This is a genomic window from Alphaproteobacteria bacterium (genome assembly GCA_019695395.1).
Classification (GTDB): Bacteria; Pseudomonadota; Alphaproteobacteria; order JAEUKQ01; family JAIBAD01; genus JAIBAD01.
Genome location: JAIBAD010000006.1, coordinates 1 through 54613, shown reverse-complemented (window position 1 = coordinate 54613; position 54613 = coordinate 1). Strand labels below are relative to the sequence as shown.

The 54613-nt window shown below is 33.2% G+C and carries 56 protein-coding genes and 1 tRNA gene; 26 read left to right on the top strand and 31 right to left on the bottom strand.

Annotated elements, in window-relative coordinates; genetic code table 11:
* Positions 1–249: 249 nt before the first annotated feature.
* Positions 250–1113, top strand: a complete 864-nt coding sequence (locus K1X44_02070) for a universal stress protein (protein MBX7146076.1) — start codon at positions 250–252, stop codon at positions 1111–1113.
* A 17-nt stretch (positions 1114–1130) separates the two neighbouring features.
* On the opposite strand, the gene K1X44_02065 is transcribed toward K1X44_02070, so the two are convergent.
* From K1X44_02065 to K1X44_02045, 5 genes are all read right to left on the bottom strand, one after another.
* Positions 1131–1877, bottom strand: a complete 747-nt coding sequence (locus K1X44_02065; protein MBX7146075.1) for a Crp/Fnr family transcriptional regulator — start codon at positions 1875–1877, stop codon at positions 1131–1133.
* Positions 1878–1952: 75 nt separating this feature from the next.
* Entirely contained in the window at positions 1953–4628 is a 2676-nt protein-coding gene (locus K1X44_02060; protein MBX7146074.1) for an HAD-IC family P-type ATPase, read from the bottom strand.
* A complete protein-coding gene (locus K1X44_02055; protein MBX7146073.1) occupies positions 4612–5610 on the bottom strand; it encodes an acetate kinase in 999 nt (332 codons plus the stop codon). Before K1X44_02055 ends, K1X44_02060 begins: the two co-directional genes overlap by 17 nt.
* A 162-nt stretch (positions 5611–5772) precedes the next feature.
* Entirely contained in the window at positions 5773–6258 is a 486-nt protein-coding gene (locus K1X44_02050; protein MBX7146072.1) for a two pore domain potassium channel family protein, read from the bottom strand.
* Positions 6259–6465: 207 nt separating this feature from the next.
* Positions 6466–6963 carry an Hsp20/alpha crystallin family protein gene (locus tag K1X44_02045; protein MBX7146071.1) on the bottom strand — a complete coding sequence of 166 codons (498 nt, stop codon included), beginning with the start codon at positions 6961–6963 and terminating at the stop codon, positions 6466–6468.
* 322 nt (positions 6964–7285) lie between these two features.
* Between K1X44_02045 and K1X44_02040 the strand changes: the two genes are divergently transcribed.
* A complete protein-coding gene (locus tag K1X44_02040) occupies positions 7286–7483 on the top strand; it encodes a hypothetical protein (GenBank protein MBX7146070.1) in 198 nt (65 codons plus the stop codon).
* Between the two features lie 7 nt (positions 7484–7490).
* Here the strand turns inward: K1X44_02040 and K1X44_02035 are convergent, their stop codons facing one another.
* Entirely contained in the window at positions 7491–8639 is a 1149-nt protein-coding gene (locus K1X44_02035; GenBank protein ID MBX7146069.1) for a 2OG-Fe(II) oxygenase, read from the bottom strand.
* A gap of 108 nt (positions 8640–8747) precedes the next feature.
* Here K1X44_02035 and K1X44_02030 point away from each other — a divergent pair.
* Positions 8748–8824 (top strand) — tRNA-His (locus K1X44_02030).
* Positions 8825–8981: 157 nt separating this feature from the next.
* Positions 8982–9149, top strand: coding sequence for a 50S ribosomal protein L33 (rpmG, locus tag K1X44_02025; protein MBX7146068.1), 168 nt, complete (start codon positions 8982–8984; stop codon positions 9147–9149).
* 88 nt (positions 9150–9237) lie between these two features.
* Here rpmG and K1X44_02020 read toward each other — a convergent pair whose 3' ends face one another.
* The 7 genes from K1X44_02020 to aspS form a co-directional block, all read right to left on the bottom strand.
* Complete coding sequence (locus K1X44_02020; GenBank protein MBX7146067.1) at positions 9238–9846, bottom strand: hypothetical protein; 609 nt, start codon at positions 9844–9846, stop codon at positions 9238–9240.
* Between the two features lie 134 nt (positions 9847–9980).
* The gene (locus K1X44_02015; protein ID MBX7146066.1) at positions 9981–10406 is read right to left on the bottom strand and encodes a VOC family protein; all 426 of its coding nucleotides are present in this window, start codon (positions 10404–10406) and stop codon (positions 9981–9983) included.
* 29 nt (positions 10407–10435) lie between these two features.
* Positions 10436–11809, bottom strand: coding sequence for a response regulator (locus K1X44_02010; protein MBX7146065.1), 1374 nt, complete (start codon positions 11807–11809; stop codon positions 10436–10438).
* Between the two features lie 3 nt (positions 11810–11812).
* Entirely contained in the window at positions 11813–12136 is a 324-nt protein-coding gene (locus K1X44_02005; GenBank protein ID MBX7146064.1) for a response regulator, read from the bottom strand.
* A 163-nt stretch (positions 12137–12299) separates the two neighbouring features.
* Entirely contained in the window at positions 12300–13319 is a 1020-nt protein-coding gene (locus K1X44_02000; GenBank protein ID MBX7146063.1) for an agmatine deiminase family protein, read from the bottom strand.
* On the bottom strand, positions 13312–13632 hold the full coding sequence (locus tag K1X44_01995; GenBank protein MBX7146062.1) for a hypothetical protein: 321 nt from the start codon (positions 13630–13632) through the stop codon (positions 13312–13314). The genes K1X44_02000 and K1X44_01995 overlap by 8 nt, the downstream gene beginning before the upstream one ends.
* On the bottom strand, positions 13633–15423 hold the full coding sequence (gene aspS / locus K1X44_01990; protein ID MBX7146061.1) for an aspartate--tRNA ligase: 1791 nt from the start codon (positions 15421–15423) through the stop codon (positions 13633–13635).
* Between the two features lie 103 nt (positions 15424–15526).
* Between aspS and rnd the strand changes: the two genes are divergently transcribed.
* The gene (gene rnd / locus K1X44_01985) at positions 15527–16693 is read left to right on the top strand and encodes a ribonuclease D (GenBank protein ID MBX7146060.1); all 1167 of its coding nucleotides are present in this window, start codon (positions 15527–15529) and stop codon (positions 16691–16693) included.
* A 55-nt stretch (positions 16694–16748) separates the two neighbouring features.
* Here the strand turns inward: rnd and K1X44_01980 are convergent, their stop codons facing one another.
* Positions 16749–17015 (bottom strand): hypothetical protein, encoded by a 267-nt coding sequence (locus K1X44_01980; protein MBX7146059.1) that lies wholly within the window; start codon positions 17013–17015, stop codon positions 16749–16751.
* A gap of 79 nt (positions 17016–17094) precedes the next feature.
* The gene (locus K1X44_01975) at positions 17095–18687 is read right to left on the bottom strand and encodes a S41 family peptidase (GenBank protein MBX7146058.1); all 1593 of its coding nucleotides are present in this window, start codon (positions 18685–18687) and stop codon (positions 17095–17097) included.
* Positions 18688–18918: 231 nt separating this feature from the next.
* Between K1X44_01975 and guaB the strand changes: the two genes are divergently transcribed.
* The 4 genes from guaB to K1X44_01955 all read left to right on the top strand — a co-directional run bounded on the left by guaB (position 18919) and on the right by K1X44_01955 (position 23979).
* Complete coding sequence (gene guaB / locus K1X44_01970) at positions 18919–20382, top strand: IMP dehydrogenase (protein MBX7146057.1); 1464 nt, start codon at positions 18919–18921, stop codon at positions 20380–20382.
* Positions 20383–20408: 26 nt separating this feature from the next.
* On the top strand, positions 20409–21719 hold the full coding sequence (locus tag K1X44_01965; GenBank protein ID MBX7146056.1) for an RsmB/NOP family class I SAM-dependent RNA methyltransferase: 1311 nt from the start codon (positions 20409–20411) through the stop codon (positions 21717–21719).
* 41 nt (positions 21720–21760) lie between these two features.
* Entirely contained in the window at positions 21761–23314 is a 1554-nt protein-coding gene (guaA, locus tag K1X44_01960) for a glutamine-hydrolyzing GMP synthase (GenBank protein ID MBX7146055.1), read from the top strand.
* A gap of 98 nt (positions 23315–23412) precedes the next feature.
* Positions 23413–23979, top strand: coding sequence for a PAS domain-containing protein (locus K1X44_01955; GenBank protein ID MBX7146054.1), 567 nt, complete (start codon positions 23413–23415; stop codon positions 23977–23979).
* Between the two features lie 3 nt (positions 23980–23982).
* Here K1X44_01955 and K1X44_01950 read toward each other — a convergent pair whose 3' ends face one another.
* A complete protein-coding gene (locus tag K1X44_01950; protein ID MBX7146053.1) occupies positions 23983–24405 on the bottom strand; it encodes a GcrA family cell cycle regulator in 423 nt (140 codons plus the stop codon).
* 148 nt (positions 24406–24553) lie between these two features.
* On the opposite strand from K1X44_01950, the gene K1X44_01945 reads away from it, so the two are divergent.
* The 3 genes from K1X44_01945 (at position 24554) to der (ending at position 27965) form a co-directional block, all read left to right on the top strand.
* The gene (locus K1X44_01945; protein MBX7146052.1) at positions 24554–25192 is read left to right on the top strand and encodes a tetratricopeptide repeat protein; all 639 of its coding nucleotides are present in this window, start codon (positions 24554–24556) and stop codon (positions 25190–25192) included.
* A gap of 71 nt (positions 25193–25263) precedes the next feature.
* The gene (locus tag K1X44_01940) at positions 25264–26607 is read left to right on the top strand and encodes a PQQ-like beta-propeller repeat protein (protein MBX7146051.1); all 1344 of its coding nucleotides are present in this window, start codon (positions 25264–25266) and stop codon (positions 26605–26607) included.
* A gap of 20 nt (positions 26608–26627) precedes the next feature.
* Positions 26628–27965, top strand: coding sequence for a ribosome biogenesis GTPase Der (gene der / locus K1X44_01935; GenBank protein MBX7146050.1), 1338 nt, complete (start codon positions 26628–26630; stop codon positions 27963–27965).
* A 6-nt stretch (positions 27966–27971) separates the two neighbouring features.
* On the opposite strand, the gene K1X44_01930 is transcribed toward der, so the two are convergent.
* From K1X44_01930 to K1X44_01875, 12 genes are all read right to left on the bottom strand, one after another.
* Entirely contained in the window at positions 27972–28703 is a 732-nt protein-coding gene (locus K1X44_01930) for an SDR family NAD(P)-dependent oxidoreductase (protein ID MBX7146049.1), read from the bottom strand.
* 10 nt (positions 28704–28713) lie between these two features.
* Positions 28714–30156, bottom strand: a complete 1443-nt coding sequence (gene purF, locus K1X44_01925) for an amidophosphoribosyltransferase (GenBank protein MBX7146048.1) — start codon at positions 30154–30156, stop codon at positions 28714–28716.
* An 11-nt stretch (positions 30157–30167) separates the two neighbouring features.
* Positions 30168–30737, bottom strand: a complete 570-nt coding sequence (locus K1X44_01920; GenBank protein ID MBX7146047.1) for a CvpA family protein — start codon at positions 30735–30737, stop codon at positions 30168–30170.
* Positions 30738–30785: 48 nt separating this feature from the next.
* The gene (radA, locus tag K1X44_01915) at positions 30786–32174 is read right to left on the bottom strand and encodes a DNA repair protein RadA (GenBank protein MBX7146046.1); all 1389 of its coding nucleotides are present in this window, start codon (positions 32172–32174) and stop codon (positions 30786–30788) included.
* 24 nt (positions 32175–32198) lie between these two features.
* Complete coding sequence (locus K1X44_01910; protein MBX7146045.1) at positions 32199–32981, bottom strand: ATP-binding cassette domain-containing protein; 783 nt, start codon at positions 32979–32981, stop codon at positions 32199–32201.
* The gene (locus K1X44_01905) at positions 32981–33766 is read right to left on the bottom strand and encodes an ABC transporter permease (protein MBX7146044.1); all 786 of its coding nucleotides are present in this window, start codon (positions 33764–33766) and stop codon (positions 32981–32983) included. The genes K1X44_01910 and K1X44_01905 overlap by 1 nt, the downstream gene beginning before the upstream one ends.
* Before the next feature lies 1 nt (position 33767).
* Positions 33768–34892: an alanine racemase gene (gene alr / locus K1X44_01900; protein MBX7146043.1), complete on the bottom strand. Its 1125-nt coding sequence runs from the start codon at positions 34890–34892 to the stop codon at positions 33768–33770.
* The gene (locus K1X44_01895) at positions 34889–36409 is read right to left on the bottom strand and encodes a replicative DNA helicase (protein ID MBX7146042.1); all 1521 of its coding nucleotides are present in this window, start codon (positions 36407–36409) and stop codon (positions 34889–34891) included. Before K1X44_01895 ends, alr begins: the two co-directional genes overlap by 4 nt.
* Before the next feature lie 114 nt (positions 36410–36523).
* Positions 36524–37096, bottom strand: coding sequence for a 50S ribosomal protein L9 (gene rplI, locus K1X44_01890; protein MBX7146041.1), 573 nt, complete (start codon positions 37094–37096; stop codon positions 36524–36526).
* Between the two features lie 10 nt (positions 37097–37106).
* A complete protein-coding gene (rpsR, locus tag K1X44_01885) occupies positions 37107–37391 on the bottom strand; it encodes a 30S ribosomal protein S18 (protein MBX7146040.1) in 285 nt (94 codons plus the stop codon).
* A gap of 11 nt (positions 37392–37402) precedes the next feature.
* Positions 37403–37789 (bottom strand): 30S ribosomal protein S6, encoded by a 387-nt coding sequence (rpsF, locus tag K1X44_01880; GenBank protein MBX7146039.1) that lies wholly within the window; start codon positions 37787–37789, stop codon positions 37403–37405.
* Positions 37790–38081: 292 nt separating this feature from the next.
* A complete protein-coding gene (locus tag K1X44_01875) occupies positions 38082–38600 on the bottom strand; it encodes an Lrp/AsnC family transcriptional regulator (GenBank protein MBX7146038.1) in 519 nt (172 codons plus the stop codon).
* 130 nt (positions 38601–38730) lie between these two features.
* On the opposite strand from K1X44_01875, the gene trxB reads away from it, so the two are divergent.
* The 3 genes from trxB to K1X44_01860 are packed head-to-tail and all read left to right on the top strand — an operon-like array spanning position 38731 to position 41404.
* Positions 38731–39678: a thioredoxin-disulfide reductase gene (gene trxB, locus K1X44_01870; protein ID MBX7146037.1), complete on the top strand. Its 948-nt coding sequence runs from the start codon at positions 38731–38733 to the stop codon at positions 39676–39678.
* A gap of 17 nt (positions 39679–39695) precedes the next feature.
* The gene (locus K1X44_01865; GenBank protein ID MBX7146036.1) at positions 39696–40607 is read left to right on the top strand and encodes a LysR family transcriptional regulator; all 912 of its coding nucleotides are present in this window, start codon (positions 39696–39698) and stop codon (positions 40605–40607) included.
* Positions 40604–41404, top strand: a complete 801-nt coding sequence (locus K1X44_01860; protein MBX7146035.1) for an undecaprenyl-diphosphate phosphatase — start codon at positions 40604–40606, stop codon at positions 41402–41404. Before K1X44_01865 ends, K1X44_01860 begins: the two co-directional genes overlap by 4 nt.
* A gap of 38 nt (positions 41405–41442) precedes the next feature.
* On the opposite strand, the gene K1X44_01855 is transcribed toward K1X44_01860, so the two are convergent.
* Positions 41443–41913, bottom strand: a complete 471-nt coding sequence (locus K1X44_01855) for a DNA starvation/stationary phase protection protein (protein ID MBX7146034.1) — start codon at positions 41911–41913, stop codon at positions 41443–41445.
* 200 nt (positions 41914–42113) lie between these two features.
* Here K1X44_01855 and K1X44_01850 point away from each other — a divergent pair, with 200 nt between their 5' ends.
* The 8 genes from K1X44_01850 (at position 42114) to ligD (ending at position 50342) form a co-directional block, all read left to right on the top strand.
* The gene (locus K1X44_01850) at positions 42114–42725 is read left to right on the top strand and encodes a hypothetical protein (protein MBX7146033.1); all 612 of its coding nucleotides are present in this window, start codon (positions 42114–42116) and stop codon (positions 42723–42725) included.
* Between the two features lies 1 nt (position 42726).
* Positions 42727–43128, top strand: coding sequence for a hypothetical protein (locus K1X44_01845; protein MBX7146032.1), 402 nt, complete (start codon positions 42727–42729; stop codon positions 43126–43128).
* A 30-nt stretch (positions 43129–43158) separates the two neighbouring features.
* Positions 43159–43842: a deoxyribonuclease V gene (gene nfi / locus K1X44_01840; protein MBX7146031.1), complete on the top strand. Its 684-nt coding sequence runs from the start codon at positions 43159–43161 to the stop codon at positions 43840–43842.
* 208 nt (positions 43843–44050) lie between these two features.
* Entirely contained in the window at positions 44051–45160 is a 1110-nt protein-coding gene (locus tag K1X44_01835; GenBank protein ID MBX7146030.1) for a hypothetical protein, read from the top strand.
* A gap of 59 nt (positions 45161–45219) precedes the next feature.
* On the top strand, positions 45220–45726 hold the full coding sequence (locus K1X44_01830; protein ID MBX7146029.1) for a DUF4142 domain-containing protein: 507 nt from the start codon (positions 45220–45222) through the stop codon (positions 45724–45726).
* 14 nt (positions 45727–45740) lie between these two features.
* Positions 45741–46979 carry a glutathione-dependent formaldehyde dehydrogenase gene (locus K1X44_01825; GenBank protein ID MBX7146028.1) on the top strand — a complete coding sequence of 413 codons (1239 nt, stop codon included), beginning with the start codon at positions 45741–45743 and terminating at the stop codon, positions 46977–46979.
* Positions 46980–46984: 5 nt separating this feature from the next.
* Positions 46985–47830 carry a Ku protein gene (locus tag K1X44_01820; protein MBX7146027.1) on the top strand — a complete coding sequence of 282 codons (846 nt, stop codon included), beginning with the start codon at positions 46985–46987 and terminating at the stop codon, positions 47828–47830.
* 4 nt (positions 47831–47834) lie between these two features.
* The gene (gene ligD / locus K1X44_01815) at positions 47835–50342 is read left to right on the top strand and encodes a DNA ligase D (GenBank protein MBX7146026.1); all 2508 of its coding nucleotides are present in this window, start codon (positions 47835–47837) and stop codon (positions 50340–50342) included.
* Between the two features lie 12 nt (positions 50343–50354).
* Here the strand turns inward: ligD and K1X44_01810 are convergent, their stop codons facing one another.
* The gene (locus tag K1X44_01810) at positions 50355–50927 is read right to left on the bottom strand and encodes a cysteine hydrolase (GenBank protein ID MBX7146025.1); all 573 of its coding nucleotides are present in this window, start codon (positions 50925–50927) and stop codon (positions 50355–50357) included.
* Positions 50928–50980: 53 nt separating this feature from the next.
* On the opposite strand from K1X44_01810, the gene K1X44_01805 reads away from it, so the two are divergent.
* Positions 50981–51580, top strand: coding sequence for a hypothetical protein (locus K1X44_01805; GenBank protein MBX7146024.1), 600 nt, complete (start codon positions 50981–50983; stop codon positions 51578–51580).
* Between the two features lie 13 nt (positions 51581–51593).
* On the opposite strand, the gene K1X44_01800 is transcribed toward K1X44_01805, so the two are convergent.
* The gene (locus tag K1X44_01800) at positions 51594–53819 is read right to left on the bottom strand and encodes a penicillin acylase family protein (protein ID MBX7146023.1); all 2226 of its coding nucleotides are present in this window, start codon (positions 53817–53819) and stop codon (positions 51594–51596) included.
* A gap of 155 nt (positions 53820–53974) precedes the next feature.
* On the opposite strand from K1X44_01800, the gene K1X44_01795 reads away from it, so the two are divergent.
* Entirely contained in the window at positions 53975–54145 is a 171-nt protein-coding gene (locus tag K1X44_01795; GenBank protein MBX7146022.1) for a hypothetical protein, read from the top strand.
* Positions 54117–54464 carry an SRPBCC domain-containing protein gene (locus K1X44_01790; GenBank protein ID MBX7146021.1) on the top strand — a complete coding sequence of 116 codons (348 nt, stop codon included), beginning with the start codon at positions 54117–54119 and terminating at the stop codon, positions 54462–54464. Before K1X44_01795 ends, K1X44_01790 begins: the two co-directional genes overlap by 29 nt.
* The last annotated feature ends 149 nt before the right edge of the window (positions 54465–54613 follow it).

The window sequence follows — 54613 nt, the reverse complement described above, 5'->3', positions numbered from 1 at the left end:
AGCCATTTATTGATTTTTTATTTAAATAATAGCGATTCCTCAAGAAAATTAGATAATTTTAAGAATTATTACTATTTCGACGCAATAAAGAATAAATCAGACGCGATAACCTTATTTTTGTTAAAGATAATTAATTATACCAAACACAAAAATTTTTAGGAATAAAATAAAACGATTTTTTAATTGATTTAAATCAAACCTTTTATATCCCTTTTCATTTTATAGTTATAAAATGAAAGGGACATCGTTATGACAATAAAATCAATTCTTTGTATTTTTAATGGTTCACAGGATGAACTAAATGCGCTTAATACAGCATACGTTTTAGGTAAAACTTATGGGGCTGAGATCCGCGTCCTTCATATTTCTCCTGATCCTGCTTCTTTTGCTAGTACTTATAGTGAAGGAATTATTCTTAATAGCCCATTTATCAAATCAATTGAAAAAGAAAATACGGAACATATGCATAAAGCAAAACAATATGTTTCTTCTTTTGCTGTCAAGCATAATTTACCTTTTGATAAAAAAGAAATACCCATGCATCATGCATCTATTCGCTTTCAACATTTGATAGGCATGGGAGATTTTATAGTTGCACATGAAGGTCGTTTGAGTGATCTAATTGTTATTGGACATAAATCTGCCTCACTATATGATTTACTTAGTCCAGCTTTATTTGATACTGGACGTCCTGTATTTATATTACCTGCTGAGCCTCATAACTTAACTAATGAATTTAAAGATAAAATTGTAGCTTTTGCTTGGAATGGTAGCTTACAAGCAGCACGTGCTATTTATAATGCCTTACCTTTATTACATCGTGTTGAAAAATTTTATATTATTAAAGTAGAAAAACGAAATTCCGAACTTAGTGATGAAACTAATCTCATGTCTTATTTAAAGACCCATGGCATATCTACCGAAAGTATTTTGATTCCTGCAGGGAAATATCAAAATACGGGTGAGGCTATCGCAACAAAGACTAAAGAACTTAATGCTGATTTATTAATAATGGGCGCTTATGGACATAGTGTGTTTAGGGAAATGATATTAGGGGGTGTAACACAATATATGTTAAAAAATATTCAACTCCCTATATTGCTCTCACATTAATACAAACTATTTATAAGTTATTGAGTGGCTGTTTTCTTATTTATAGAATGATGTGTCTCACATTCTTCTGAAATAGAACAAAAATTACAAACGTATTTTTCAATACGCTTAAGATCCGTAATTGTCACTCGATTTCCATTAATACTAATCCCATGTTCCTTAAGTTTATTTAGAGTGCGTGAAAAAGTTTCAAGTTCCATACCAAGACGTGAAGCAATTAATGTTTTGCTATAAGGCAAATCAAAACCTTCGGGATTAAAACCATATAAAATACATAGCCGTTGCATAAAACAAGCTACCAATTGAGCAGCAGACATTGTTGCTTGATGTTCAGCCTCTACTTCTGCCATATGCGCATGATTGGCAATCAGCGATAATAAATTAAGTGCAAAAGTACTATGTTTTTTAGCTGTATTTTTTAACCATAAGGCCGGAAACTCCATTATTGCTGAATCTTCAACTACTTGTGCATTTACACGATGATTTTGGCAAGAATCCATAATTTCATCTTCACACATAGTTTGGCCCGATTTTATAATTGCAATTGTTTTTTCATGCCCATCAATATTTGTACGAAAAAGTTGAATAGTTCCATTAATTATAAAATAAAAGTATGAAACCGGATCACCTTGCGTAAAAAGCATCTCATTTCGTGCAATTTGACGAATATGAGCACATTGAATTAATTCATTTTTTTCAAATTCAGTAAGACCTAAAAATAAAGGAAAGCTATGAATATTATCAGATGGTAGCATAACAGACATAATGTACCTCTAACTAAATTAAAATAAACTCAAAAATTATTGTAACATCATCAATATTGTTTCACAATGATTGTGTTAAATTTTTGATGGATTATTACATTTACTTGCAACTAAAATAAGCAAGCGTTCAATCCATAGCCAGATAAATATTATTCCAGAAATCATAATTACTTTAAACCATTCCAACCCATTCATTGATTTAGTAGAAAAAATATTTTGCATCCACGGGATATAGTTAAATGCCAACTGACATAATAATACACCACCCGTAGCAAATATAGCTGGGGTCAAATTAGAGTTTTGTTTTTGCAAAAAAAACATTCCCCATAGATAATAAATTTGAAAAAAAACTAATCCATTAATAGCAACAGTACGTGCTAAATCTGTATCTTTAATCTGCATTTCAAAGAAAAATATACCAATAGTTCCACCTGTAATCAAAAAAATATGCCATAACATTAATCCAATCGCTGATTTAGAGAATAATGGCGCTCCAATTGGTACTGGCGCATCGCGCATATTAGAAGAATTACTTCTCACAAACGAAAAAGTAAGCGACAGCATAACTGCTGTTACCATATTTACCCATAATATTTGTAAGGGCATTATAGGCAAAATCCATCCTGCAAATACAGAAACCAATAAAGTTAATCCTTCTGCACCATCTGTTACAAGCATAAATTGAATAGTATGTTTGATATTTTTATAGATATTACGACCCTCTTCAATTGCATGTACAATACTGGTAAAATTATTATCTGCTAATATCAAGTCTGATACTTCTTTTGCGACTTCTGTTCCTTGTCTTCCCATAGCGATTCCTATATTTGCAGCTTTAAGAGCTGGTGCATCATTTACACCATCACCAGTCATTGCTACCACAGCGCCACCCTCTTGTAGAAGCTTCACTAACCGTAGTTTATGTTCTGGCAACATACGTGCATAAACATGTATATTTTTTACTACTTGAATCAAAACTTCATTTGATAGTTTTTCTATATCAGAACCAACAATGACTTGTTTGCTATTTGGGATATCTAACATTTCAGCTATTGCGGATGCAGTAAGCATATGATCACCCGTAATCATCTTCACTTCAATACCAGCATTTAAACATGAAGCAATAGCATTACGCGCTTCCTCACGGGGTGTATCCATAATGCCAAGTAACCCCAATAGAGTCATCTTCTCTTGGATATCTTTATGTTGTAAAATATTATGCTCTTTAGAAGTATGACGGTGTGCAATAGCTAATACACGTTTACCATTCTTTGCCAAATTATTTATTTCTGTTTCCCAATAACTAAAATCCAGTTCTTCTTCATTACCATCAGCTCCTTGTTGACTATTACACATAGCTAAAATTTGTTCTGGGGCACCTTTAATATAAATAACACCTATTCCATTAATATTATGATGCAGAGTAGCCATATAACGAGCTTCAGCTGAAAAAGGAATAACATCTATTCGGGGCCATATTTTATGTAATTTTTCAGCCTCTTGTCCTACTTTTTGCGCAAACGCCATAATCGCACCTTCTGTAGGATCACCATTTAATTCCCATGTATCTTTTTTAAATTTAATAGTAGCATCATTATTTAAAAGTGCCGCGTAACTAATATCTTTTATTGTAGGATATTCGTCAAATTTAATTTCTTTGTTTTCAAATAAAATTTTACCCTTTGGTGTATAACCAATACCGGTAACATAAAAAATATGCTGAGCTGTAACAATATCAGTTACTACCAACTCATTCCTAGTAAGCGTACCAGTCTTATCCGTGCAAATTACGTTAACACTACCCAATGCTTCAATTATTGGTAAGCGCCGCACAATAGCGTTTCGTTTTGCCATAGCACGCATACCAAATGCCATAGTAATACTAATAGTAGCAGGCAACCCTTCTGGAATTACTGATACTATAATACTGGTGATAATCATGAACATCTCATTTATGGGCAAGTTGCGTATCATTAAACCATAAATAAATACACCTAAAGCCACTAACAAAATAAAAGCCGCTAACCAATATGAAAAGCGGTTAAGTTTTATAATTAAGGGGGTTTGCATTTCATCAATTTTAATCAAATTGCTAATACGCCCAACTTCTGTATGAACCCCTGTTGCAACTACTAAGCCTTTAGCTTGGCCTGTTGTTATAAAAGTGCCACTATAGGCCATACAAGAACGCTCAGAAAGAATAGTGTCTTGGTTTACTGGCTGAGTTGTTTTTTTGATATCTAACGACTCACCTGTTAAAATTGATTCTTGTGTGCGCAAATTGTGAGCCATAATTAAACGTAAATCTGCAGGTACCTTATCACCCGCAGTTATTATTACTATATCACCAGGCACTAATTGAGCAGCGGGAAGAACATGCGTTTGTCCATCACGCAGCACAGTAGCATTTGCAATAAGTAAATCTCGAACAGCCCTTAACGCTTTCTCGGCTTTGCTTTCTTGAATAAAACCAATACATGCATTAATAAATACAACACATAAAATTACCGCCATATCCGTCCAGTGCTGGATCAAAGCTGTAATTAATGCAGATAGTAACAAAATATAAATCAAAATATTATGAAATTGCCGCAGATAAAGCCGAATAGAAGATAGAGGCGGTATAATTTGTATTATATTTTCTCCATGAATCTTAAGCCGCTTCTCAGCTTCGACCATAGAAAGTCCATTCTCTGTCGTACCAAGTTGTTTAAGTATTATGTCAGATGAAAGATTATGCCAAAAAGGCATAACATGAACTCGCAATTACTGATTCTTCATCAGCAGGTATAACATAAATTAGGAAATTGCTCACCCAGCCTAATAATGTGCTAATACGTTCACGTATAGGTGCAGCATTTTCACCAATGCCCCCTGTAAAAACTATGCTATCAATGCCACCAAGTGCAGGCAAAAGTGATACAATTTGCTTCGCGGCAAGATAACAATAAAGCTCAACAGCTCGTTTTGCTTCTGGCTTATCACTAGCTAACAATATTTTCATATCCCCGCTTATACCGGAAACTCCTTGCAGGCCAGATTCCAAGTAAAGCAAGCGATCTATTTCCTGAGGTTTCATTTCTAATTCTTTTTCTAAATAAATTACAACGCCGGAATCAAGAGCACCACTACATGTGGACATCATTAATCCGTCTAATGTAGAAAATCCCATAGTTATTGCAATACTTCTTAAATTTTTCATAGCACATGCTGAAGCGCTACTACCTAAATGAACAGCAATAGTTTTTTCATAAATTCTGGAGAATTTTGGTAATACATTCGCAATATATTGGTAGGAAAGTCCATGAGATCCATAACGTTGAATTCCTTGCTTATAATACCAATAGGGAAGTGGTAGAAGACGCTCTATTTCTGGGATCGTATGATGGAACGCTGTATCAAAACAAACAATTTGTTTTATATCAGAATAAAATTTCTGTATTTCTTTAATTAACATTATAGCTGATAATTGATGAAGCGGGGCAAGCGGCACATATCTTCTTAATTTTTCAAGAATAATATCATCTATTTTTATAGGATGCATAAACTCTGGCCCACCATGTATCATGCGATGACCAATAGCAACAATGTTTGACTTATCAATAGAATGAAGCCATTTAATTACTTCTTTAATGTTATGAACTTTAAACCTTTCGCACTTATGCGTTTCGGTATCAAATTTTGAAAGCTTAATATTGGAGGATCCCACATTACATGTAATAATTACACTCATATTCTATTCTTTCTTACCAAAAATAATGCAGGCAGTTAATATATAAAATTTAATACAATATTAAAAACATTAACTGAGAACAAATTAAATATCATATTCCATCAAATAAAGCGGAGAACCTCCGATTTTAATTCACCATAGTTTATTGATAAACACAGGCAATCAGTGTCGAAGATTTTTATCTTTCCCAATGTGATTAGAATTTGACCAAAATTTCTCCATAGCCAAATAAGTAAATGAAATTGTCCAACCGATCATAACCAACCCATTTAAAACTTCTGCACCTGCCAACATACGTAAATCTTTATCTGGTACAATATCTCCAAAACCAAGCGAAGCATAAGTAGAAGCTGAAAAATAAAGTCTTTCAACAAAGCTTTCATAGCTTATTATCGCTGGACTAACACTACCTGTTAAATGTCCAAAAGTGGTATAATTTTCTATCAAAAAATAAATCCCTGCATAAATCCAAATGCTAATAATATGTACCAAAAAAATTGGTCCTATAATTAGCAATACACGCAAACGCCGCCGGATAGTTAAATGAGGCAATATATTCCAAACATACTTAAGTACTGCATATGTAATTAAACTGGTCGTTGCGATAACTATTGCACTTAAAAATAAAATAGCAAAGAAGCTAAACATCTTATTGTACTTTCTTTAATTAAGAAAAATTTTATTAATAAATTGCCATAATTTTATCCGTCTCCTGATATCCTTATCTATATTAAGATATTTTTTTTAAGAAACGCATTAATAAGTAATTAATACATCAATTTTAATTATCATTATGCCAACGTTTTTTTTAAAAAAATTAAAGAAAAGCCGTAAATACGGCTTTTCTTATATTTTTTATACAGCTTGTTTGATTTCTATCTTACGTTCTTTCGTTTGTGTTCCAACTTTTTTTGGCACTGAAAGTGTTAATATCCCATTTTTGAAATTAGCTTCTGCTTTATCAAGATTAGCAATATCTGGTAATGTTACAGCACGATGAAAAGAACCATAAGAACGTTCTTGACGAAAATAACCCTCATGCTCTTCTTTATTTTCCTGTTTCTTTTCACCTTTAATTGTAACATAGCCTTCAGAACAGTTAACTTGTACATCCTTTGCATCCATACCTGGTAACTCAACAGTAATCTTAAACTCTTTATTATTTTCAACTACATCGATAGCAGGAATAATCGAAAATGAATTTTCGTTACGATTAAACCAAGAGGGTAGAGAAATATCACTAAAAAAATCAGAAAACAGTTTATTCATTTCATTTTGGAAAGAAACGATAGGATTAGAACCATGATTTGGTTGCGTATTTTTTCCTAAATGTAATAGTTCACGCGCGGTCATAACTTTCTCCTTTTATATTAATTTATCTGCTGCTTGAATAATGATTTTTACAGGAGAATTTATTTTTATGTTTGATCAGAATCAAAAATTATAAAATTTAATTCTCTACCCTTATAGAGAGTATTTTTGATAGGAAATTAGCATACTATGTAATTTATATAAATTTTATAGGATACTGCATTAAACATATTGTTAATTTAATATTCTAAAAGTTACTCTTTTTTTACTTTTTCATGAAATAATCAATTTTACGCCATAGAATAGCCATAAAATGGGTCAATAGTTTTATTTAAGTCAAATAAATTTCACTTGGGGTTAGAAAATGTTTATTTCTTATATTTTAGACAAATTATCTTCTAAAAAAACGAAAGTAATGTATCCTAAATGCGCTATGCATGAACCCCACATAGATGAAATTTTAAACGATCCTTCTATCCAAGCCATCATGTCTAAAGATGGGGTTAAAAAAAATGATATTTTACTGCTTTTTCATAATTTTAACAGTTTATCACATCACTAAGACATTATTATTTTGGTTTAGCAACCCCAAGAGATTGTTTAAGTTGATCACGTAGTTTATCGTCCCCTAAAAAATCAAGATTTTGTTCTCTGATTTTTGCACCACCTTCATCATAAAGAAATGGCAAACAACAATATCTATTTCCTTTTACAACAGGGGTAGCTTCATGAAGTAAAGAGCAAGAAAACACAACCGCACCCCCAGTAGGCGCACGATACGTTCTTTGATCATATTCTGGAAATTTTAAATCGCCACCTTCATAATCCTCAGCATTTAAATTAATCGTAACAGCAAATCTGCGATGGGCTGTACCTTTGGTTGTGTTGTCTCTATGGGGTTTAAAATATCCTCCTTCGCCTGCACTATAGCGTGCCACAATATATCTTTCTATTCGTGTTACATGAAATTGAAACGCTTTCAAAATCTCAGGTACCAATCTTCTCTCAATACGTAATTTAATCTGGCGCTGAATTTCTTCTTCTTCAATACTATAGTCGGAGCGTCGTTTATGGTTATGATCAACAACAAGCACAGTTTTTCCTGAAGAATCATTACGCATAAATCCACTTTCCGTACCGCCTTTTAAATCATATAACTTGATCAGTTCCTGACAAAAACTTTTTTCAAATAACCTTGGAACTATTAAAATAGGCGCACCCGGTGTAACCAAACCAGTTGCGGTTAAAGGAGGTAAAGTTTTTACATAATGAATTAATTCATCCGCATGATTTTCCGGATTTTTAATTGGCAACACAGCTAAGATTCTAAGATTAGTATCTAAAATAAAACTAACTGGAGAAAAAACTTTTTTATTTTTTCTATCTGAATTTATATCAGAAATAACTTTATAAAGTTTTCCTATTTTTTGTTCAAAATCCCAAAAAAAACGAACCCCTGGAATTTTTTCCTTAGCACGTTTCTGTTTTAAATCTTCGGGATCAAAACTCACACCAAAAAACGATGCATGTTGATCTTGGAACACATTTTGGGCATCCATAATTTTTTTTAGCATAATAGAAACAGGATTTAATCCTGCCGAGCCAAAAAAACATAGCACAAGATAACGGCCTGCTGCCGAATGAAAATTATAATTCGGATTTCCTGAAGAAGGGGCTATAAACCATGGAGCCGGATCTCCTGTTGTTAATAAAGCCAAATTTTAACTCCTTATCCCTATAACATTGCTCAAAAACTAATTTATAAATATTTTAGCATAAACTCTTGACGTTATCCAATTCTCGACGTTAGATCATAGTTAAATATGGCGGGTGTAGCTCAGTTGGTTAGAGCGCCAGTTTGTGGTACTGGATGTCGCCGGTTCGATTCCGGTCACTCGCCCCATCTATAATCTTTAAAAGTTTTATCTTATTTAACATTTATCTAAGAAAAACTGAAATTATTTTTATTAATAATAGATAATTCTCTTTAGCGCCCTTACTTGACAGTTTTTTTAATTTTTTATATTTATAATATCGATCTTACTATAAAGGAATTTTTTATGGCTAAACAGTCAACAGTACTTATCAAACTCGTCAGTTCGGCAGAAACTGGTTATTATTATGTGACTAAAAAAAATGTCCGGCAAACAACAGAAAAATTACATTTCAAAAAATATGATCCTGTTGTTCGTAAACATGTAGAGTTTAAAGAAGCTAAAATAAAATAGCTTATATCACAGAAACTTTTCTTAAGTTATAAAGGGTGGATTGATTCCACCCTTTATTTATTTTACTATTCTTATTTCACTTTTATTTTTATTCTATTACACCAGGTTGTTGAGAGTGTTGATCTGGCGCTTTAATTCTCTTTTTTGGTTCATGTTGATTATCCTGCATACTGTTATCTTGACCAAAAAAATTAGGAGCAAATGAAAGTTGACTGATCTTTTTAAGATATTCACGTAAGGCATCAGCTTGCGGTCCAGGAAAGAGTACAATATTAATTTCACCCGTAGGTTTTATTGTAATAGTTCCCTGTCTACCCCCATCGTAAGAAATTGTAATTGTACCATCCATAGCTGTCGTAATAGTATCTTGAGGTGGATTTGCCATAGGGATGCCATCTCGAACTGCATCTGCAAGGGCGCCAGGGTTAAATCGCCCTATTATTGTTCCTGCTCCAGCTCCCTTTAAACCTTCTATCCAAAAACTACCATCTGCATAATTATGGGCAACGGAATCAGCAAAAAAAGTATCTGTATATTTAAAAAGTTTTTTTACATTTCTATTCTTATTATGATCATAATTAGAATGCTCTTCCAGGATAGCCAGATCATCTTTACATACACCGCCATTATTATAACCAAGCTTACACCCAAGGGCATTTTTAGTCTGTGCATATAAATCAACAGCTACTAAATTCATACTTATCAATAAAATATGAATTAAAAAAAGATTTTTAATTAACTTAATAGGCATCTTAATGAACTCTCTATATATATTAAAATAATATAGCTCTTAAAATAAATTCATAATGCCAGCAAATAATTAATAAATTATTAATTATTTACAACAATTCTTCCAGCAGAATCCAAGGTGAAATGAGGATTCCATGCTATTTCCCACAAATGTTCATCTAAATCTATAAAATAACCAGAATATCCACCCCAGAAAACATTTTGACCAGGTTTTATAATTTTACCCCCTGCTTTTTCTGCTTCTTTTAAAGTTTGATCAACTTTTTCTTTACTTGCTACATTTTGGGCTAAAGTAAATTTATGAAACCCCATACTTTCAGAAGATACACATGCATCTTCTGCTAAAGCTTTAAAATCATATAACGCTAAAATCACCCCACAATCTATAAAAGTAACATGATCATTACTAAAAGGTAATTTTTTCCAACCTAATCCAACAGAATAAAAATTATCTGCACGTTTAAAATCATGCACACCTAAAGTTACAATATTAATTCTTTGATCCATGAAATATTCTTCAACATAAATGTATAATATTATTCAAAGATAATAGGGTCATTCCCTACTTTCTTTGCTTTATCTAGTAAAGTAATTGTTTTGTTTAAAAAAGCGTCAGCAGTTTGAAAGGATTTAGTGATACAAGACCCTACAATTGTAATGGCTGTTGGTAATTTATGTGGAGCAATATCAATAATAATTTCATCTTTACTAATCATTTTGTATAAACGGTTTGCTAACATTTGCGCTGTTTGTAATGTTGTATCAGGCATAACCAAAATAAATTTGTCTTCTGATAATCTTCCTATAAAATCTGGGGAATGGATATGAACTTGCATTCGCCTTATTAAACCATGCAAAAGAGCTTCTGCTACTTGGGGATTACAATTTTTGTTTATTTCATAAAAATTATCCACGTTCACAATCATGATTGAAAGTGGTTTATTATTTTGGTCAAATTGAGCAAATGCTTTCTTTAAATAATCTGCAATATAATGTTCATTATAAAGACCGGTTAAATGATCAACCAACGCATTGGATACATTACGTTCATCAAGAATACGTAATCTTTCTTGATAATAGCTTCTCCTTACTTGTGTTCTTACACGTAATAAAACTTCTTCTCGTTCTATGGGTTTTAAAAAATAATCATTACCCCCATTTTCTAAAGCTTTGACAATTTGAGGTATGTCGCTTAAATTGCCTGTCAGAATGATAGGAACAGGTCTTGTATTTTCTTGAACTCTTAAATAGGCAATAAGCTTTAAAATTTCTTCTAGCCCAAATTCTACACTTAGAATAATAACATTATAATCATCATCCAAAGTTAATTTATCATAAACTAAATCTAAAGATGGCATATGTGTAGTTTGGCATTTTGCTTCTTGGAGTGCATCAGTAATTTTTTGGACCCAAATATTGTTTTCATGAATAAGTAAAATACGTCCAGGTCCTATATCTTCAATTTCATCAGCCATAATCGTGGGCATAAGATAAAATTGCCCCATAGTAGATTCTCTCATATATAATTCATCTATCATCTTTTTGAGATGTACCAACGATTTGGTACGAGCTAAAAGAGCCATATCATTAATTGGTTTCGTTAAAAAATCATCGGCTCCTGCTTCTAGACTTAAACTACGATGAACAGGTTCACTTGACGCTGTAATCATCACAACAGGAATGTCTGCAATTGCTTTGGTCGATCTTATTTTCTTACAAACTTCAAACCCATTCATTCCAGGCATCATCACATCTAACAAAACTAAATCAGGGGGCTGCATTTTCATCATTTCAATAGCGGCTTGACCATTTTCAACAGTGATTACATCAAAACGCTCTGCAGTTAGTCTTGCCTCCAACAATCGTAAATTGGCGGGAACATCATCAACAACAAGAATACGTGCGGGCATAATTTAGCTCAAAAAATTTTGGATTGTTTGTAAAAAATCGGCAATTGAAATAGGTTTTGAGATATAAGCTTCACATCCACTTTCTCTAATCTTTTTTTCATCTCCTTTCATAGCAAAAGCAGTAACAGCAATAATAGGAATAGTTTTTAACTTTTCATCTTCTTTAATCCATTTAATAATTTCTAAACCTGAAATTTCTGGCAGTTGAATATCCATTAGAATAAGATCCGGATTTTTTTCACGTGCAAGTTTTAATCCATCGATACCTTGTCTTGTTTGCAAAATTGTATAACCTTGAGCTTCCAAAAGGTCATTAAACAATTTCATATTAAGCTCGTTATCTTCAACAATAAGTATCGTTTTGTTTGTTTTTTGGTTTTCCGCCACAGCGATCCCTTTTTAATGTATAATTTGATCGTCTATAAGACTTCATATAATCATACATTATAGCAATAATAAATCTCTTTTTGTTAATTTATGTATATTTTAACTATCCTTTAGGTTGTTGTTGCGTAATACAATGAATACCACCCCCACCTTCAACAATATCTAAAGCATCTAATTGAACGAGTTTTCTGTCTGGAAAGATTTTTTTAAAAAGATCAAAAGCTTCTTGATCTTTAGAATCTTTAAAAAAAGGAATAATAACACCTTTATTAGGTAAATAAAAATTAATATAAGATAACGACATGCGTCTTCCATCATCTAGGTAGCGAGGATTAGGTTGTTCAATTTCAATAATTTCTAAAGAGCGATTTAACGCGTCTTTTTCTTTTTTCAAACAAGCTATATTTTCTTGCAATATTTTATAATTTCCATCGTTTTTATCCTGGGTTGATAAGGCTAAAACAATCCCAGTTTTTACAAAAGCTGCAACCTCATCTATATGGCCATCTGTATCATCATCTTCAACACCACCTGGAAGCCAAATAACTTTTTTAATTCCTAAAAAATTATAAAAAATTTCTTCAATATCTTTTTTTGTAAGACCAGGATTACGATTGGGGTTTAATAAGCAACTTTCTGTTGTAATTAAGGTTCCTTGGCCATCCACATGGATAGCCCCACCTTCGGTTATTAAAGGAGCTTTAAAACAAGGTAAAGATAGATGATTTAAAACACCTTCAGCTATCTTTGCATCTTGGTGATGTGATGCATATTTATTTCCCCATGCATTCCATCCCCATGCGACACCTGCTGTTTCACCTTTAGCATTGATTAAAAAAGTTGGTCCATTATCACGCATCCAGGAATCATCATGAGGAAAATTTATAATAGAAATTTTAGATCCACAATAATGACGTACTTCACCCTCTTTACCAGTATTGCATATCATCGTTATAGGTTCCAATTCTGCAATAGCCTTGGCTACACGTCCATAAGCTTGATAAGCTCTCTCTATTTTTTTACCCCACAGTTCCGTTCTTGTTGGCCATTCCATCCAGCAACCTTTATGATGTTCCCATTCAGCCGGCATATAAAAACCATTTTCTATTGGCATTTTATTCATTAAAGAAATTCCCATTTTCCTGGTTCCAATAATAAGAACCTATATACTGTTCTTCTAGGGTAAAATCATGACATTGGTGATCTAAATTTTGATAGTGAACAAAATAATCCTTTTTAAATTGATCAAAATTTTCTTTTAAATCCCAATGATCAATAGTTATATAATCACCCTCATTATTGTTAAGTAATCTTGTCCCTTTATACCCTGAAGATAAGCTAAAAAGTTTAGCCCATTTACCCTGATCTTTATAAAATTTTTCAAATATATGCCGAGATTTTACCTCTACTTTATATCGCCATAAAATTATGTACATCTATATATCTTTTTTTAAACTGGGTGGTAAATTTAAACGAATATAAAGTTCTTTTAATCTTTCTTCTGGTACTTCTGCAGGTGCTTGCATTAAAAGATCTTCAGCTTTCTGATTCATAGGAAATGCAACGACTTCACGAATATTTTTTTCATTCGCAAGCAACATAACAATACGGTCAATTCCAGGTGCAGATCCACCATGAGGTGGTGCCCCAAATTTTAAAGCATTCAACATACCACCAAAACGTTTTTCAACCTCATTTTTATCATAACCTGCAATAGAAAAAGCCTTATACATAATATCAGGCAAATGATTACGTATGGCTCCACTTGAAAGTTCAATACCATTACAAACTATATCATACTGATAAGCTTTTATATCTAAAGGATCTTTAGTTTTTAAGGCTTCTAATCCACCCTGGGGCATGGAAAAAGGATTATGACTAAATTCAATTTTTCCTGTATCTGGATCTTTTTCATACATAGGAAAATCAACAATCCAACAAAATTCAAATCGTTGTTTGTCAATCAGATTTAATTCTTCCCCGAGACGGGTACGAATTTGCCCCCCTATTTTTTCAACTTTATCTTTATCATGACATAAAAAGAAAATAACATCCCCATCTTGACATTGAAGACGAGATTTTAAAGTTTCAATTTCTTGAGAATCTAAACTTTTAGCAATAGGACCTTTGATATTATTGTCTAGAAAAGAAAGATGAGCAAGTCCTGGTAATCCTTGTTCTTGAACCCACTGTGTTAATTTATCAAAAAAACTTCGTGGTTTACTTGCCGCACCAGGTGCCTTTATCGCTCTTATAATTTGACCTTGTCCAAGAGCACGAGCAAAAATATCAAATTTACTATTACGGAATATATCACCCACATCGTGCATATAAATTGGATTACGTAAATCTGGTTTGTCGGTGCCATATTTTAATAAAGATTCATAATAAGGGATCTTGATAAAAGGGGGTTTATTAATATGGCGACCTTCAGCAAATTCTTCAAAAACACCATATAAAACTGGTTCTAGTGCTTGAAAAACATCTTCTTGGGTAACAAAAGACATTTCAAAATCAAGTTGATAAAATTCGCCAGGTGAACGATCTGCCCTACTATCTTCATCACGAAAACAAGGGGCAATTTGAAAATATTTATCGAATCCTGCAATCATTAAAAGTTGTTTAAATTGTTGGGGCGCCTGGGGTAACGCATAAAATTTACCGGGATGCAATCTACTTGGTACCAAAAAATCCCTGGCACCTTCAGGACTACTTGACGTTAAAATAGGCGTTTGAAATTCTGTAAAACCTTGCGCAATCATTCGATTGCGGATGCTGGAAATAACCTTTGATCTTAATGTGATGTTTTGATGTATTTTAAGACGACGTAAGTCAAGAAAACGATATTTTAATCTTAATTCTTCACTACTATCTTCGTCACTATTTACAGAAAAAGGTACTTGTTCTGATAAAGATTGTACCAAAAAATCTGCCATCTTAATTTCTATAGTCCCTGTGGCAAGTTTAAGATTAACTGTTTCTTCTGTTCTTTTAACTACATTTCCTATAATTGTGACCACACTTTCCACTTTTGTTGATTCTATAAGATCAAAAAATGGGCTAGACATATCAGCAACACATTGGGTTATGCCATAGTGATCACGTAAATCTAAAAACAATAAATGCCCATGATCGCGCTTACGATGCACCCAACCTGATAAACGGACTGTTTTGCCAACATCTTCTAATGTTAAAGCGCCACAAGTATGGGTACGATATAGATGCATAAACTTACCTCTTTATTTAAATAAACTCTATCAATTATGATATGTGCTTTACCAGGTCTAAAACAATTAGGCAATCATGGACTTATAATTTGGAATATCTTTAATGAATTTTATTGAAAACACAGAAACCCTTGAATTATTTTGCCACAATTTAAAAGAAGATACTTTATTGGCAATTGATACAGAATTTATTCGACAAACAACATATTGGCCGAAACTATGTTTGATCCAAATTGCTGGTGAAAAAATATCAGCCGTTATTGATGTGTTAAGCCCTAATCTTTGTCTTACACCTCTCTATGATCTTTTAACTAAAAAATCTGTTATTAAAATTTTTCATGCAGCACGCCAAGATATTGAAGCTATTTTTCATCTTACAAAACTTATACCTACACCTATTGCCGATACACAATTAATGGCGATGGTTTGTGGTCTTGGGGAAACTTTAAGTTATGAACATCTTGTTTTAAATATCGTTCAAAAACAAATTAATAAAAAACACCAATATACAGATTGGTCACAAAGACCTTTAAGCCTGGAACAACTTGATTATGCACTTAATGATGTACAGCATCTTCATACAATTTATCATTATTTAAATAATCAAATTAATAATATGAATAGATCCCATTGGATTAAAGAAGAAATTAAAATTTTAGAATCACCACAGACATATAAACCCATTCCAGAAAAAGCTTGGACACGATTACATTATCAAAATTTAAAAAAACCTTCCTTATTTATTTTACAACATCTTGCAAGTTGGCGAGAAACAAAAGCTCAGCATGATAATATAAATAGAAATTCAATCATCAAAGATTCAGTTTTAGAAGAAATTGCAAAACACATACCACAAACAGCTAAAGCATTATCAAAAATACGGGGTATTACATCAAAATTTATGTCCGATATACACAGCACAGAGTTGCTAAATATCATTCTTGAAGCAAAGAAAAAAATTGATCGAGATGATACATCTTATAATTTCTTCTATAAAAACCTATCCAAAGAACAAGAGCAAATAATTCATTTATTTAAAATCTTACTCAAAATTAAATCAAATCAATATATGATATCATCCAAATTAATCTGTTCAAATGATGATATCGAAAACTTTATTCTTACCCCTAATAACGGATCAGAAATAGATCTCGATTTTCTTAAAGGGTGGAGGTACGAAGTTTTTGGTCAAGAAGCTATGGCTTTAAAACAAGGGAAATTAGCCATGATAGTTAAAGATGATCATATTACCCTTGTAAAAAATCCTTAATAATACCAAGAGATAGGTTGTTAAAATACTACATCTCTTATTTTATTGGCATATTTTAATTAATAGACGGTGTTTCTCTACAAATCCAAACTGTTTTCGTAGGACAAAACCAGCTACTATAACCTTGACCAACAACAAAGGGATATAAGTCAAATTCACGGCAATGTTCTCTAGCCTTGTCATAATCATCTTGCTCACTTCCCCAAAGTGCATTGCGGCATGTTGTTACCGAGTTATTTGTTTCCTGAACTATTTCTGATGCACATGACGTTAATAAACATGCCAATACAATTTTCTGCATGATAGAAAAATATGATTTCATAATTTCATAACCTCTTTCCCCTAATAGTTAAGATTATATATAAATTGATTAGCTTATCAACCTTAAGGAACCATAAACATCAATTCTGTGTATTTATAACCAAATTTGCATTGCCTAAATTTATTGATTTATTTAAACTTAAACCAATTTCATAAAGAGAAACATCAGAAATAATTTTTTCAGCCATTTTAACATCTGTTTCAAGTTCCAAAGGTCTACCCGGACACAAATTCCGTAATTTGATAAGCGACGTTTGATCAGAAGATAAAAGTAGGCTTCTGGCATAAAGAGGTGAAGATAAAAGTTTACCTGTTTTTAAATCAAAAGCTGTTTGGTCAATATTTTGTGCAGAATTCCTAATACATACAGCTGGTAAGACACCAAGATTATTTAAAGAATAGCCAGAAGGGGCATGAAATTTTGCCCATGTTAATATAAGTTCCCCCTGATTAGGTAAAGTTAAAACTGTCTGTACTGTACCTTTTCCATAAGAATTCGTACCAATAACAACAGCTCTTTTATTATCTTGTAAAGCTGCTGCAACAATTTCCGCTGCTGATGCAGAATTTCCATTAATTAAAACAACAATAGGAAGACCATCTAATATATCACCCTTGGTAGCTTCAAATTTTTGATAACTATCGGGATGCCGTCCTCGAGTTGAAACAATAACACCTGAATTTAAAAAAAGATCTGCTACAGATACTGCTTGATCTAGTAATCCGCCAGGATTACTTCTAACATCTAAAACAATCCCCTTAAGAGGTTTTTGATTTTCATTTTTAACAGCATAGATAGCACGAAGAAGACTTTCCGTTGTCTCTAAATTAAAATTATAAATATGAATATATCCTATATCATCTTGACGCTTATAAGATACTGTTTCTGGAATCACCAACATTCGACGTAGTTTTACTTCAAATATATTTTCTGGAAATGGACGTTGAATTTTCAAAGTAACATTACTATCAATTGAACCACGCAACTTACGAATAATTTCATGGTTTTTTAAATTATTTATAGGAATTCCATCGATTTCCAAAATAACATCATTAATCTTAAGGCCTGCTCTTTCTGCGGGTGTATAATGCATTACAGAAACAATTTTTGTCATACCATTTTGTACAGAAATTTTAACACCTATGCCACCAAACCCATCCCTGGATGCTCTATTATCAGCAGCAATTAAAGCACTTGCATAATGAGAATATGGATCAAGCTTAGTCATAATACCAGAGTAGGCAATTTCATAAAGATCTTCTCTTGGCATCTTCTGTAAAACAGAAGAATTTTCGTACATTGCCATAAAAGCTTTCGTCGTAAGAGAAGCCCATTTATCTTCTTTATGAGTACCTGGAATTTTATCCTCTAAAAGGATAGTGTCCGTTTTTTTCAGAACAACTTGGCCTTCTTTTTGTTCAAGAGATAAATTGGCATCCAGGGCAGATAATTTACCTAAAGCAGCAAGACTTATAGTTTGAAAATCTGGATCATCAATATAATATTTATCTATATCTTTATAACCAGAAAGAAAAAATTGCTTGTCATCATCAAAGGTTATTTCGCCTTTTTGGCTGTTACCACCGCAAGCTTGCAAACTAATAATAAGTAAGCTTAATCCAACCCATAACCCATAAGTCATATATTTATATAATTTAAATAAAAAAAACATAACCATTCTTTAAAAAAATAACCTAGACCCCTGTTTTCTACTATCAAACGCCCCAGAAACTTAGTCAAGACAAGAAAAACAATAAATAAAAATAAAATATAAAAATAAGAGTTTAAAGTTATTTTACCCTTAAATTTTACTATTATGGCCATATAATGGCTGGTCTATTGATAATTTTTACGATACAACCAAATTATTGTCTTAATAATTTCTTACTTTATAGGATGAATTATGGAAATTCGCAAAGCTCTTACTTTTGATGATGTTTTATTACGTCCAGCTTTTTCTACTATTCTTCCGCACCAAGCTGAACTTAAAACAAATTTAACATCAAAAATTAGTTTAGGAATTCCCCTTATTTCAGCAGCTATGGATACAGTTACAGAAAGTAAATTGGCCATAGCTATAGCCCAGGCAGGTGGATTGGGTATTATTCATAAAAATCTTGCAATTGATCAACAAGCAGACGAGGTGAAAAAAGTAAAAAAATTTGAAGCTGGAATGATTGTTGATCCTGTCACAATATACCCTGATCAAGTTTTGGCCGACGCTTTAGAATTAATGGCAAGATATGAGATATCTGGGATACCAGTTGTTGAACGAGCAACAAATAAATTGGTTGGTATTTTGACCCATCGTGATGTACGTTTTGCAAGAAATCTTCAAGAATCAATACAAAAATTAATGACCAAAGATAATTTAATTACTGTTAATTCCACTGTTGATAAAGAACACGCAAAAAATTTGCTCCATGACAATCGAATTGAAAAGCTTCTTGTCGTTGATGAAAATTATCGGTGTACAGGACTAATCACTGTTAAAGATATAGAAAAGGCACAAAATTTTCCTGCTGCTTGTAAAGATTCTCATGGCCGGCTTTGTGTTGGTGCTGCTATAGGTGTTGGATCAAAAGGATTGGAGCGGGCCAAAGCCCTTTTGGATGTTGGGGTTGATATTCTAGTTGTAGATACAGCTCATGGCCATTCCGCTGGCGTCCTTGATACCATTCACCAATTAAAATCCTTGGATAAAAAATGTGATATTATTGCAGGCAATATTGCGACAGCAGAAGCAGCAGAAGCATTAATTAAAGCGGGCGTTAACGCTATCAAAGTTGGTATTGGACCAGGATCAATTTGTACAACCAGAATTATTTCTGGCGTTGGAGTTCCCCAATTAAGTGCTATTCTAGAAACAAGCGAAATAGCCAAAAAATATAATATTCCTGTAATTTCTGATGGGGGAATTAAATATTCTGGGGACATTGCCAAAGCTATTGCGGCAGGTGCTGATTGTGTCATGATAGGGTCTTTATTTGCTGGTACAGATGAAAGCCCAGGAGATGTCGTGCTTTATCAAGGTCGATCTTACAAATCATATCGTGGCATGGGATCTCTAAATGCCATGAGCCAAGGATCTGCAGACCGTTATTTTCAAGATAACACCGCTGATATAACAAAATTAGTTCCAGAAGGTGTTGAAGGACGTGTTCCATATCGTGGACCTGTCAGCAATATTATCCACCAATTAGTAGGTGGATTACAAGCAGCTATGGGATATACAGGAAATAAAACTATTAAAGACATGCAAGAAAAATGTATTTTTCAAGAAATCACGGCATCTTCTTTAAGAGAGAGCCATGTTCATGACATCGATATTACACATGAAGCTCCTAATTATCGTACAGATTTTTAATTATTCAATCAGCAAACATCCATCCTATGCAAGCAGGCGCTATATTACAAGCATGTCTTGATCTTCTTCATGAATTAAAAGAAGAAAAAAAACCTGCAGACGAATTAATTAATCAATATTTACGTAAAAGACGATATATAGGGAGCTCAGATCGTCATCAAATTACCGATTTATTTTATTTAATTATAAGAACATGGGGACATCTTACTTGGTGGGTCCATCATCATAAAAATGAAAATTCTTCCCCAAAGGAACGTTTATATTTAATCGCTTGTTTAATGTTAAATAAAAAATGGCCCTTAAAAAAAGTTCTTTCTTTATTTAATGATCAAAAGTTTTGTCCACCATCACTTACACAACAAGAAATTAATTTTGCCCAACATTTAGAAGGACAATCTCTTGACCATCCTAAGCAAGATCAACCTACACAATTTGAAACACCCATTTGGATATTTAAACATTTTAAAAAACTTTATCCCACAAGTTATAAGAAAGAATTACAATCTTTATCTCAAGAAGCACCTTTTGATTTACGTGTTAACATTTTGAAAACATCAAGAGAAAAACTTTTTGACATGTTAACCAAGCAAGGACTATCCATCCAATATTGCCCTTTATCACCTTGGGGGCTTAGAACCAATAAAAAATTTCCGTTAGCTCAAATGGATATATTTAAGCAAGGTCTAGTAGAAGTTCAGGATGAAGGTTCGCAATTAATAGCGTGGCTCGTTGATGCCCAAACCAATATGAAAGTCTTAGATTTCTGTGCAGGTGCAGGAGGTAAGACTTTAGCCCTAGCTGCCACTATGCATAATAAAGGTCAAGTTATAGCTACAGATATTTCTACAAAACGAATTAACCGGGCACCCCAAAGATTACGTCGAGCCGGAATTCATAATGTTCAATGTAAAGCTTTAAAACAAAACGATCCTTGGATTAAAAGACATCATAATTTTTTTGATAGAGTGTTAATTGATGTACCATGTAGTGGTTCGGGTACTTGGCGACGAAATCCTGAAGCCAAATGGCGTTTAACAGAAGAAACACTTCAAAATTTACAAAAATTACAACAACAAATATTGGAAAAAGCCCATATGTTAGTTAAGACTGGTGGGCGTCTTATTTATTCTACATGTTCTTTATTTAAAGATGAGAACGAAACTATTTTAAATGATTTTTTAACACATCATAAAAACTTTTCCGTTATTCCTATTCCTAAAATTTGGGCAAAATTAACTAAAAACCCATGCCCTACCCATGAAGATTTTTTACAATTAACACCCGCACAACATCATACCGATGGGTTTTTTATTGGTATCTTAGAAAAAAACTGTTAGGAATATTCAATTCTTATATAAAATAATAAACAAGGATTTTCATGGATATTAAAGAAGACCGGATTTTAATTATTGATTTTGGTTCGCAATTTACCCAGCTTATCGCAAGACGTGTCAGAGAACATAAAGTTTATTGTGAAATATGGCCTTATAATAAAGACATTACTCACATCACTAATTTTAAACCTAAAGCTTTAATCCTATCAGGTGGTCCTGCCTCTGTTATTGATGGCAATGCACCTAAAATTTCCAACGATATATTTAAATTAAATATACCTATATTAGGTATATGTTATGGACAACAAATTTTATGTCAGCAATTAGGTGGTCAAGTTGAAAATTCCACCTTCCGTGAATTTGGTCGGGCAGAATTAACTCTTACAAACCATTGCGCCTTATTTTCAGATGAATGGTCCCATAAAAAATTTCATGTTTGGATGAGCCATGGGGACCGTATTGTGACTTTACCTGAAGGTTTTAAAGCTATTGCAACAAGTTCCCATTCTCCTTACGCCATAATTGCCAATGAACAGAAAAAAATTTATGGGATTCAATTCCATCCCGAAGTTGTTCATACAGAGTATGGTAGTGACCTTATTAAAAATTTTCTTTATAAAATTGCCCAATGTAAAGGTAGCTGGACAATTAATGAGCTTCATAAACAACTTATTCTAAATCTCCAACACCAAATTGGTCATGAGAAAGTGATTTGTGGATTATCTGGGGGTGTTGATTCTGCAGTTACAGCAGTTTTATTACATGAAGCCATTCGGGATAATTTAACCTGCATTTTTGTTAATAACGGTCTCTTGCGTGAAGGAGAAGCCGAAGAAGTTATTTCATTATTCCGCCAACATTATAACATTTCTTTAATTTATAAAGATGCAAGTGACCTTTTTATAAATGCCCTTAAATCGATTGAAGATCCTGAAATAAAAAGAAAAACAATTGGCCGATTATTTATTGAAATTTTTGAAGAAGAAGCCAAAAAACTGGGAAATGTAAAGTTTCTTGCTCAAGGGACACTTTATCCTGATATTATCGAATCGCAATCTGCGCAAGGTGGGCCAAGTGTCACTATTAAATCTCATCACAATGTTGGTGGGTTACCTGAAAAAATGAACATGTCTTTAGTTGAACCTTTAAAAGATTTATTTAAAGATGAAGTACGTCATCTTGGTCAAATTATTGGATTACCTAAAGATTTTATTAAGCGTCATCCTTTTCCAGGACCAGGATTAGCCATACGCATTATAGGTCCCATTACTTTAGATAGGCTTTCTATTCTAAGAAAAGCCGACAAAATTTTTATTAGTCTTCTTAAAGAATTTCACCTTTACGATAAAATATGGCAAGCATTTGTTGTATTATTACCTGTAAAAACTGTTGGTGTCATGGGGGATAGCAGATCTTATGATTATGTATGTGCTTTACGTGCTATAACATCAACCGATGGCATGACAGCTGATTCTTATCCTTTTGACCATTCTTTTTTAACCTTGGTTAGTACAAGAATCATTAATGAAGTTAAAGGTATTAATAGGGTTACTTATGATATAACCTCTAAACCACCTGCAACTATTGAATGGGAATAATATTAAGAACTTATTAATATTTGTATTTTATAATTACACAAATTACTTTAAAATAGATTTACTAGGTTAAAGTCACCCTTTACTTAAAAGTATCTGATATGTCTGCAGAACCAATTAAAGAAAATCCAGCAAATTGTAAAGACAGTGAAACTCATCGTTTACCCTTTGATCAAATCGAAAATGAAAAACTTCGTCAATTGGTTCAATATTGGGAAAGTTTAAGAAAAGGCAGAAAAATGCCATCTAGATCAGATATTAACCCTGTTGACTTATCCTTTATGTTGGGATGGATAATTTTGCTGGAAGTTCATCATACAGGAATACCAGATGATCCTTTTCATTTTCGTTATCGCCTTGTAGGGGCCGAATTAGAAAAAGTTAGTCAAGTCCAATTCCAAGGTAGATGGGCCCATGAGCTTAGTGACAATTTTCAACGTTATGCTGCCCTTTTAGCATTTAGTGAAGCAGCAAAAACTGGGGAACCTAATTTTTATCATATTATTTTACGCCGAAATGAAAAAGAATTGTTTTATGAACGGGTTACTTTACCTTTAACAGCTGGTATTGATACAAAACCAGAAATGTTACTTGTTGGTATATCTAATGGAAAATCCCGCTATTATTTTGTTGATAGCCCAGCCATGAAACCTAAAGAAAATAACTAGATCTTAGGTATTTGAATCCATTCTTCGATGATACGCTATATTACAATGTTCAGAACAATAGGGTTTTCCTACTTCTACAACTTGACCACAAAATTGAAAATCTGATTGTTTGGGATCCCCTATAGGCCACATACATGTTCTTTGAACAATAGGTGGGGCTACCGATACAGAAAGTGTAGAAGAAGGCTTTACTTTCTTTTTAACAGTGTTTTTTTCTACAACAACAGGTTTCTTTTCGGGAATTTTAGGTATAGATTGTGGTGAAGAAGATACAGTAGGACGACTAGCCAAACCTAATCTATGCACTTTACCAATCACAGCATTTCTAGTAAGACCTTCTCCTAAAATTCTTGCGATTTGACTGGCTGATTTTCCTTGCCCCCAAAGATCCTTTAAAAGGTTTATTCGTTGTTCAGTCCATTGCATAATTATTAACCCTTTTACAAACTAAAACAAATTTGTATAGTATCAAAGTAATTGTAATCTTCCAATTCCATTCTAACAATAGGCAATAAATTTTATCATAAAAAATTTTTAATAGAATTCTACAATCTTCAAACATAGGAAAAATAAAGTGAGTGATATATTGCATGAAATTGACGAAGATCTACGTCGGGATCGCTTATTAAATCTATGGAAAAAGTATAATAAGCACATCCTTGGTCTTATATTATTTATATTAATAACTATTATAGGAACAAATTTTTGGAAATCCTATAATCTTAACCAACAAATGAATCGTGGGTTAATATATCAACAAGGATTAAATGCCAGTAAATTAAATAGTTTTGAAGCTGCAGAAAGTGCTTTTGAGAAGCTTTTAGATAAACAGGATATATATGCAACTTTAGCACGCTTTCAAATTGCAAATATCAAACAAAAAACAGGCAAAGTAAACGAAGCACAAAGTATTTATGAAAATTTATCCCAAGATAAAAAAATTGAAAAAGATTTACGTGATTTAGCCCAAATTACTTTACTTTTACAACAATTTGATAAACTTGATCCTAATCAAATTAAAATATTAGAAGGATTAGCAACCACAGAAAATATCTGGCAACCTTTAGCTTTGAATTTTTTGGGACTTTATTATTATAAAAATGGTGATTTAGAAAAAGCAAAACAATATTTGGAAAAAACATCCGATAATTTATCAACATCATCAAACTTAAGAAATCAAGCAACAGAAATATTATCTATAATAAAAAAATAATTCTGTATTTATAAATTTTTTCTTACTAAATAAATTATTATACTTTTATACACTATAAGTTGAAAAATATTGTGTTTTTAAAATCAGGCAAAACAATTTTTTTTCTCAAAGTATTTATCCCAGCTTTTATTTTAATGAGCTGTGATACTTTTCTTGGAAATCCCGAAACACCACCCTTACCTGGGGAAAGAATATCTATTCTTAAATTAAATCAAGAATTAGCGGAAGATCCAAATCTGTCCGACTTAAAAATTAGCTTACCAGAACCCATACAAAATCAAGATTGGGCCCAAGATGGGGGAGCAGCTAATCATAACATGCAACATGTTACTTTGCCCGAAAATTTAGAAAAAATTTGGTCAATCAGAGTGGGCCAATCAGCCAACAGTGAACGTAAATTTTTAACTTCTCCTATTGTGGCTTATAATCGTGTTTATACCTTAGACCCTTCATTAATTTTGAGTTCGATTGATGCAACAACAGGAAAATTTTTTTGGCGCATAGACCTTACAACAGCAGGTGAGCAAGATGATTTATTTGGGGGTGGATTAGCTGTTGCCGATAATAAAATTTTTATAACAACACCTTTTGCTAAAATATTTGCTCTTGATGCATTAACAGGGGATCTTTTGTGGGAAACAGCCGTACAGGGTCCAATTAAATCATCCCCTGTTGTTGTTAAAGATAAATTATTTGCAATTACAATTGATAATCAGCTTATTGCTTTATCAACAGAAACAGGTGATAAATTATGGACACATTCTGCTGTTTCTGATAGCCCAGGATTATTAGGGGGAAGCACACCTGCTGCGGAGGAAAATACCGTCATTGTACCTTATAATTCAGGTGAAGTATTTGCTCTACGTTCAGAAAATGGGCGCATACTTTGGTCAGAAAATATGACCGTAGTCAATAGTACCGAAGATCAAACTTTATTATCAAGTATAAGAGCTAAACCGGTTATTGATAAAGATCAGGTTATTGTTATGAGCAATAATGGTATTTTAGCATCTATTGATTTACGCCGCGGGGTACGTTTATGGGATGCTAATATTGCAGGAACACAGACCCCATGGGTTGCTGGTAATTTTATATATGTGATTAGCAGCAATAATGAACTTATCTGTCTTTTAAGAGAAGATGGACGTATTCGTTGGATTCAATCTTTACCTGTTTATGAAGACGAAGAAGAACGTTCCACACCTATTTCATGGTTTGGACCAATTTTAGCTGGAGATAGATTAATTATTACTGGATCTGATGGAACTGCTTTATCTATTTCGCCTTATACTGGTGAAATTTTAAGCCAACAAATTATCTCTGATCACATGTCTGTAGCTCCTATTGTTGCAGAAAATAAACTTTTTTTTCTTGATGATCGCGGCAGAATTACCTCTTTCCAACAACCTCAATAATTTTTACATCATAGATTAATATGACCTTTAAAATCGCACTCGTTGGAAGACCAAACGTTGGAAAATCAACTTTATTTAATAGATTAACAAAAACATCTTCCGCTCTTACACATAATCAACCTGGTGTTACACGAGATAGAAAAGAAAAAACTATTGAATTCAATAAAATACCTTACACTATTATTGATACACCAGGATTAGAAGAGGTATCTATTGATACTTTACAAAACCGAATGCAGCAACAAACAATCTATGCACTTGAAACAGCTGATTTAATCCTTTTTCTTTTTGATGCACGGGCAGGCATTACAGCGTTTGATAGATATTTTGTTCAATGGATCAGACGTTTTAATAAACCTATATTTTTTCTAGCTAATAAATCAGAAGGTATAAATAATTTTTCCATCTTATTTCATAAAGATTTATTAAAATTAGGTATAGATAAAATTAATGCCATTTCTGCAGAACATGGAGATGGAATACACGATCTTTATCAATTAATTAAATTAGCATCCCAAGAATATAATTTGGATTTTGTTGAAAAACCTAAAGAAAAGCCAATTTTTATTACAGTTATTGGGAGACCCAATGTTGGGAAATCCAGTATTATCAATCAGTTGATTGATGAAACACGCCTTGTAACTGGTCCTGAAGCAGGAATTACTAGAGATTCTATTGCTATTCAATGGACATTCAAAAATAAATTATTTCAACTTACAGATACAGCGGGACTTCGAAAAAAATCTAGGGTTTTAGATAAACTTGAACATTTATCTAATAAGCAAACTTTCGAAAGTTTAAGATATACAGATATTGCTTTATTAGTGATTGCGTTTCCTGATTTGCTAGAAAAACAAGATTTAATTATTGCGCAACATATCGAAAAAGAGGGACGTGGATTAATTATTATAATTAATAAATGGGACCTTGTTGATAATCCTCAATCCGCGCTTGAAAAATTTAAAAGAAAATTACAAACTAGCTTACCTCAAAATAAAGGCGTTAGATTTATCACTGTTTCTGCGCTGACAGGTAAAAATATTGACAAAATTATGGATGAAGTTCTCACTACATATCAATTATGGAACCAACATATTTCTACCGCTAAGCTTAATAAATGGATTCATCATGCTACGGCAAACCATCCACCGCCTCTTCTTAAAGGTAAACCTATTAAATTTCGTTATCTTACCCAAATAAAAAACAGACCACCAACTTTTAAAGTATTTGTAAATTATCCAAATCAAATTAGTGAAACATATACACGTTATCTTAAAAATAGTTTAAGGGATACCTTTAATTTACCAGGAATACCTATAAGAATAGAATACCACAAAACAGATAATCCATATAAATAGATTTAATTAATAGTTTTTAGAAACATCTTTCCAAGCAATAACGTCACCATGTTTTATACATGTTTCTGAAGCTAGATCCAAAAAAAGTTTAGCCACCTCTTCGGGTCGTGTAAGATTTTCTGGATTTTCTCCAGGAAAAGCTTTAGCACGCATAGATGTTCGTGTACCACCAGGATTAATTAAATTAACTTTTATATTTGTATGTTCTACTTCTGCTGCATAAATTTTTACCATCATATCTAATCCTGCTTTACTAACCGCATAAGAACCCCAATAAGGATATATTTGACTTCCTGCAGTTGAAGTAACAAAAATAACTCGCCCGAACGGAGCTGCTCTTAATAAAGGGTCAAAGCTTCTAAGTAAACGATAATTAGTAGTAAGGTTGGTTGATAATACTTTATCCCATTCCCCAGGATTAATATGTGTGATCGGCGTTAAAGTCCCTAAAATAGCTGCATTCCCCACTAAAATATCTAGATAACCATAACGTTCAAATATAGTCATAGCTAAATGATCCAATGCAGTCCAATCATTAACATCTAACGGAACTAATGTTGCTGTACCACCTAAAGCCCTAATAGCATCATCAACTTCTTCTAAAGATGCTTGTGTACGTGCGACCAAAATTACATGAGCACCCTCTTTGGCAAATTCTTTTGCAACGGCAGCACCAATACCTTTTGATGCACCTGTAATTAAAGCAATTTTGCCAGTTAGTTTTTTAGAATCATTCATTAAAAAAATTTTATCTAATCAGAGGTAATTGAATGACATCGCTCGTTTGAACATTATCAGTTAAATGGGTTGGATATTCCCCGGTAAAACAAGCATCACAATATTGTGGTACGACTGGGTCACGCGACGTTTGACCTACAGCTTGATAAAGCCCATCAAGAGATATAAAAGCTAAGCTATCGACACCAACAATTTTTGCCATAGTTTCAATATCATTATATGCTGCCAAAAGTTCTTTTCGTTCTGGTGTATCAATACCATAAAAACAGGAATGTGTTGTTGGTGGACTGGAGATACGCATATGAACCTCGGTTGCACCTGCCGCACGTACCATTTCAACAATTTTCTTTGATGTCGTTCCTCGAACAATGCTATCATCAACTAAAACAACACGTTTACCTTTAATGTAAAGGCGATTTGTATTATGTTTAAGTCTAACACCAAAATTGCGAATTGTCTGAGAAGGTTCAATAAAAGTACGTCCAACATAATGATTTCGAATAATACCTAATTCAAATGGAATGCCTGATTGAACAGAATATCCTAAAGCTGCAGGAACACCCGAATCAGGTACGGGTATAACGACGTCAGCATCAACTGGATGTTCTTTTGCCAATTGTTCACCTATGGCTTTTCTTGCGTTATATACACTTTTCCCTTCAATAACACTGTCGGGCCTTGCAAAATAAATATATTCAAAAATACAAAAACGTGAAACCTGTTGAACAAACGGATGATAACTTTGAATGCCCTGGTGATTAATCACAATCATTTCACCTGGTGCAACATCACGTATAAATTGAGCCCCAATAATATCAAGGGCACATGTTTCTGAAGCTAGAATCCATGCTTGGCCAAGTTGCCCTAAAACTAAAGGTCGAACTCCTAAAACGTCTCTTACACCTATAATATGATCTTTAGTCATTGCCACCAAAGAATAAGCACCTTCAATTTGATGTAATGCATATGTCATTTTATCCACGGCAGAACGACGTGTACTGGTTGCCATTAAATGAGTGATAACTTCCGTATCGGTCGTGGATTGGAATAAGGAACCTCGTGAAACTAATTGGCGCCGTAATGTCAAAGCATTGGTTAAATTACCATTATGCGCAATAGCAAACCCACCAAACTCCATTTCTGTAAATAAGGGTTGAACATTACGCAAAGCTGTTTCACCAGTTGTTGAATAACGTACATGCCCTATAGAAATAGATCCTTTAAGTTTAGATGCAATATCTTCAGAGCAAAAATGATCTGTTACATAACCCAAAGCTTTATGCGAATTAAATTGAACACCATCATGTGTAACAACACCCGCTGCCTCTTGTCCACGATGTTGTAAAGCATGTAGCCCTAAGATAGTATGGGCTGCAGCGTCTTCTAAATTAAAAACTGCAAATACTCCACATTCGTCTTGCCAACGATCTTTAAAAGTAGAATAAGCAGTCATTTAATTACCTTTCAGGGTGTTGGAGGTGCAACATTGTTTTGAGGGGTAGTAGGTTTTGATGGGGTAACATCTTCTTGATTGGTTTCAAAATTAGGAAGGAGTTGTCCCGCAATATCTGCAGGCAACAAAGATTGGATCCAAATTAAAGTTGTTTTCATTAAAGGTGCCGTACGTGCTGTTTCTAACCATGGTCTATCTTGTGAAGGAATAAGCCATAAAGTTAATCCATAAAGCAAACATACAATAATTACACCCCTAATAGTACCAAAGATGAATCCCATCAGATGGTCAACAAACCCAAGTCCTTTACCCCTTAATCCACGCGATAGCAACTTAACAATAATCATAGCCACTACAAGAGAAACAAAAAAAGTGATACCCCACGACGTAAATCGTGCAGCTAAGTCATTTGTTACATAATCATTTATTAAAGGTCTGATTTGTTGTCCGTGATAAATTGTAACAAGAATAGCAAAAACCCAAGCTGCCAAAAGCAAAATTTCTTGGATAAAACCATTTGTTAATGCCATAAAAGCAGAAATTAATATTATTGCTAAAACAATAAGATCTACCCAATTCATACTGTATCCCTTCTATAAAACCTTTTGTTCTTTATATAACTATGTTTATCAGGTTATGAACAGTTTAACAATATCTTGGATATGGGTAAATTCTTTAATCTTTAACCCTTCTTGATTAAATCGATTTTTATACCCTTCAGGATTTGAAGGCGTAAAAGCTTCTGTAAAACCAAGTTTTAAAGCTTCTTTAAGACGATATTCAGCTTGATGAACCATTCTTATTTCACCACTTAATCCTACTTCTCCGTAAATAATGGATTGCAAAGAAACAGGTTTATTGTTTAAAGAAGAAAGTAAAGCCATCGCAACTGCTAAATCTGCTGCTGGTTCAATAATTTTGAGCCCACCTGCAATATTTAAATAAATATCATATTTACCAAGATTAATACCACACCTTGCTTCAAGAACAGCTACAACCATTGAAAGACGACCTGAATCCCACCCAACAACTGCTCGTCTTGGGGTAGCAAGAGAAGACGGAGAAAGAAGAACTTGAATTTCAACTAGCAAAGGGCGCGTTCCTTCAATACCTGCAAAAACAACAACACCACTTACAGCTTGCTGCCGATTCGTCAAAAATAAGGCTGAGGGATTAGTTACCTCTTGTAATCCTTGGGATGTCATTTCAAAAACCCCAATTTCATCAGTAGGCCCAAATCTATTTTTTACTGTGCGTAAAATGCGATATTGGTGACCTTGTTCTCCTTCAAAATAAAGAACACAATCAACCATATGTTCTAAGACCTTAGGGCCTGCAATCATTCCTTCTTTAGTGACGTGACCCACTAGAATTAATACATATCCTTTTTGTTTAGCCATTTGGATAAGTTCAAAAGCTGATGCTCTAACTTGGGCAACAGTTCCAGGGGCTGAATCTAGCGCATCAAAATACATTGTTTGAATAGAATCAATAATAACAACTTTAATATTATTAAGTTGATTTAAAGTTTTTAAAATTGAACTGACATCCGACGTCGTCGTAAGATTAATTTTCCCTTTACTAAGATTAATGCGCCTGGCTCTTAATTGAATTTGATCAATTGATTCTTCACCTGAGATATAAAGCAATTCTGCTTTATCAGTATCAGAAAAATAATTACTTAAATGGACAATTACTTGTAATAACAAGGTTGATTTACCAATACCAGGATCACCACCAATCAAAACAACTGATCCATATACCAGCCCACCTCCGCACACCCTATCAAATTCCGCGATACCTGTTGTTAACCTTGCTGGAATATCAATTTGATCGTTAAGATTAGCAAAGGTCAAAGATGTTGATTTTGTTTTTGCCGAATGACGACTATAAGGGGACACAGAAACAAGCTCTTCAACTAAACAATTCCAATTACCACATGCATCACAGCGACCGCTCCATTTATTAAATGAAGCCCCACAAGATTGGCAAATATACCTGGATGACGATTTTGCCACAAATATCCTTTTAAGTTTTTAAATTTACCAAGCTTTTACTGACATTTTGATGGGACCATCCATTTTGCCATGAATAAATTGATCAACATAAGGATTATTTGATTGATCAATATCTTGTACTGGTCCTTGCCAAATAATTTTACCATCTAAAATCATAGCCATACGATTAGCAATTTTCCGTGCACTATTTAAATCATGGGTAATTGATAAAGCTGTTGCGCCTAAATTAGCAACACATTTCGAAATAAGTTGATCAATAATACTGGCCATAATTGGATCGAGACCAGTTGTTGGTTCATCAAAAAAAATTATTTCAGGTTGAGTAGCAATAGCTCTGGCAAGACCTACTCTTTTTTGCATACCACCTGATAATTCTGCAGGATATAAAGATGCAACGTCTTCTCCTAATCCAACACTGGCTAAAGTTTTAAGGGCTAATTTTTGGGCATCTTCCAAATGCATTTTTTTTCTTCTACTTCCATAAAAACCAAAAATAACATTTTCCCAGACCGTCAAGCTATCAAAAAGAGCTGAGCTTTGGAAAAGCATCCCCATTTTACTTAAAAATTCTTCACGTTGTGAAATAGATAACCCTATAATTTCTTGCCCATCAATTTTAATACTTCCACTATCTGGTTGAATGATACCCAAAATACACTTTAATAAAACTGATTTGCCTGTACCTGATCCGCCTATGATGACCAATGATTCACCTTCATAAACATCTAGATCAAGCCCTTTTAAAACATGTTTAGGGCCAAAAGATTTAAATAAATTACGAATAGAAATTTTAGTTTTATTTGTCATTATTGTGCAAAAAAAGATTCCGTAATAAGATAATTAAAAGTCAAAATAAGAATTGATGAAGCAACAACTGCATTTGTGGTTGCAGTACCAACGCCTTGGGCACCTCCTTTAGAATAATAACCATGATAACAGCCCATAAGTGCTACTAAAAAACCAAAAACTGCCGCTTTAACCAAACCTGAAACAACATCTAAAGCTTGTAAAAAATCTATTGTATTCTTTATATAAATCGCTGGATTAAAACCTAATTTATAAATACTCACTAAATATCCACCAAATACCCCTATTATATCTGCAACCACAACCAAAAATGGTAGCATAATTGTACCTGCTACTAATCGAGGAGCTACAAGATATTTCATAGGATTTGTTGCCAATGTAACCAAAGCATCAATTTGTTCAGTCACTCTCATAGTTCCAATTTCAGCTGCCATTGCAGCCCCTATTCTTCCTGCTACCATCAATCCAGCAAGAACCGGCCCTAATTCCCTTGTAATTGAAATAACAACAACATTGGGAATAGCAGCTTCTGCACTAAACCTAGCAAAACCTGTATAGCTTTGTAGCGCAAGAACCATACCTGTAAAAATTGCAGTTAATCCAACCACGGGTAATGAATAAAAACCGATTTCTATCATTTGTTTAGAAAGATGACGAAAATAAAAGGGGGGAATAAAACAGTAATAAAGACCAGTCAGCATAAAAACGACTAATCTTCCAATTGTTTGAATAGATGTTAAAACCGTATGACCTATTAATTGTAAAATAAAAAAAATATACTTCATTTTATATACTATAATATCTTGTTAATCTTTGCCCAAGGGATGTCAAAATTTCATATCCAATTGTTCCTGCTTCTAAAGCTAACTGATCCACAGAATGATGCAGGCCCATAATTTCAACCATATCGCCAGGATGAATTTGATCCATTGGTACATCCTCAATATCAACTGTCACAAGATCCATAGATATACGTCCTACAACATTAAGCTTCCATTTTTTGAACCAAAAAACACCTTGGTTACTAAGTGACCGTAATAAACCATCTGCATAACCTAATGCTAATGTTGCAAGGCGCTTTGGTTTAGAAAAACTTCGTGTTGCACCATACCCAACGCACCCATTTGTGTCAATCTCATGAACTTGCAAAACGGGTGCCCAAAGATTTACAACTGTTGCCATAGGATTAGGTTTCGAGGGTGTTGGATTAATACCCCAAAGAGCTGCCCCTGGCCTTACAAGATCATAATAATAAGTTTTATCTAAAAAAATTCCTGAAGATGCGGCCAAACTTTTCCATGGATTAGATAATATACGAGATAAATCAGACAACCTTTCATTAAAAAGTCTAAGTTGTTTAGCATTCATAGAATGTTCAGGTACATCCGCACAAGCTAAATGGCTCATGATTAAAAGAATATCCATATTGAATAAATTATATTTTGTTATTAATTTATTGATCTCTGACGCCATTAATCCCAAGCGTGACATACCTGTATCAAGATGCAAAGCAGCTTTTAATTTCTTTTCTTTTTGTTTTGAAAAACTTAACCATAATTCTATTTGATAAAAGTTATTAAGAACGGGAATTAAATCATACCATAAAAAATCTGATAAAGTTTGTTTTATAGGACCATATAAAATAAACACATAAGCATCCATACAACCGAATGATTGTAATGTATGTCTTAGTTCAATACCTTCATCAATTGTTGCAACAAAAAAATGTTTACATCCAGCTTTGATTAAAATGGGAATAATTTTTTGTAATCCTAAGCCATAGGCATCTGCTTTCACTACAGAAGCACATAATGCAGGACCAGTTTTTTTAGCAAGTTTAATATAATTATCATAAATGGCTGTTAAATTAATTTCCAAACAGGCCGTATCTCTTGGACTTTGATTAATCATTCAATTTCATGATCACGGCTTAAATTATCAAATTTGGTTACAGTACCATCAAAGAACAATTCTATTGTGCCTATAGGTCCATGGCGTTGTTTAGCAATATTCACTTCTGCTACATTATGAATTTTTGCACCCTTTTCCTGCCACATAGTTACACGTCGTGCAAATTTTTCTGGATCTTCGTCATCACGTTGTTTGGGTGGTGTACGTTCATGATAATATTGTTCTCTAAAAATAAACATAACAACATCAGAATCTTGCTCAATAGAACCAGATTCTCTAAGATCAGCCAATTGAGGTCGTTTATCTTCACGTGTTTCAACAGCTCGACTTAATTGAGACAAAGCTAAAATAGGTACATTAAGTTCTTTAGCAAGTGCTTTTAACCCGCGCGTAATTTCGGATACTTCTTGCACCCGATTTTCTGATCTACTTCTTTCTGACCCCGGTTGCATAAGCTGAAGATAATCAATAACAATAAAGCCTATTTCAAATTGTCTTTTTAATCTTCGTGCTCGTGTTCTAAGTGCTGATACAGTTAAAGCAGGCGTATCATCAATATATAAAGGCAAATCTTGTAATTTTTGTGCAACAATAGCAAATTTATTAAAATCATCTTGTTTTAATTCTCCACGTCGAATGCGATCTGATGAGATACCAGTTTGTTCAGCAAGAATACGCGTAGCAAGTTGCTCTGAAGACATTTCAAGAGAAAAAAACACAACTTTACCCCCTGAATTTAAATGATCAGGATTTTGCTTGTGTTTATCATAAGCCAAAGCTGCATTAAATGCTAAATTTGTTGCTAACGCTGTTTTGCCCATGGAAGGACGTCCTGCCAAAATAATTAAATCAGAGGGATGAAATCCACCCAACTTTCTATCAAGATCAATAAAACCTGTTGTAACCCCTGTGATATGACTGTCTTTTTTATAAGCCGTATTAGCAATTTCAATAGCTATAGTTAAAGCCGAGTGAAAAGATTGTAGTCGGCTTTCTATTTGTCCTGTTTCAGCTAATTGATAAAGATGTTCCTCAGCCCATTCAATTTGTTGAGTAGCAGCAAAATTAACATCTTTAAATTCAAATGCATTATTAACTACATCATTGCCCAAATTGATTAATTGACGACGTAAATAAAGATCATAAATCTCTTTGGCATAATCTTGAATATTAACCAGAGTAACTACAGAATCAGCTAACTTCACAAGATATGATCCACCCCCAATATCAATTAAAGCAGGGTCTTGATCGAATTGATTTTTTAAAATAAGTGGATTAGCAATTTGTCCACGTTCAATAATTTGGCTAATTGCCCTATAGATTCTACCATGCAGAGTATCAGCAAAATGTTCTGGTTTTAAAAACTCATTAATACGATCATAAAGTTGATTATTAACAAGTAAAGCCCCCAAAAGTGCTTGTTCAACATCATAATTATGAGGCGGGGTTTTAACAGGTAAAGTTTTCTCAGAAAAAGAAGTAAAAGATTGCGCAATAGGAGAAAGTGTTTGGACCATTTTAATTTTCTGAAGGTTAAAGATAATTTAGTTCATCACTTTTATCATAGTACAAAGGGACTTTTATTTCTATAATAAAAGTCCCTTCAATTATAATCAGCAATTTATAAAATTTTAAACTGCTGGTATCTCTTCTTGAGTTTGAGAATGATCAAATTTTGTCAGCATGTCATCTAATGTTTCCTTAACAACCTCTTTTTGCTCAGTTACTTGTCCAGCTTTTTCTTGAATAGCTGCTTCTTCTAACGATTTTGCAACATTAACAAAAACATTAACTGTCACTTCTGGATGAAGAGAAATTTTAACAGGATGAATACCAAGCAATTTTATTGGTTTATTTAAACTAACCTGCTGTTTGCTAACTGTAAATTTAGCAGCTGTTACTGCTTCTGCAATATCTCTGATGCTAACCGATCCGTAAAGATTACCAGTTTCACCAGCTTGACGAATAATAACAACTGTCAATTTTTCCATTTTTTTAGCAATAGCTTCGGCTTCCTTACGTTGAACCAAATTATGTGCTTCTAATTGGGCCTTTTGACTTTCAAAAAAAGCTTTACTTTCTTTCGTAGCTCTCAAAGCTTTTTTACGAGGGAACAGAAAATTCCTAGCATAACCAGGCTTTACATCTACCAAATCCCCCATTTGCCCTAATTTATCAATACGTTCTAAAAGAATAACTTGCATAGTACTGTTCCTATTTTTGGCAATATGGAATTAAAGCTAAAAATCTTGCCCGTTTAATTGCTTGAGATAATAATCTTTGTTTTTTTGTCGACACGGCAGTAATACGACTTGGAACAATTTTACCACGCTCAGAAATAAATCGCTGTAAAAGCTTAACATCTTTATAGTCAATACGGGGTGCATGTTCGCCGGAAAAAGGGCAAAATTTCTTGCGACGAAAAAAAGGTTTACGTGCCAATAAATTTGACACAGCTTGATTAGAATTTTGAGAGCCATATTTTTGTTCGTTTTGCATCATACATTCCTTTAATTTTCAACAGCTGTCCGAAGATCATCTTCATGCTCATAAATATGATCTTCTTTATCCCGATTATGATTTTGCATCATCGCAGTTGGCCCTTCTTCTAATTTATGAACATGAACTGTAAGATAACGCAAAATATCTTCATTAATTCTCATATTACGTTCCATTTCCACAACAGCAGGAGATGGTGCATCAATACCAAGAAAAAGATAATGACCTTTCTTATTCTTTTTAATACGGAATGCTAAATTCTTTAATCCCCAATATTCTCTTTTTAATACTTTTCCACCTTGATCAACAAGAATAGAAGAGAAAGTATCGGCTAAAGCTTCAACTTGGGCTTGTGACATGTCCTGACGGACAATAAAAACATTTTCATAAAATGACATATTATATCTTCCTTATGGATTATTATCTGTTTTGCTCGTAAAAAGCCTACAGATTAGCTAATTCTTAAAATCGCTATTCCACGATAAGAATTAGCAAAGAAGTTGTAAATTAGGCCTTCAATATACTTAAAAAATATAAACCTACAAGAAGTTTTTATTTTTAATATAAAATTATCGTGATTATACTAAATGCATCTCTAACACAATTATTCTATAAATGTTGCGATAATATCACGATAAAATCTATAAATTTAATTTTTTTTAAAATTAACAATCATATTTTTTAAGTAAATTACATTTTTTGATGAACTTTTTCATTCATTTTCTCATGAGATTCTATAGGAATACCAGGAGAAAATTTACTTAAACGAATCGCCAAAGAAGATTTAACATGTTTAACATTTGGTGCCGATGTTAATTTAGTTGTTAAAAATCTTTGATACGAATCCCAATCAGATGCAACTATTTTTAATAAGAAATCTGTTTCACCTGCTAACATATAACATTCTCGAACTTGGGGCCATGAGCTTACTAATTGTTCAAAAGCATTCAAATCCTGTTCCGCATGGCTAATAACACTAACTTGAGCAAAAATTGTAACACCATATCCTAAAGCTTCAGAATTAATATGGGCATGATAGCCTAGAATATAATTATTCTCTTCTAATACTCTAATACGTCGTAAACAAGGAGGTGCTGAAATACCCGCCCTTTCTGCAAGTTCAACGTTGGTCATACGCCCATTGTTTTGCAGATCGTTTAAAATTTGCAGGTCTACTTGATCAAGTTTTAATTGACGTGGACGATGCATGAATTTCTCCTCTATTTATAATGCTTGATCTGATAGTATTTACATTTACATAATTATCATTGATTGTTATATCAATGATCAAAATAAAAAAGAAGATTTTTATTTCTTATCCATATAAGTGATTTTATTCATGACCCATCCTTCATCTAACAAAATTATCATTATAGGATCTGGCCCAGCCGGTTATACAGCTGCAATTTATGCAGCCCGAGCAGGATTATCACCTCTTCTTTTCGAAGGATTACAACCCGGGGGTCAAATGACAATTACAACAGATGTAGAAAATTATCCAGGTTTTGCAGAAGTTATTCAAGGACCTTGGCTTATGGAACAAATGCGCGCCCAAGCCTTACAGGTAGGAACACGAATTATAAATAATATCATTACGAAAGTAGATTTCACAAAAAAACCTTTTATTTGTTATGATGATGATCAAACTTCTTATACTTCTAAAACTGTAATTATATGTACAGGTGCCCAAGCAAAATGGTTAGGGCTGGAGGGAGAGACCAAATACCGAGGATTTGGTGTCTCTGCATGCGCCACATGTGATGGTTTTTTCTTTAAAAATAAAAAGGTTTGTGTTATAGGAGGCGGAAATACAGCTGTTGAAGAAGCTCTTTTTTTAACTCACCATGCTGCTAAAGTTATACTTATTCACCGCCGCAATCAATTAAGAGCCGAAAAAATACTTCAAGAGAGATTATTTAAACACCCAAAAATTGACGTTATGTGGGATAGTGTTGTTATTGACGTTAAAGGTACAGAAAATCCATTAACTGTATCTCAATTAGAAATCAAAAATCTTCATACAAATTATACCCATTTGATTGATACAGATGGGGTGTTTATTGCTATAGGACATGAACCTTCAACAAAATTATTTGATGGTCAATTGGATCTGGATTCTGAAGGTTATATTTTAACGAAACCGGATTCTACAGCGACATCCATACCAGGTATATTTGCCGCAGGTGATGTTAAAGATAAAATTTTTCGTCAAGCTATTACAGCTGCAGGCATGGGATGTATGGCAGCTTTAGAAGCTGATAAATATTTAGCACGACTTTCTCTTTGATACTTATTGGTTAAGTAATGGATTGGGATAAATTACGTATTTTTCATGCCGTAGCTGAAGCTGGAAGTTTTACCCATGCAGCAGATAGTTTAAAGCTTAGTCAATCAGCTATTAGCCGACAAATTAGTTCTTTAGAGGATAGTCTGAATATAAGTTTATTTCATCGTCATGCGCGTGGGCTTATATTAACAGAACAAGGGGAAGTTCTTTATCGTACAAGCCATGAAATCTTTACTAAATTAGCTTTAACCGAAACGCAACTTAAAGAAAATAAAGAAAAACCTAAAGGATCGTTACGCGTTACAACTACCGTGGCTCTCGGATCCACTTGGTTAACTCCAAAAATGAAAGAGTTTCTTGATATATACCCGGACGTTAGACTTGAGCTTCTTCTTGATGATCGTGAGCTTGATCTATCGATGCGTGAAGCAGATGTTGCAATTAGATTGTCACCACCCAAACAGCCAGGGCTTATTCAACGACATCTTATGACACTGCAAATGGCTATTTACGCATCACATAATTATATCGAAAAATATGGCATACCAAAAACTTTAGATGATTTAGAAAAGCATAAACTTATAGGGTATGGTGAAGGAATGAAACCTCCTATACCTGAAGTTAATTGGTTACTAAAAGAAAATTTAAATCCCAGAAAATTTCGTAAACTTTTTTTCACAGTTAATAATATTTATGCTATTTTACGCGCTACAGAAAATGGTATAGGGATTGCAACTCTACCAGATTATCTAGTTATGAATAATAAAAACTTAATACCAATTTTAACTGAACTTCAGGGGCCTAAATTTCATGCATATTTTGTTTATCCTGAAGAATTACGTAACAGCAAAAGAATTCAAGTATTTAGAGATTTTCTTTTAAAAGAAATTGATGAAACTATTCCAAACAAAAAAAATTTTTCACTATGAATTTTTACCATTTATTTGATATCATCATTCTAAGCATTGTTGAAGGGCTCACAGAATTTATTCCTGTTTCTTCAACAGGGCATTTAATTTTTTTAGTAGATTTTTTAAAATTTCAAGCCCCACCTGGACGCAGCTTTGAAATTTCCATTCAATTGGGTGCTATTTTAGCTGTTTGCGTTATCTATTTTAATTTTCTTTGGCAAACTCTTTTAAAAGCAACGTATGATCCCCAAGCCCGGCAGTTTATCTTTAATATAATTATTGCTTTTATTCCAGCTGCACTTTTTGGTGTTGTACTTGGACATTTTATTAAATCTTTTTTATTCAAAACTGAAATTGTGGCTTCATCACTTATTATCGGTGGTATTGCTATTCTTTTTATTGAAAGAAAAATACATACACTTAAATTTGATAAAATTCACGCCTTTCCCTGGTGGATATCTTTAAGTATTGGGTGTGCACAAGTTATAGCGATGATCCCTGGCGTTTCACGTTCTGGCGCAACAATTTTGGGAGCGTTACTTTTGGGGGTAGAAAGAAAAACTGCAGCAGAGTTTTCTTTTTTCCTTGCAATACCAACAATGCTAGGTGCCACAACCTACACATTTTATGATAATTGGCATGATCTTAATATGAGCAATATGTATGATATTATTATCGGATTATTCTTTTCTTTTATCGCTGCTTTTATTGTCGTTAAAGGATTATTATCTTTTGTTAAAAATTATGGATTTACACCTTTTGGTTGGTATAGAATTGCACTTGGTACATTAATGTGGGCATGGATTTTATTTTAAAAATCCTGTTTTCTAAATAAATATTTAGAAGCTTTTTATTAAGCGAGAAGACTTTTTAACATCCAAGCATTTTTTTCATGAAGTTGAATTCGTTGAGTCAAAAGATCCATAGTTGCCTGGTCACCTGCTTTTTCTGCAGAAGGAAAAACTTGATAAGCAGTTTTAACTACTTTCTCTTGCCCATCAATGAGTTGTTTAATCATTTCAGAAGCTGAAGGAAATTTTTCTTCTTCTTGGATTGATGAAAGCCTTTTATAGGCAGAATAAGTTCCAGGTGCATAACTTCCAAGGGCACGAATACGCTCAGCAATAAGATCTACAGCCAAAGCTAATTCATTATATTGTGTTTCAAACATAAGATGAAGCATACTAAACATAGGACCTGTGACATTCCAATGAAAGTTATGTGTTTTAAGATATAATGTATAACTATCAGCTAATAATCGTGATAACCCCTCAACAACATTATTTGATGATGTATTCTTTATAGAAGATTTTTGGGGTGCCATGATTTAGTTCCTCTCTATTTTTTTAAATATTTACGTGTATTAAAAATATTTTATGATCCTATGATCCTATATACCATTATACTTTAAAATGATATTAAATCAAAATTTCATAATAAATTAACTGTACAATATAAAAATAAAAAATAAATCCTTAAATATTTTTAATTTTAAAAATATTTAAATCATGATATTGATATTTTATGAATAAATTAACATTAGAAGATTTTATTATTCGTGCCACAAATAATGGCCTTAAATGGGATGAACAGCAAGTTTTATTAAAAGAAGCTGGTTGGCCAGAAGATATTATTCAATCTGAATATAATAAATTTTATCAAGTATCAGCAAAAATTGCTGTTCCTAAATATTCAATTAAATCCAGTTTTGGTGGATTTGCCTTAAACGCTTTCATATTTTTAACCCTATATCTTATCATTTATAATACAACTGATCTATGTTACGATATGGTTGATTATATTTTTGAAACGGGTTTTTCCTCTTTGGAAAATATTAAATGGAATATATCCATTATCATCACCTCTATTCCGTTTTATTTTTTTACCAATTATATTGCTGTAAAAAGACAGTTTATATTTGATTCCTCACGTATCAAAATAATCTATTTAACTTTGTTTATTGCTGCTGTCATTGGTATTGGAACAGTATGTGGAATTGTTTATGCAGTGTTATTTGGTGATAATCGTATTCAAGATTTCATAAAATTGCTTATAACTTTCCTCTTTTCAGGAATAGCATTTTTATATTTTTATTTAAGTTTAAAAGCTATTAAACGTGTGATTGATTTACGATAAAATGAAACCTCGTTATATTCTTATTCTTATTTTTATCCTTATTTTTACAAGCTGTTTAATTGCTTTTTTTATTGTAGGATTTCCTGGTCAAACAGATTCTGTCCATGATGGGGATATTGTCTATAATATGATTAAAGTAAGAAATTCTATTCAAGATTTTTATAACAAAGAAAAAAAACTACCCCAAGATATTTGGGAAATTAACCGTTATACAAACAATAATCGCAACTATATGATTGATTATGAAATTGTTAATAATTTTAATTATAAATTATGTGCAAAATTTAAAACCAATGACGCATACCAAGCAGAATTAAAAAATTTTAGTCATGAAAAAGGATATCAATGTTTTTCTTTTTCAATTAATACTTCTAGCCTGCCAGATAAAAACAACAAAATCTAATAACATTTCGTTATTTTTAAAACCAATACTATGTTTAATATTAACAGCCAATCTATAAAATGGCCGGATAATTTAAAGGAAGCTGCATCAATTCAAAAGCAACTGGCCAACAAAGTACGCCTAGAAAATAACTTTGCCAATTTAAATTTAATTGCTGGTATCGATGTAAGCTACGATCTTACCAACAATCTTAGTTATGCAGTCATTGTCACAATGACCTTGGATCAATTAAAACCTATTCAAACAATCATTAAACATCTTCCAACTACTATACCATATGTCCCTGGATTTTTATCTTTTCGGGAAATACCTGTAATTTTAGAAGCTTTAAAAGATTTACCTCATAGACCAGATATCTTTATGGTTGATGGTCAAGGTGTTGCCCACCCACGTGGTCTTGGTATAGCTGCCCATTTAGGTGTTCTTACAAATATCCCATCCATCGGCGTTGCCAAATCAAAATTAATTGGTTCTTATCAAGAACCTGATTGGATTAAGGGTTCACAAAGTCCATTAATAAATAAAAATAAAAAAATTGGTACTGTGCTTCGGAGTAAAGATAATGTAAAACCTTTATTCATTTCATCTGGACATTATATTGATCATGAAACAGCTATTAATGTAACAATAGCATGTCTAACTAAATATCGTCTTCCTGAACCAACACGTTATGCAGATAAAATTTCCAAAAATTGTAAAATAATAACTGCATAATTTTACAGTTATAAATATTATATATCAATTTATCTTTTCCTTATCTTTTTTCTTAAACACAGTACAACGATTTTATATATACGTTGCTACCGTTCAAATATAGAGCATTCTATATAGAGATTCTAAAATTCCTATAACTATCTCTCCATATAAAAACTCATTTAATAACCTTTAAATTCAATTAAAAATAAGCTGTTAAGGAGGCATTATGTCAAATTCTAACCAAAATTCACCTTATTCTGAACGCCGTCGAGGTGATGATGACGATGATAATTACACATCACGCACAAGTGGTCGTCGTAGTCAATATCGCGAACGTGATGAACAAGGTAGATTCATGAGCGATGATGAGTATGATTCACAAGAAGATATGTATGATGACGACGAATATGGTGATGATGAAGATTATGGATCAAGCAGACAATCACGTCAATCAAGATATGAAGAAGATGATGATGGTGATTATAGCTCAAACAGAGGACGCAGAAGTTCTTCCGGAAGAGGCCAAGGTTGGTTTGGCGATCCAGAAGGTCATGCCGAAGCAGGACGTCAAAGTCATGGGGGTCGTGGTTATGATGATGAAGACGATTATGGTTCATCAAACCGCGGTAGATATCGTTCTACCCGCTCGAATGGCCGTGGTCAATATCGTGAACGCGATGAACAAGGCAGATTTATGAGTGATGACGATGATGAAGATTATGGTTCTCAAAGTCGTAGAGGTAGTAGTTCCTCCTCTAGTAGTGGGCGCAGAAGTTCTTCTGGTTCGGGACGTGGCTGGTTTGGTGACCCAGAAGGTCATGCCGAAGCAGGACGTCATAGCCATGACAACGACGATGATGATTATGATGATCGTTCATCCAGCCGTAGAGGACGCAGCAGTTCTTCCTCTAATAGTGGGCGCAGAAGTTCTTCTGGTTCGGGACGTGGCTGGTTTGGTGACCCAGAAGGTCATGCCGAAGCAGGACGCCAAAGTCGTGGTGGTCGTGGTTATGATGACGATGAAGATGATAATGATCGTCGCTCAAGCCGTTCTCGTTCTGCCCGTTCGAATGGTCGTAGTCAATCACGCCGTACACGTGATGAACAAGGCAGATTTAGGAGTGACGATGAAGATAATAGCGGCAGTAGTAGCAACAGTCGTCGCCGTAGAAGCACCTCATCAAATGGTTCAGGACGTGGATGGCACGGCGACCCAGAAGGTCATGCGGAAGCAGGCCGTCATAGTCATGACAATGTATCATCCTCTAGCCGTGGACGTTCATCAAGCAAAAGCAATGGACGTAAATCCAGTTCTAGCCGTAGTAAAAATGCTTAATTTAGGAAAAGGGACAGAATATCTGTCCCTTTAACTTAATCCTATGAAGGGTAGACATTATGAATGTACCTAATTTTTTCTTAAGTATAGCTATTTTAATTTTATTTTCACTAACTTTTATTTCTTCAGCAGAAGCCAATACATCAACTGTTGAAAGCTTTGTCCAAAAAGCAGCTGTTGCAAATAAATTTGAAATTGATTCAAGCCAATTAGCTTTACAAAAATCAAATAATTCTGAAATTCGTCGATTTGCAGAGCGTATGGTTAATGATCATACTAAAGTGGGTGAAAGATTTACCACAACACTTCAATCAATAAATCAAAAAGCACCAGAAACTTTAGACGAAAAACATAAAAAATTAATAGAAAGATTAGAACAATCATCTGGTGACGATTTCAATCGCCTTTATGTTCAACTTCAAACAGACGCACATAAAGAAGCTGTCGATCTTTTTACTGATTATTCAAAGAATGGTAAAGATCCAACTTTAAGAGATTTTGCTGAAAAAACGTTACCTGATTTAAAAAGCCATTTAGAAGATATTCGTAAAATCAAAGTAAAGTAATTAGGAAAAATATTATGAAAGCCGTCGTATTTCATAATGTCGGTGATATCCGATTAGAAGAAGTAGCCAATCCAAAAATTCAGAATTCTCAGGATGCTATTGTTCGTTTGACTGCAAGTGCTATTTGTGGAACAGATCTCCATATGGTACGCGGAACGATGCCCGGGATGAAATCCGGGACCATTCTAGGGCATGAGGGCGTTGGTATTATTGAAGAAATAGGACGTAATGTTCGTAATTTTAAACCAGGTGACCGCGTTGTTATAGCATCAACTATCGCTTGTGGTTATTGTGTTTATTGTAGGGCTGGATATTTTTCCCAATGTGACCATGCAAATCCTAATGGTAAAGATGAAGGAACTGCCTTTTTCGGTGGACCGGCTGCAAGTGGCCCATTTCATGGGATGCAGGCAGAAAAAGTGCGGGTACCTTTTGCCCATGTTGGTCTTGTCAAAATACCAGATAATGTAACAGACGATCAAGCAATTACTGTATCGGATATTTTTCCAACTGGATATTTTGGGGCAGAACTAGCTGATATTCATGATGGAAAAATTGTTTCTGTATTTGGATGTGGCCCTGTTGGGTTATTTACAATTATAAGCGCTAAACTTATGGGAGCTGGAAGAATAATTGCGATTGACCATTTACCTGATCGGTTAGAAAAAGCACAAGAATTGGGCGCAGAGTCTATTAATTTTGATAAAGAAAATCCTGTAGACACAATTTTAGATATTACTGGGGGTATTGGCACAGATTGTGCTGTTGACGCTGTTGGGGTTGATGCAGAACCACCAGAGAGCAAATGGCAACAATGGAAAAATAAAGTTTCTGGTAAAGAAGAGCAACAAAAAGAACAGATTAAAAAAGCTGTTCCCAAACAAAACCCTGATGGTGAATTGTGGAATCCAGGGGGAGCCCCCACCCAAGCTATTGAATGGGCTGTTGATAGTGTAGCCAAAGCGGGGACAATTTCAATAACAGGCGTTTACACTAAAAAAATACAAAATTTTCCTTTAGGTAAAGCCATGCGAAAAAACTTAACACTTCGTATGGGTAATTGTAATCATCGTAAATATATCCCTATGCTCTTAGATTTGATATCTGCAGGTATCGTTGATCCTTTAAAAGTTCTTTCCCACCAAGAACCTTTATCTGATGCTATTGAAGCATTTAAAGCTTTTGATCGACGTGATCTTGGGTGGATTAAAGTTGTTCTCGATCCCACAAATTCTAAAGAAAATAAAAAATAATATTTATGACATTAAGACCTTATTGGCATGGATATATAAAACTTTCTCTTGTCTCGCTACCCGTGAATATATACGCGGCTCTTAATCGTTCACGCCAAATTTCTTTGCATGAAATTTATCGCCCTACAAACCAACGGGTTCATCACCAAAATGTTGTTGATGGCGAACCCATTGACCGCGAAGATATTGTCAAAGGATATGAAGTAGAAAAAGGTGAATATGTCATTATTGAACCTGAAGAGATTAAAAAATTAAAAATCCCATCTTCAGAAACTTTAGAAATTACCCAATTTGTTGGAATAGATAGTATTGACCCTATTTATTATGAAACCATTTACTTTGTTGCACCCGATGGAGAAAAAGCAGAAGAGGCTTTTGTTGTTATTCGTGAGGCTTTACGCCAAACCAATAAAATGGGATTAGGACAATTAGCAATAAGTGGACGTGAAAGATTATGTGCTCTTAAACCATGTGGAAGTGGGATGATACTTCAAACATTGCGTTATGAAGATGAGATCCGCGAAAGTGACCCTTATTTTAAGGATATTGATGAAAAGGTAGATAAGGATCAATTAGATTTAGCTAAAGAATTAATAAAAAGAAAAACTTCTGCTTTCAAACCTGACAAATTTCATGATCATTACCGTGAAGCTTTACAAGAATTAATTGATGCTAAATTAGAGAACCGCAAACCAGAAAAAATTATTGAAGATAAACCCAGCGCCAAAGTTATTAATTTAATGGATGCGTTACGTAAAAGTTTAAAAGAATCGGATAAAAAAAATTCAACTCAAGATAAATCCAAAAATTCTTTAAAAAAGAAATCAGCAAAACGACGTAAAGCTGGGTAGCGGTATGCCCGAAAATAATTTAAATATTTATAACAAAAAACGTGATTTTTCAAAAACATTAGAACCTAAAGGAAAAATCAATAAAAAACATACCTATCGTTATCTTATTCAAAAGCATGATGCCCGACGTCTTCATTATGATTTAAGGCTAGAATTAGATGGTGTTCTTAAAAGTTGGGCTGTTACAAAAGGACCAAGTCTTGATCCCAACGATAAAAGATTAGCGGTTGAAGTTGAGGATCATCCTATAAAATATAAAGATTTTGAAGGTACAATCCCCCACGGACTTTATGGCGGAGGCACTGTAATGTTATGGGATGAAGGATATTGGGAACCTATAAATGACCCACATAAGGGATTACATTCAGGTAAATTAGAATTTATTTTGCATGGCAAAAGATTAAAAGGACAATGGACATTGATCCGTATGAAGAGCCAGGAAAAACGTACAAACTGGCTTTTAATTAAATATAATGATGATGTGGCCCAGGATAATGATTATGATAATTTATTAAAAACTTATCACACAAGTGTTAGAAGCCATAAATCTATGGACGAAATTGCTCAAAATAATTCAACTCAAAATAACAAAAAACAAAATTCTTCTAAAATTTTTAAAAAAAAATTACCTAAATTTATTGCACCACAACTTGCCACTTTGAGTAATACGTTCCCAGAAGGTAGCCATTGGATTCATGAAATTAAATTTGATGGGTATCGTATTCAAACCCATTTTGATCAAAAAGAAATTATTATGTTTAATCGTACCGGTCTGGATTGGACACATAAATTTCGTTTTATTGCCGACAAATTATCAAAATTACCTATTCAAACAGCGATTTTAGATGGAGAAATTATCGTTCCAGATACTCATGGAATAAGTTCCTTCAAAATGCTCCAAGAAACATTAAGCCAAGGACAAAGTAGCCAGTTTCAATATTATATTTTTGATCTTCTATATCTTAATGGCCATGATCTTACCTCCTTACCTTTAATACAACGAAAAGAATTACTAAACCCTTTATTAAAAATTAAAACATTTGAAAATTCTATATTTTACAGTGATCACTTCGTTCATCATGAACAAAATTTTTTAAAGAAGGTTTGCAATTTGAAATTAGAAGGTATTATTTCCAAAAGAAAAGATGCATCTTATAAAAGTGGCCGTAATAAAGATTGGTTAAAAACAAAATGTCATTTAGGTCAAGAGTTTATTATTGGTGGATTTACATTACCTAAACAACATAGACATGGTATTGGTGCCTTATTTTTAGGATATTATAGGGATCAAAAGCTTATATATGCAGGAAAAGTGGGAACAGGATTTGATCAAGAAACATCTATCTTGTTAAGAAAAAAACTTAATCTTCTTTTGCAAAAAAATATGCCTTTTGATCATGTACCTACACAAATTAAAAAAAACGCTTATTGGGTACAACCTAAATTAGTATGCGAAGTTACATTCACCGAATGGACAGGGAATCAATATCTCCGCCATCCTTCATTCCAAGGATTACGTGCAGATAAACCTGCATCAAGTATTACACGGGATATAGCCCTGGAACAAAAAAAATCTTCTCCTAAATTGAATAAAAAGAAATCAACAAATACGACGATCAAAATTAATGGTATAGAAATTACCCATCCCAATCGGATTATCTATCCGGACTTCAATATTACAAAACAAGAATTAGCGGATTATTATTCAAAAATTGCTGATTATATTTTACCCTATATTATCAACCGGCCCCTTTCAATTATTCGCTGTCCGGAAAACGTTAATGAATCTTGTTTTTTTCAACGACATATACCCCATGATCAGTCTCCTTATCTTTATGATACAGGAATTAAAATTCATAAAAGAAATGAATCATATTTAATGATCAAGGATATCAAAGGACTAATAAGCCTGGTCCAATTGGGCGTTATCGAATTTCATCCCTGGGGTTGTTATGCAAATCAGCCCGATAAACCTAATTGGATTATTTTTGATCTGGATCCAGACCCTAGTTTAAATAAAAACTACGTTATTAAAGCTGCCCAAGAAATTCGTGAACGCATGCATGAATTTGGCCTAAAAAGTTTTGTCAAAATGACAGGCGGCAAAGGGTTGCATGTCACTATACCTATTAAACCCAAATATAATTGGGATACAATAAAAGCTTTTACAAAAGCTATTGCACAATCTATGGCTTATGATAAGCCAAATTTTTATACAGCTAGGGCCAGCAAAACAACAAGAAAAAATAAAATTTTTGTTGATTATTTACGCAACGATTATACATCTACCGCAGTGGCACCTTTTTCAGTGCGTGCCCGTAACATTCCAACTATTGCCCTTCCTTGTTTATGGGAAGATTTAAAAAGATTATTTCTAAGTGAACAGATGACTATTAAAAAATTATCTAAATATTTAATTAATTATCAATCAGATCCTTGGGAAGATTTTTTTAAAATTGAACAAACAATTCATTCAGATTATCTTCAGGCTCTTGCAATTGATCCCAAATAATTTATAAATTAATTAATATTTTTCTATTTTATTTAATGTATCTTTATAAGTTATGATATGGGTTGGGCCTATTAATTTTGCAAGCAAAATAATACCGGCTTTATGGTAATCTTGATCTTGGTCACTTGCACATAAATCTTCAATAACCCAAGTTTTAATATTAGATTCAAATAAATCTAAAACTGTTTTTAAAACACAAGCTTCGGTTGCAATCCCACATATAAAAATCTCTTTAACTTTAAGATTTTTAAGGTGTGCCAGCAATATTTTTGTGACACATGTATAGGTGCATCGTTCTATAATAAATGCATCATGCCTTGGTTTAATTGCTAATTTTGTTTCATCACTTGCAGGAGACAGTTTATGATAATCAAGAATTTCCCGGAATGGAGAGGGATCAGGATTATAAAATTTAGTCAGTATAACATGATCAAATTTATATTGGATTTCTTCAATAGGTTGAAGTAAATGATTTGATGTTTTAGTAATAAAACCATTTTGCATATCAACAATAATTAAAACACGAGGTAATATAATCATAAGGCAATTATAAAATGAAATGGATTGCTTTAAATTAAGATCCATCTGATAATGTCTTTTACCTTATAAAAAATCAATTATTTTTAAATATTTAATTAATGCTTACATCATTTAATTTTACTTATTGCGAATCTATAAACGTACTAGGTTTTTTACAACCATTTAATATTTTAAGTAGTTTAATATTTTTTATTTTAGCTATATGGATATGGCGTGATCCTTCCGCTTCATTTCATCGCTGGGGATTATTAGCAATTTCTTTAGGAAGTGTTTTATGGCATGCAACCCCAATATCATGGACTTTAATATTAGATATAAGTGCAATTGGTTTATGGCTTTTACTTTATCTAACGAATGGATGCAAAAAATTAAAATTGCCATTACTCCCTATTTTATCTTTAGGAATTATAAGTCTTTTAATATGCGGAATTTTAGGACAAATATTTATCTCTTGGCTTCCTATGATGAGTGGGGCTTTTATCCCACCTGTTATTATTACTTTAATCTTAGCCCTTCAGCAAAAAAAATTATCATGGATATATACAGCTTTATCTATGACCTTGGCTATTATTGCACGAGAATTAGATTTAACCTTATGCCCATGGATACCAATTGGAACACATTTTTTATGGCATATAGGAACTGGGTTATCCCTTATTGTTCCTATATCCATACTGAAAAATAGATATAGATCTTAATTTTTATTAAAGTTCATTTATCTCTACCAAAATGCATATGATAAGAAAAATTTTTTTGAACTAAATCTATATCCATAGGTACGCGGATATAATCACCATGTTGCCACATAGGCACTTGATCAATAAAATTTTCTGCATTAATCTGACCATCTTGCCCTCCAAATAAAATAAAATCATTGGCGTTTATATTGCTTAAATCAGAAACATGACGCGCTTGCGATCCATAACCCACATAATGTTTGCGTGATATCATATTCCCAGAAGTTTTCATAATTGTTTCTTGCGTACCTGATATAGGGAAGTCTTGAAATCTATATAAATTTCCTAATAACGGCATATTACTAAGCATATGTTCAATACGTATATGATGAATATCACCCCATTTTTTCCCTTCTTTTAAAACAGGGTACGCATCTTCTAAAGATGCGTTAAGTATAGATTGAATTTCTTTTTGATCTGCTTTATTTATCTCATCAGCTAAAATGCGTGGAAGATAACTGTTACCTTTCCAAAAATTATTTTCAAATCCATATCTTTTTTTATCATAAAATCTATCTGCAAAATTAATTGTAAAATCATGTATTAATAAAGCATCTTGGGATTCAAGATCAAAATTTCCATCCCAATTTTTTAAATGTTCCCATAATTTTAAAGATTTATTTGATAAAGATTGGACATTTACTTTATTAAGTATGGCATTTCGTAAAATAATATAACTTTCACTATATACATCTTGCTGTAATTTTTTTAAATCGCCCGCTGTCCATTTTGATTTTTTTGTTAATTGATCATAAATACGGTCAATACGATCTTTTGGTGAAAAAAACCAGCCAATAGGAATTTGTGTATCCAAAGCTGGATTATTATTAGATGAAGCAATTACTCCATTATCAGGATTAATTATAAAAGGTAATTTATCAACCTTTAAAATATGTGCCCATGATTTATCGCTTTCTTCGGTTGTTACCCATAAGTCATTTGGAAAATTTTGATTGCGATTAGGAATCCATGTCCCAAGAATATGCCCAATATTTCCTTTCGTATCAGCAAAAATAAAGTTCTGTCCAGGTACCGAAAAATTTAATAAAGCTGTTTTCATTTCTTGCCATGTTTTTGCTTTCATAACGCCAAGCATTGCGGTGATTTCGTCACTTGATAAATGCCCTGTCCAACGTACAGCAAAATCACGACCTTTGGGAAATGGGAGAACACCCGTATCTGAAATAACAGGGCCATAAGGACTAAGCCGATTGGTACGTATGGTATCAAACCAGCCCCTGCGCTTAATTAAATGAGTTTCAGTTGATAAATCTTTTAAATTTGTTACATCAACAATATCACTTGCCCACTGCCGCATATTGGTCCCCCCCCAAGCAATATGTTCATTGCGTCCAAAAGCGAAAACAGGAATACCTGTAGGCATCATTCCAACCACATGATAAGTTGGTGATTGTAATCCAACAATGATCCAAAAATTTGGAATAGAAAATCCAAGATGCGGGTCATTGGCAATCATAGCAGCACCATTTTGACTTTGATTTGGGGCAACGGCAAATGAATTACTTCCAGAGCGAATAAAAGGTTGAAGCAAATCAATAAACATAGATAGCTGATTATCTTTTTTTAATCTTACTGAAGATTTGGTTGTATCGTTTAACGTATAACCCTGAGTATGGGCAACTGTTTTCCAAATTTCTGACCAATTTTTATTCGTACGTTCCGGAAGTAATTTTGATAACATCAACCAATTTACATCTATTCCCCCAAGCCTTCCAATTGCAATTGTATCTTCAGCTGTCCAGGGTTCATTATCCATATTTAACATACGCATTTCGTGGGGCATTTGTTTTATAAAGTTCTTATAATAATTAACCCCGGCAACATAGGCATTTAACCATTGATGTGTATCAGATGGCATATTTTTTAAAATATCTTGAGCAGCACGGGCGAATCCTAAGGCACGCAATCCAGAATCAATATTTGTGGTAAATGGGCCTGCCATTTCTGAAATACGTCCATAGGCAAGACGTTTAGCAATTTCCATCTGGCCTAACCTTAAATGCGCGTGGACAAGACCCAGAGCCATTGCGGCATCTTGATCATTTTGTGCTGAAATAAATGGTATCATATATTTATCCCAGTAAATAGTTACAGGTTGGGTAAAATTTGGTGCCATCTTAGATAACAAATCAAGACGTGATTCTGTACTTTCTGGTTCGGGCAATATATCAACCGACACACATCCAAATCCCAAGCTTAATAAAATTATTACCAATACAATTAGAAATTTTTGGATATTCATTTTTATATCAAGATAATTTAGGAAAATTATTATTTGGTTTTTAACTAGTATTATATAATAAATCACAGGATATTACAATTTTAGCTCAAATTATGAATCAATCTCTTTCATCTGGATCTTTTACTATCGAACGTCACTATGATGTATCACCTCAAAAAGTTTTTTCTGTTTGGTCTGATCCCATAATAAAAGCCCAATGGTTCATCGGTCCAGAAACATGGTCTTTAATCAAACGTGAACTTAACTTTAAAGTTTGGGGGTAATGAACTTTTACAGGGTAAATTTGATCAAGGGATGGAAACATTGTATAAAGCACATTATTATGAAATTAAACAAGATACCTACATTGTTTTTGCTCATGATATGTATATAAATAAAAACCATCATTCTGTTTCTCTTGCAATTATTGAAATTATGCCAAAGGAAAATGGTACTACTATGTTGTATACAGAACATGTTGTTGATGGTACATTAAGTGAAAAGGTTACTTCATCCCATAAAACAGGAGCTTCCATCCATTTTGATAGAATAGAAGAAATTTTTTTCAAAAATAGGTCTATCTATAAAAAACGTGATTTGTGATGTAAAACAAATTTAATTAAATTTTTATATAATTTTTATATTTATGAATATTAGAGTAATTCTAATTTACTTTTTAATTCATTTTCATTAATTGGTTTTGCAATATAATCATCCATTCCTGCTTTAAGGCAACGATCTCTATCCCCATA

What these genes read in the sequence shown, in the direction of transcription:
- K1X44_02070 (MBX7146076.1), top strand. Translation starts at nt 250, where the DNA reads ATGACAATAAAATCAATTCTTTGTATTTTTAATGGTTCACAGGATGAA.
- K1X44_02065 (MBX7146075.1), bottom strand. Translation starts at nt 1,877, where the DNA reads ATGTCTGTTATGCTACCATCTGATAATATTCATAGCTTTCCTTTATTT.
- K1X44_02060 (MBX7146074.1), bottom strand. Translation starts at nt 4,628, where the DNA reads ATGCCTTTTTGGCATAATCTTTCATCTGACATAATACTTAAACAACTT.
- K1X44_02055 (MBX7146073.1), bottom strand. Translation starts at nt 5,610, where the DNA reads ATGAGTGTAATTATTACATGTAATGTGGGATCCTCCAATATTAAGCTT.
- K1X44_02050 (MBX7146072.1), bottom strand. Translation starts at nt 6,258, where the DNA reads ATGTTTAGCTTCTTTGCTATTTTATTTTTAAGTGCAATAGTTATCGCA.
- K1X44_02045 (MBX7146071.1), bottom strand. Translation starts at nt 6,963, where the DNA reads ATGACCGCGCGTGAACTATTACATTTAGGAAAAAATACGCAACCAAAT.
- K1X44_02040 (MBX7146070.1), top strand. Translation starts at nt 7,286, where the DNA reads ATGTTTATTTCTTATATTTTAGACAAATTATCTTCTAAAAAAACGAAA.
- rpmG (MBX7146068.1), top strand. Translation starts at nt 8,982, where the DNA reads ATGGCTAAACAGTCAACAGTACTTATCAAACTCGTCAGTTCGGCAGAA.
- K1X44_02020 (MBX7146067.1), bottom strand. Translation starts at nt 9,846, where the DNA reads ATGAATTTAGTAGCTGTTGATTTATATGCACAGACTAAAAATGCCCTT.
- K1X44_02015 (MBX7146066.1), bottom strand. Translation starts at nt 10,406, where the DNA reads ATGGATCAAAGAATTAATATTGTAACTTTAGGTGTGCATGATTTTAAA.
- K1X44_02010 (MBX7146065.1), bottom strand. Translation starts at nt 11,809, where the DNA reads ATGCCCGCACGTATTCTTGTTGTTGATGATGTTCCCGCCAATTTACGA.
- K1X44_02005 (MBX7146064.1), bottom strand. Translation starts at nt 12,136, where the DNA reads ATGAAATTGTTTAATGACCTTTTGGAAGCTCAAGGTTATACAATTTTG.
- K1X44_02000 (MBX7146063.1), bottom strand. Translation starts at nt 13,319, where the DNA reads ATGAATAAAATGCCAATAGAAAATGGTTTTTATATGCCGGCTGAATGG.
- K1X44_01995 (MBX7146062.1), bottom strand. Translation starts at nt 13,632, where the DNA reads ATGTACATAATTTTATGGCGATATAAAGTAGAGGTAAAATCTCGGCAT.
- aspS (MBX7146061.1), bottom strand. Translation starts at nt 15,423, where the DNA reads ATGCATCTATATCGTACCCATACTTGTGGCGCTTTAACATTAGAAGAT.
- rnd (MBX7146060.1), top strand. Translation starts at nt 15,527, where the DNA reads ATGAATTTTATTGAAAACACAGAAACCCTTGAATTATTTTGCCACAAT.
- K1X44_01980 (MBX7146059.1), bottom strand. Translation starts at nt 17,015, where the DNA reads ATGAAATCATATTTTTCTATCATGCAGAAAATTGTATTGGCATGTTTA.
- K1X44_01975 (MBX7146058.1), bottom strand. Translation starts at nt 18,687, where the DNA reads ATGTTTTTTTTATTTAAATTATATAAATATATGACTTATGGGTTATGG.
- guaB (MBX7146057.1), top strand. Translation starts at nt 18,919, where the DNA reads ATGGAAATTCGCAAAGCTCTTACTTTTGATGATGTTTTATTACGTCCA.
- K1X44_01965 (MBX7146056.1), top strand. Translation starts at nt 20,409, where the DNA reads ATGCAAGCAGGCGCTATATTACAAGCATGTCTTGATCTTCTTCATGAA.
- guaA (MBX7146055.1), top strand. Translation starts at nt 21,761, where the DNA reads ATGGATATTAAAGAAGACCGGATTTTAATTATTGATTTTGGTTCGCAA.
- K1X44_01955 (MBX7146054.1), top strand. Translation starts at nt 23,413, where the DNA reads ATGTCTGCAGAACCAATTAAAGAAAATCCAGCAAATTGTAAAGACAGT.
- K1X44_01950 (MBX7146053.1), bottom strand. Translation starts at nt 24,405, where the DNA reads ATGCAATGGACTGAACAACGAATAAACCTTTTAAAGGATCTTTGGGGG.
- der (MBX7146050.1), top strand. Translation starts at nt 26,628, where the DNA reads ATGACCTTTAAAATCGCACTCGTTGGAAGACCAAACGTTGGAAAATCA.
- K1X44_01930 (MBX7146049.1), bottom strand. Translation starts at nt 28,703, where the DNA reads ATGAATGATTCTAAAAAACTAACTGGCAAAATTGCTTTAATTACAGGT.
- purF (MBX7146048.1), bottom strand. Translation starts at nt 30,156, where the DNA reads ATGACTGCTTATTCTACTTTTAAAGATCGTTGGCAAGACGAATGTGGA.
- K1X44_01920 (MBX7146047.1), bottom strand. Translation starts at nt 30,737, where the DNA reads ATGAATTGGGTAGATCTTATTGTTTTAGCAATAATATTAATTTCTGCT.
- K1X44_01910 (MBX7146045.1), bottom strand. Translation starts at nt 32,981, where the DNA reads ATGACAAATAAAACTAAAATTTCTATTCGTAATTTATTTAAATCTTTT.
- K1X44_01905 (MBX7146044.1), bottom strand. Translation starts at nt 33,766, where the DNA reads ATGAAGTATATTTTTTTTATTTTACAATTAATAGGTCATACGGTTTTA.
- alr (MBX7146043.1), bottom strand. Translation starts at nt 34,892, where the DNA reads ATGATTAATCAAAGTCCAAGAGATACGGCCTGTTTGGAAATTAATTTA.
- K1X44_01895 (MBX7146042.1), bottom strand. Translation starts at nt 36,409, where the DNA reads ATGGTCCAAACACTTTCTCCTATTGCGCAATCTTTTACTTCTTTTTCT.
- rplI (MBX7146041.1), bottom strand. Translation starts at nt 37,096, where the DNA reads ATGCAAGTTATTCTTTTAGAACGTATTGATAAATTAGGGCAAATGGGG.
- rpsR (MBX7146040.1), bottom strand. Translation starts at nt 37,391, where the DNA reads ATGCAAAACGAACAAAAATATGGCTCTCAAAATTCTAATCAAGCTGTG.
- rpsF (MBX7146039.1), bottom strand. Translation starts at nt 37,789, where the DNA reads ATGTCATTTTATGAAAATGTTTTTATTGTCCGTCAGGACATGTCACAA.
- K1X44_01875 (MBX7146038.1), bottom strand. Translation starts at nt 38,600, where the DNA reads ATGCATCGTCCACGTCAATTAAAACTTGATCAAGTAGACCTGCAAATT.
- trxB (MBX7146037.1), top strand. Translation starts at nt 38,731, where the DNA reads ATGACCCATCCTTCATCTAACAAAATTATCATTATAGGATCTGGCCCA.
- K1X44_01865 (MBX7146036.1), top strand. Translation starts at nt 39,696, where the DNA reads ATGGATTGGGATAAATTACGTATTTTTCATGCCGTAGCTGAAGCTGGA.
- K1X44_01860 (MBX7146035.1), top strand. Translation starts at nt 40,604, where the DNA reads ATGAATTTTTACCATTTATTTGATATCATCATTCTAAGCATTGTTGAA.
- K1X44_01855 (MBX7146034.1), bottom strand. Translation starts at nt 41,913, where the DNA reads ATGGCACCCCAAAAATCTTCTATAAAGAATACATCATCAAATAATGTT.
- K1X44_01850 (MBX7146033.1), top strand. Translation starts at nt 42,114, where the DNA reads ATGAATAAATTAACATTAGAAGATTTTATTATTCGTGCCACAAATAAT.
- K1X44_01845 (MBX7146032.1), top strand. Translation starts at nt 42,727, where the DNA reads ATGAAACCTCGTTATATTCTTATTCTTATTTTTATCCTTATTTTTACA.
- nfi (MBX7146031.1), top strand. Translation starts at nt 43,159, where the DNA reads ATGTTTAATATTAACAGCCAATCTATAAAATGGCCGGATAATTTAAAG.
- K1X44_01835 (MBX7146030.1), top strand. Translation starts at nt 44,051, where the DNA reads ATGTCAAATTCTAACCAAAATTCACCTTATTCTGAACGCCGTCGAGGT.
- K1X44_01830 (MBX7146029.1), top strand. Translation starts at nt 45,220, where the DNA reads ATGAATGTACCTAATTTTTTCTTAAGTATAGCTATTTTAATTTTATTT.
- K1X44_01825 (MBX7146028.1), top strand. Translation starts at nt 45,741, where the DNA reads ATGAAAGCCGTCGTATTTCATAATGTCGGTGATATCCGATTAGAAGAA.
- K1X44_01820 (MBX7146027.1), top strand. Translation starts at nt 46,985, where the DNA reads ATGACATTAAGACCTTATTGGCATGGATATATAAAACTTTCTCTTGTC.
- ligD (MBX7146026.1), top strand. Translation starts at nt 47,835, where the DNA reads ATGCCCGAAAATAATTTAAATATTTATAACAAAAAACGTGATTTTTCA.
- K1X44_01810 (MBX7146025.1), bottom strand. Translation starts at nt 50,927, where the DNA reads ATGGATCTTAATTTAAAGCAATCCATTTCATTTTATAATTGCCTTATG.
- K1X44_01805 (MBX7146024.1), top strand. Translation starts at nt 50,981, where the DNA reads ATGCTTACATCATTTAATTTTACTTATTGCGAATCTATAAACGTACTA.
- K1X44_01795 (MBX7146022.1), top strand. Translation starts at nt 53,975, where the DNA reads ATGAATCAATCTCTTTCATCTGGATCTTTTACTATCGAACGTCACTAT.